At 63.6% G+C, this 56,606-nt stretch carries 54 protein-coding genes and 1 pseudogene (1 of these 55 only partly in view); 43 read left to right on the top strand and 12 right to left on the bottom strand.

What is annotated here, in order from left to right; all coding sequences use genetic code 11:
- Both J3E64_RS09710 and J3E64_RS09705 read left to right on the top strand, forming a co-directional pair.
- Positions 1-259: the 3' portion of a MarR family winged helix-turn-helix transcriptional regulator gene (locus J3E64_RS09710; RefSeq protein ID WP_253342545.1), read on the top strand. It extends 242 nt beyond the left edge of the window; only the last 259 of its 501 coding nucleotides appear in the window; its start codon lies beyond the left edge, outside the window; its stop codon occupies positions 257-259.
- Positions 222-740: a hypothetical protein gene (locus tag J3E64_RS09705; protein WP_253342544.1), complete on the top strand. Its 519-nt coding sequence runs from the start codon at positions 222-224 to the stop codon at positions 738-740. Before J3E64_RS09710 ends, J3E64_RS09705 begins: the two co-directional genes overlap by 38 nt.
- 101 nt (positions 741-841) lie before the next feature.
- On the opposite strand, the gene J3E64_RS09700 is transcribed toward J3E64_RS09705, so the two are convergent.
- A complete protein-coding gene (locus J3E64_RS09700; protein WP_253342543.1) occupies positions 842-1,711 on the bottom strand; it encodes an AraC family transcriptional regulator in 870 nt (289 codons plus the stop codon).
- Between the two features lie 130 nt (positions 1,712-1,841).
- Between J3E64_RS09700 and J3E64_RS09695 the strand changes: the two genes are divergently transcribed.
- From J3E64_RS09695 to J3E64_RS09665, 7 genes are all read left to right on the top strand, one after another.
- Positions 1,842-2,801, top strand: a complete 960-nt coding sequence (locus J3E64_RS09695; RefSeq protein WP_253342542.1) for an SDR family NAD(P)-dependent oxidoreductase — start codon at positions 1,842-1,844, stop codon at positions 2,799-2,801.
- Positions 2,798-4,519: a methylmalonyl-CoA mutase family protein gene (locus J3E64_RS09690; protein WP_253342541.1), complete on the top strand. Its 1,722-nt coding sequence runs from the start codon at positions 2,798-2,800 to the stop codon at positions 4,517-4,519. Before J3E64_RS09695 ends, J3E64_RS09690 begins: the two co-directional genes overlap by 4 nt.
- 10 nt (positions 4,520-4,529) lie before the next feature.
- Positions 4,530-4,949 (top strand): cobalamin B12-binding domain-containing protein, encoded by a 420-nt coding sequence (locus tag J3E64_RS09685; protein ID WP_253342539.1) that lies wholly within the window; start codon positions 4,530-4,532, stop codon positions 4,947-4,949.
- Positions 4,949-5,908, top strand: coding sequence for a methylmalonyl Co-A mutase-associated GTPase MeaB (gene meaB, locus J3E64_RS09680; protein WP_253342537.1), 960 nt, complete (start codon positions 4,949-4,951; stop codon positions 5,906-5,908). The genes J3E64_RS09685 and meaB overlap by 1 nt, the downstream gene beginning before the upstream one ends.
- Positions 5,905-6,504 carry an EthD family reductase gene (locus tag J3E64_RS09675; protein WP_253342532.1) on the top strand — a complete coding sequence of 200 codons (600 nt, stop codon included), beginning with the start codon at positions 5,905-5,907 and terminating at the stop codon, positions 6,502-6,504. Before meaB ends, J3E64_RS09675 begins: the two co-directional genes overlap by 4 nt.
- Before the next feature lie 191 nt (positions 6,505-6,695).
- Entirely contained in the window at positions 6,696-9,095 is a 2,400-nt protein-coding gene (locus J3E64_RS09670) for a TonB-dependent receptor (protein WP_253342530.1), read from the top strand.
- A gap of 161 nt (positions 9,096-9,256) precedes the next feature.
- Positions 9,257-10,051: an SDR family NAD(P)-dependent oxidoreductase gene (locus tag J3E64_RS09665; RefSeq protein WP_367398617.1), complete on the top strand. Its 795-nt coding sequence runs from the start codon at positions 9,257-9,259 to the stop codon at positions 10,049-10,051.
- Here J3E64_RS09665 and J3E64_RS09660 read toward each other — a convergent pair.
- The 3 genes from J3E64_RS09660 to J3E64_RS09650 all read right to left on the bottom strand — a co-directional run bounded on the left by J3E64_RS09660 (position 10,009) and on the right by J3E64_RS09650 (position 11,772).
- Entirely contained in the window at positions 10,009-10,368 is a 360-nt protein-coding gene (locus J3E64_RS09660; protein WP_253342526.1) for a hypothetical protein, read from the bottom strand. The two genes, J3E64_RS09665 and J3E64_RS09660, sit on opposite strands and share 43 nt — an antisense overlap.
- A 34-nt stretch (positions 10,369-10,402) precedes the next feature.
- On the bottom strand, positions 10,403-10,624 hold the full coding sequence (locus J3E64_RS09655; protein WP_253342524.1) for a TonB-dependent receptor: 222 nt from the start codon (positions 10,622-10,624) through the stop codon (positions 10,403-10,405).
- Between the two features lie 107 nt (positions 10,625-10,731).
- Positions 10,732-11,772: a helix-turn-helix transcriptional regulator gene (locus J3E64_RS09650; RefSeq protein WP_253342522.1), complete on the bottom strand. Its 1,041-nt coding sequence runs from the start codon at positions 11,770-11,772 to the stop codon at positions 10,732-10,734.
- A gap of 92 nt (positions 11,773-11,864) precedes the next feature.
- On the opposite strand from J3E64_RS09650, the gene cysD reads away from it, so the two are divergent.
- The 4 genes from cysD (at position 11,865) to J3E64_RS09630 (ending at position 16,405) form a co-directional block, all read left to right on the top strand.
- The gene (gene cysD, locus J3E64_RS09645) at positions 11,865-12,809 is read left to right on the top strand and encodes a sulfate adenylyltransferase subunit CysD (RefSeq protein ID WP_253342520.1); all 945 of its coding nucleotides are present in this window, start codon (positions 11,865-11,867) and stop codon (positions 12,807-12,809) included.
- Entirely contained in the window at positions 12,809-14,728 is a 1,920-nt protein-coding gene (gene cysN, locus J3E64_RS09640) for a sulfate adenylyltransferase subunit CysN (RefSeq protein ID WP_253342518.1), read from the top strand. The genes cysD and cysN overlap by 1 nt, the downstream gene beginning before the upstream one ends.
- Positions 14,725-15,450 carry a 3'(2'),5'-bisphosphate nucleotidase CysQ gene (locus J3E64_RS09635; RefSeq protein ID WP_253342516.1) on the top strand — a complete coding sequence of 242 codons (726 nt, stop codon included), beginning with the start codon at positions 14,725-14,727 and terminating at the stop codon, positions 15,448-15,450. The genes cysN and J3E64_RS09635 overlap by 4 nt, the downstream gene beginning before the upstream one ends.
- A gap of 130 nt (positions 15,451-15,580) precedes the next feature.
- The gene (locus J3E64_RS09630) at positions 15,581-16,405 is read left to right on the top strand and encodes a hypothetical protein (RefSeq protein WP_253342514.1); all 825 of its coding nucleotides are present in this window, start codon (positions 15,581-15,583) and stop codon (positions 16,403-16,405) included.
- An 80-nt stretch (positions 16,406-16,485) separates the two neighbouring features.
- Here the strand turns inward: J3E64_RS09630 and J3E64_RS09625 are convergent, their stop codons facing one another.
- Both J3E64_RS09625 and J3E64_RS09620 read right to left on the bottom strand, forming a co-directional pair.
- Positions 16,486-17,850 (bottom strand): ATP-binding protein, encoded by a 1,365-nt coding sequence (locus tag J3E64_RS09625; RefSeq protein WP_253342512.1) that lies wholly within the window; start codon positions 17,848-17,850, stop codon positions 16,486-16,488.
- Positions 17,847-18,572: a response regulator transcription factor gene (locus J3E64_RS09620; RefSeq protein WP_253342510.1), complete on the bottom strand. Its 726-nt coding sequence runs from the start codon at positions 18,570-18,572 to the stop codon at positions 17,847-17,849. The genes J3E64_RS09625 and J3E64_RS09620 overlap by 4 nt, the downstream gene beginning before the upstream one ends.
- Before the next feature lie 409 nt (positions 18,573-18,981).
- Between J3E64_RS09620 and J3E64_RS09615 the strand changes: the two genes are divergently transcribed.
- From J3E64_RS09615 to J3E64_RS09600, 4 genes are all read left to right on the top strand, one after another.
- Positions 18,982-20,064: an efflux RND transporter periplasmic adaptor subunit gene (locus J3E64_RS09615; protein WP_253342695.1), complete on the top strand. Its 1,083-nt coding sequence runs from the start codon at positions 18,982-18,984 to the stop codon at positions 20,062-20,064.
- 10 nt (positions 20,065-20,074) lie between these two features.
- Positions 20,075-23,218: an efflux RND transporter permease subunit gene (locus J3E64_RS09610; protein ID WP_301287216.1), complete on the top strand. Its 3,144-nt coding sequence runs from the start codon at positions 20,075-20,077 to the stop codon at positions 23,216-23,218.
- The gene (locus tag J3E64_RS09605) at positions 23,215-24,582 is read left to right on the top strand and encodes an efflux transporter outer membrane subunit (RefSeq protein ID WP_253342508.1); all 1,368 of its coding nucleotides are present in this window, start codon (positions 23,215-23,217) and stop codon (positions 24,580-24,582) included. Before J3E64_RS09610 ends, J3E64_RS09605 begins: the two co-directional genes overlap by 4 nt.
- A 77-nt stretch (positions 24,583-24,659) precedes the next feature.
- Positions 24,660-24,845, top strand: coding sequence for a hypothetical protein (locus tag J3E64_RS09600; protein WP_253342506.1), 186 nt, complete (start codon positions 24,660-24,662; stop codon positions 24,843-24,845).
- A 174-nt stretch (positions 24,846-25,019) separates the two neighbouring features.
- On the opposite strand, the gene J3E64_RS09595 is transcribed toward J3E64_RS09600, so the two are convergent.
- On the bottom strand, positions 25,020-25,301 hold the full coding sequence (locus J3E64_RS09595; protein ID WP_253342504.1) for a hypothetical protein: 282 nt from the start codon (positions 25,299-25,301) through the stop codon (positions 25,020-25,022).
- Between J3E64_RS09595 and ccmC the strand changes: the two genes are divergently transcribed.
- The 9 genes from ccmC to J3E64_RS09550 all read left to right on the top strand — a co-directional run bounded on the left by ccmC (position 25,296) and on the right by J3E64_RS09550 (position 33,852).
- Positions 25,296-26,021, top strand: coding sequence for a heme ABC transporter permease CcmC (ccmC, locus tag J3E64_RS09590; protein ID WP_253342502.1), 726 nt, complete (start codon positions 25,296-25,298; stop codon positions 26,019-26,021). The genes J3E64_RS09595 and ccmC overlap by 6 nt on opposite strands.
- A gap of 4 nt (positions 26,022-26,025) precedes the next feature.
- Positions 26,026-26,172, top strand: coding sequence for a hypothetical protein (locus J3E64_RS09585; protein ID WP_253342500.1), 147 nt, complete (start codon positions 26,026-26,028; stop codon positions 26,170-26,172).
- Positions 26,169-26,615: a cytochrome c maturation protein CcmE gene (ccmE, locus tag J3E64_RS09580; RefSeq protein WP_253342498.1), complete on the top strand. Its 447-nt coding sequence runs from the start codon at positions 26,169-26,171 to the stop codon at positions 26,613-26,615. The genes J3E64_RS09585 and ccmE overlap by 4 nt, the downstream gene beginning before the upstream one ends.
- A 34-nt stretch (positions 26,616-26,649) precedes the next feature.
- Positions 26,650-28,581 (top strand): heme lyase CcmF/NrfE family subunit, encoded by a 1,932-nt coding sequence (locus tag J3E64_RS09575; RefSeq protein ID WP_253342496.1) that lies wholly within the window; start codon positions 26,650-26,652, stop codon positions 28,579-28,581.
- Positions 28,578-29,105, top strand: coding sequence for a redoxin family protein (locus J3E64_RS09570; RefSeq protein ID WP_253342494.1), 528 nt, complete (start codon positions 28,578-28,580; stop codon positions 29,103-29,105). The genes J3E64_RS09575 and J3E64_RS09570 overlap by 4 nt, the downstream gene beginning before the upstream one ends.
- Positions 29,102-29,512: a cytochrome c-type biogenesis protein CcmH gene (locus J3E64_RS09565; protein ID WP_253342492.1), complete on the top strand. Its 411-nt coding sequence runs from the start codon at positions 29,102-29,104 to the stop codon at positions 29,510-29,512. The genes J3E64_RS09570 and J3E64_RS09565 overlap by 4 nt, the downstream gene beginning before the upstream one ends.
- Positions 29,509-30,156 carry a cytochrome C biosynthesis protein gene (locus J3E64_RS09560; RefSeq protein WP_253342490.1) on the top strand — a complete coding sequence of 216 codons (648 nt, stop codon included), beginning with the start codon at positions 29,509-29,511 and terminating at the stop codon, positions 30,154-30,156. The genes J3E64_RS09565 and J3E64_RS09560 overlap by 4 nt, the downstream gene beginning before the upstream one ends.
- A gap of 123 nt (positions 30,157-30,279) precedes the next feature.
- A complete protein-coding gene (locus tag J3E64_RS09555; RefSeq protein WP_253342488.1) occupies positions 30,280-32,208 on the top strand; it encodes a potassium transporter Kup in 1,929 nt (642 codons plus the stop codon).
- A 36-nt stretch (positions 32,209-32,244) separates the two neighbouring features.
- Positions 32,245-33,852, top strand: coding sequence for an alpha-amylase family glycosyl hydrolase (locus J3E64_RS09550; RefSeq protein ID WP_253342486.1), 1,608 nt, complete (start codon positions 32,245-32,247; stop codon positions 33,850-33,852).
- 28 nt (positions 33,853-33,880) lie between these two features.
- Here the strand turns inward: J3E64_RS09550 and J3E64_RS09545 are convergent, their stop codons facing one another.
- Positions 33,881-35,065, bottom strand: coding sequence for an acetyl-CoA C-acyltransferase (locus J3E64_RS09545; RefSeq protein ID WP_253342483.1), 1,185 nt, complete (start codon positions 35,063-35,065; stop codon positions 33,881-33,883).
- Positions 35,066-35,349: 284 nt separating this feature from the next.
- Here J3E64_RS09545 and ilvD point away from each other — a divergent pair, with 284 nt between their 5' ends.
- Positions 35,350-37,200 carry a dihydroxy-acid dehydratase gene (gene ilvD, locus J3E64_RS09540; RefSeq protein ID WP_253342482.1) on the top strand — a complete coding sequence of 617 codons (1,851 nt, stop codon included), beginning with the start codon at positions 35,350-35,352 and terminating at the stop codon, positions 37,198-37,200.
- Between the two features lie 53 nt (positions 37,201-37,253).
- Here the strand turns inward: ilvD and J3E64_RS09535 are convergent, their stop codons facing one another.
- Entirely contained in the window at positions 37,254-38,138 is an 885-nt protein-coding gene (locus J3E64_RS09535) for a LysR family transcriptional regulator (RefSeq protein ID WP_253342480.1), read from the bottom strand.
- A 97-nt stretch (positions 38,139-38,235) separates the two neighbouring features.
- Here J3E64_RS09535 and J3E64_RS09530 point away from each other — a divergent pair, with 97 nt between their 5' ends.
- Positions 38,236-39,348, top strand: coding sequence for an S-(hydroxymethyl)glutathione dehydrogenase/class III alcohol dehydrogenase (locus J3E64_RS09530; protein ID WP_253342478.1), 1,113 nt, complete (start codon positions 38,236-38,238; stop codon positions 39,346-39,348).
- Between the two features lie 4 nt (positions 39,349-39,352).
- Entirely contained in the window at positions 39,353-40,186 is an 834-nt protein-coding gene (gene fghA / locus J3E64_RS09525) for an S-formylglutathione hydrolase (protein WP_253342476.1), read from the top strand.
- An 83-nt stretch (positions 40,187-40,269) separates the two neighbouring features.
- Here fghA and J3E64_RS09520 read toward each other — a convergent pair.
- Positions 40,270-40,401, bottom strand: a pseudogene (locus J3E64_RS09520) (acyl-CoA dehydrogenase family protein); the annotation flags it as partial.
- Between the two features lie 133 nt (positions 40,402-40,534).
- Here J3E64_RS09520 and J3E64_RS09515 point away from each other — a divergent pair.
- The 14 genes from J3E64_RS09515 to J3E64_RS09455 all read left to right on the top strand — a co-directional run bounded on the left by J3E64_RS09515 (position 40,535) and on the right by J3E64_RS09455 (position 54,829).
- The gene (locus tag J3E64_RS09515; protein WP_253342474.1) at positions 40,535-41,428 is read left to right on the top strand and encodes a LysR family transcriptional regulator; all 894 of its coding nucleotides are present in this window, start codon (positions 40,535-40,537) and stop codon (positions 41,426-41,428) included.
- A gap of 55 nt (positions 41,429-41,483) precedes the next feature.
- Complete coding sequence (dgcA, locus tag J3E64_RS09510) at positions 41,484-42,476, top strand: N-acetyl-D-Glu racemase DgcA (protein ID WP_253342472.1); 993 nt, start codon at positions 41,484-41,486, stop codon at positions 42,474-42,476.
- A gap of 55 nt (positions 42,477-42,531) precedes the next feature.
- Positions 42,532-42,795 carry a hypothetical protein gene (locus tag J3E64_RS09505; RefSeq protein WP_253342470.1) on the top strand — a complete coding sequence of 88 codons (264 nt, stop codon included), beginning with the start codon at positions 42,532-42,534 and terminating at the stop codon, positions 42,793-42,795.
- A 232-nt stretch (positions 42,796-43,027) separates the two neighbouring features.
- Positions 43,028-46,219: a family 78 glycoside hydrolase catalytic domain gene (locus J3E64_RS09500; protein ID WP_253342693.1), complete on the top strand. Its 3,192-nt coding sequence runs from the start codon at positions 43,028-43,030 to the stop codon at positions 46,217-46,219.
- Between the two features lie 195 nt (positions 46,220-46,414).
- Positions 46,415-46,783, top strand: a complete 369-nt coding sequence (locus J3E64_RS09495; protein ID WP_253342468.1) for a hypothetical protein — start codon at positions 46,415-46,417, stop codon at positions 46,781-46,783.
- Between the two features lie 408 nt (positions 46,784-47,191).
- Positions 47,192-48,415, top strand: a complete 1,224-nt coding sequence (locus J3E64_RS09490) for a CoA transferase (RefSeq protein ID WP_253342466.1) — start codon at positions 47,192-47,194, stop codon at positions 48,413-48,415.
- Between the two features lie 90 nt (positions 48,416-48,505).
- Positions 48,506-49,282 carry an SDR family NAD(P)-dependent oxidoreductase gene (locus J3E64_RS09485; protein WP_253342464.1) on the top strand — a complete coding sequence of 259 codons (777 nt, stop codon included), beginning with the start codon at positions 48,506-48,508 and terminating at the stop codon, positions 49,280-49,282.
- A gap of 38 nt (positions 49,283-49,320) precedes the next feature.
- Positions 49,321-50,805: an aldehyde dehydrogenase gene (locus J3E64_RS09480; protein ID WP_253342462.1), complete on the top strand. Its 1,485-nt coding sequence runs from the start codon at positions 49,321-49,323 to the stop codon at positions 50,803-50,805.
- Between the two features lie 24 nt (positions 50,806-50,829).
- Positions 50,830-52,239, top strand: a complete 1,410-nt coding sequence (locus J3E64_RS09475) for an FAD-binding protein (protein ID WP_253342460.1) — start codon at positions 50,830-50,832, stop codon at positions 52,237-52,239.
- Complete coding sequence (locus tag J3E64_RS09470; protein ID WP_253342458.1) at positions 52,236-52,997, top strand: electron transfer flavoprotein subunit beta/FixA family protein; 762 nt, start codon at positions 52,236-52,238, stop codon at positions 52,995-52,997. Before J3E64_RS09475 ends, J3E64_RS09470 begins: the two co-directional genes overlap by 4 nt.
- On the top strand, positions 52,994-53,332 hold the full coding sequence (locus J3E64_RS09465) for a hypothetical protein (RefSeq protein WP_253342456.1): 339 nt from the start codon (positions 52,994-52,996) through the stop codon (positions 53,330-53,332). Before J3E64_RS09470 ends, J3E64_RS09465 begins: the two co-directional genes overlap by 4 nt.
- 66 nt (positions 53,333-53,398) lie before the next feature.
- Positions 53,399-53,959, top strand: coding sequence for an electron transfer flavoprotein subunit alpha/FixB family protein (locus tag J3E64_RS09460; protein WP_253342454.1), 561 nt, complete (start codon positions 53,399-53,401; stop codon positions 53,957-53,959).
- 24 nt (positions 53,960-53,983) lie between these two features.
- Positions 53,984-54,106: a hypothetical protein gene (locus tag J3E64_RS20665; RefSeq protein WP_301287215.1), complete on the top strand. Its 123-nt coding sequence runs from the start codon at positions 53,984-53,986 to the stop codon at positions 54,104-54,106.
- 63 nt (positions 54,107-54,169) lie between these two features.
- On the top strand, positions 54,170-54,829 hold the full coding sequence (locus J3E64_RS09455; RefSeq protein ID WP_253342452.1) for a nitroreductase: 660 nt from the start codon (positions 54,170-54,172) through the stop codon (positions 54,827-54,829).
- 35 nt (positions 54,830-54,864) lie between these two features.
- Here the strand turns inward: J3E64_RS09455 and J3E64_RS09450 are convergent, their stop codons facing one another.
- Together J3E64_RS09450 and J3E64_RS09445 are read right to left on the bottom strand one after the other, a co-directional pair.
- Complete coding sequence (locus tag J3E64_RS09450) at positions 54,865-55,284, bottom strand: Zn-ribbon domain-containing OB-fold protein (RefSeq protein WP_253342450.1); 420 nt, start codon at positions 55,282-55,284, stop codon at positions 54,865-54,867.
- Positions 55,281-56,414 carry a hypothetical protein gene (locus tag J3E64_RS09445; protein WP_253342448.1) on the bottom strand — a complete coding sequence of 378 codons (1,134 nt, stop codon included), beginning with the start codon at positions 56,412-56,414 and terminating at the stop codon, positions 55,281-55,283. Before J3E64_RS09445 ends, J3E64_RS09450 begins: the two co-directional genes overlap by 4 nt.
- Positions 56,415-56,606: the final 192 nt, after the last annotated feature.

Raw genomic sequence — 56,606 nt, 5'->3', positions numbered from 1 at the left:
GGAACTTGGCCTGATCGCCCGGCAGACCGGCGAGAATGACCGGCGTCATACGCGCCTCTTCCCCACCGAGGCCGGGCAAAGACAGGCCGCAACGATTGCGGATGCACGGCGCGCCATGATGCATGCCGTACAGGGGCATTTCGCGCCGCAGGATCTGGAACGTTTTGCCGATCTGCTGGAACATTATGTCGCCGCCATAACTGCCGAAGGCATGGCAATGATTGAAGACAGCGAGGGCACGAAAACGCGCATGGCTTAAATCGGGAGAAATTAGCTTTTATAATCATTATGTTGCTTTGGCCGATTGGCAAAATATCTCAGACGACCAGCGTCGATCCACCTTCGCGTGTGTGTTCTTCAGGGCTGAACGATTGCATTTTTTGCAACTATCGATGTCTTTATTGCTGTGCTGCAGCATGATACCAGCGGGGCATCCAGTTTCAAAAGGGGATGTATCCATGAAGTTTACCTATGCTGTGGCCGCCGTTCTTTCCTTCACGCTTTCCACGGCTGCGATTGCCGGTGACGTTGCCGTGATCAAGGAGCGGGCGCTTGTTAAGACCACCGACGGGCGCAAGGTTGGCTTCATCGATCGCGTAATGAAGAATGCCGCGGGCGAACCGACCGCCGTGCAGATCATCTACAGCGGCCGCTTCGTCGTCATTCCTGTTGAAACGCTGTCGTCGGCGGAAAAGGGTCTGGTGACGACGCTGACCGCGAAGGAAGTCAACCGCCTGTAAGGTTGTGTGGACGGCGCCTTGGCGCTTGATATCCAGATAAGGGGGGCCGGTCACATGACCGGCCCCTTTTTTGTTCTGCAGGACCGGTTGCTGTTGCCGGCCTACCGCATCAACGCTCGCCAGACGCCGGGCGAACGCCCGGTTTCGCGACGAAAGGCGGTCGCAAAGGACGGCGCACCGGCATATCCCAATATCTTCGCTATTTCATCGATCGGATGGTCACCTTCGACGAGCAAGGTCTTGGCCCGTTCGATAAGTCTGCGCCGAATTGCTGCGCCCGGGCCAACCCCCGTGGACTGGGTGAAACAGCGGATGAAATGATGGCGGCTAAGGCCGCAGTGATCAGCGATTGCATCGATTTGGGGGGGTGGCCCGTCCGCGTCGATCATGGCCAGTGCCCGGCGCAACGCCCGGGCGGACAGGCCGCCGCTGCGCCGCCTGCCGCGCGCCGCTGCGCTCTGCAAATACCGGGCAAGGTCGAGAAGGATGAGCGTGACAAGCGCTTCCACCATGGCGATAGCATCCGATTCGCAATGATCCAGTTCGCTCGCAAGCCGCAGCATCGCTTCCTCGATCGGGTGGGACCGCAGATCGAGGCAGGCGGCCAGCAGCGCGTCGTCGAATTTCGCGCCCTCCAGCGCCGGGGCGATTCGGGCGGGTTCGAAACGGATTCGGATAGTGTCGAACGCCCCGGGCCCGACATGGATTTCCAGCGGTATGCCGGCAGGCCGTAGCGCCAGGGCGCCAAACCGCAAAAAGGGCCGACGTGGATCGCCTGCGATGCGGCCTTCCGATCCAGACAGAAGGCGCGAAAGTCCGAGCATGAGAACAGCCTGCGGCTCAACGAAATTGAGTGTCTCCTCCCGCACTTCGGGATAGGTGCAAAGTTCCACGACCGCACCGTTCAGCGTGACCGCCGCGCGGACGAGATCCTCACGCGCCCTGGCCTGCCGGATGGAAATCGCATTCATGGCGCGATCTTATCCGATAATGCGATTTCTTGCCAGAATGTGTCACAATCGCGCGTGCCGATCATGGCCGGGCTTGAGCGGCGGGAATTTGCCGGATTAGGTTCACCTATTAGGTGGAGGATGCTGATCCATGAGCATGGAAGGCGAAATTGTGCAGGAACCCACGGCGGACGTGATGCTCGCCGGGCATGATCTTTCAGGAAAACGCGCAATCGTAACGGGCGCCTCGTCCGGCGTGGGCGTCGCGATCGCCGGCGCGCTCGCGGGCGCGGGCGCCGCCGTGACGCTGGCTGTTCGCGACACGGAGGCTGGGCGATCGGTCGCCAGCGCCATTGCGCTGACGCGCGACGTGGAGGCACCGGAAGTCCACGCTATCGATTTACTCTCGATGGCGTCGGTGCGCGCGTTTGTCCGCGATTGGGGTGATCGTCCGCTCGACCTGTTGATCAATAATGCCGGGCTGATGGGTCCGCCGCTCACCCGCACCGCGGACGGCTTCGAAAGCCAGATGGCGGTCAATTATTTTGGACCTTTCCTGCTCTCGGAACTGCTTTTGCCTAACCTGAAAGCTGCTGCCGACCCGCGCGTCGTCGTCGTTTCCTCCGGGTCGCACCATCTCGCCGAACTGCGGATCGACGACCTCAACTATCTGGATCGCCCGTATGACAAGTTCGAGGCCTATGGCCATGCCAAGCTCTGCGCCAATCTGCTGGCGGTCGAATATAGCCGCCGGCACGCCGGGGACGGAGTGACCATGAATGTCGCGACGCCGGGCGGCGTGGCAACCAATCTCGGTCGCCATGTGACCTTTGAGGACGCGGTGCGCCTGGGCTGGATCAACGAGGACGGCTCCTTGCCGCAAGGCCGGATGCGCACGCCTGAGGAAGGCGCCGCCAGTCCTATTTGGGCGGCGGTCGCACCCGAACTGGCCGGACGCGGCGGTCTGTATATCGAGGATTGCGCCATTGCCCCCGTCTGGACACCCCCGACGCCGTCGGGATGGGGTGTGACACGCGCGTCCCTGGATCCTGAATCTGCCCGCCTCCTGTGGGATGCGGCGTGGCCCCTGCTTGAGGAGAGTGCGACATGAACCGACCGATCGGACCCATGGTCAGCGAAAGCGAGCATATCGCGGGCGAAGCTGAACGCTGGGAACGCGAAACGCGCGGGCCGGCACTCGAAGGACGCAAGGAACGCCGGGAAGCGTTCGAGACGCAAGCGCTCAAATGGCCGATCAAGCCGCTTTACACGCCTGCGGACCTTGACGCGGTCGGTTTCGATTACGGTGCCGACCTCGGTTTCCCCGGGGAATATCCATACACGCGCTCGACCCGGCCCAACGGGCACCGGACGGATTTCTGGACGATGACCCAGGTCACTGGTTTCGGCAAGGGCGAGGACTGGGCGAAGCGTGCGCGCTACATGCTGGATCAGGGCCTGTCCGGCCTGATCCTGGAATATGATCTGGCGACCACCAACGGCTATGACAGCGACGATCCGATTGTGGAAGGCGAAGTGGGCCGTGCCGGTATGGCGCTCGACAGCCTGGAGGATCTGGAAAAGGCCTTCGACCTGCCGTTCGACAAGCTGAAATATCTGATGAGCGTGTGCAACGCGCCGCAGCCGGTCAATCTGGCCATGATCATCGCAGCGCTGGAGAAGAAAGGTATCGATCCAGCGGATTTCGTGCTGCACATCGTCAATGGCATTTTGATCGAATATACGTGTGTCGGCCGCTATATATATCCGCCTGAGCATGGATTGCGCATCGCGACAGACTGCATCGAATATATCATTCGCAACCACCCCAACTGGGCGCCGATCTCGATCATTTCTGCCCAGTTGCAGCCCGCCAAGGCGAACCCGGTGCAGGAGATCGCCTACTCGCTAGCCATCGCCTGCGCGCACATTGATGCGGTACTGGAACGCGGTCTGACAATAGACGAAGTTGCCCCTTATATCAATCACTTCGTCGTCAACGTCGACATGGATTTTTTCGAAGGCGTGTGCAAGCTGCGGGCATTCCGCAAATGCTGGGCTCGCTTGATGAAGGAGCGTTATGGCGCCACGTCTGACGCCTCCCTCAAAATTCGGATGATGACGTCGCCGACGACCATTGCGCTTACCCTGCAACAACCGCTCAACAACATTGCCCGGCTCGGGATCATGGCGACGGCGTGCGCGCTGGGCGGGGCGGGGGAAGCGATGACCACACCGCTCTATGATGAGGCGCATGCGCTGCCGGCGGAAAACGCCATTCGCGTCGGCGCAGCCATCCAGCATATCGTGGCATATGAGACCGGGGTCGCTGAAACCATCGATCCGCTGGCGGGCAGCTATTATGTCGAAACGCTGACAAAGCAGATGGAAGAAGCCGCCTTCGCCGAACTGGACAAGGTCTTCGCCATGGGTGGCGCGGTCAAGGCGATCGAGGGCGGATATATCCAGCGGGCGCTGGGTCGCGAGCAATATGAACGCAACAAGGATATCGAGGAAGGTCGGCGCAAATGGGTCGGCGTCAATCATCTGACCCGCGCCCAGGAAAAACGGGAGATAGAGATTTTCCGTCTCGACGATTCGATGGAGGAGGAACAAGTGCGCAAGGTGCGCGATCTGCGCGCGCGGCGCGACCAGGCCGCGGTCGACGCGGCGCTGGACAATGTGCGGGACGCCGCCCGAACGGGCGCCAATCTGGTGCCGCCGTGCCTGGAAGCAGTAAAAGCCTACGCCACGCACGGTGAACTCTGCAACGCCATGCGCGATATATTCGGCGTGCACAGCGCCGACAGCCAACTCATGGGAATTTGAGGACATGACTATGAACAAGCGTCCTTTGCGCGTTCTGCTTGCGAAGCTGGGCATGGACACCCACACCGTTGGCGTCACGATCATCGGCCACGCCCTGCGCGAGGCAGGGATGGAAGTGATATTCACGGGACTGAAGCAGACGCCGGAAATGGTCTGCGCGGCGGCCGTTCAGGAAGACGTCGACGTGGTCGGCATTTCCACCCTTTCGGCGGGTCATACGCGCAGCCTGCCCCGCCTCGCACGATTGCTGCGCGAGGCGGGAGCGGAGGACAAGCTGCTGGTCGCGGGAGGCGTCATCCCCGAGGAAGACCGGGCGGTGCTTGAGGAAGCGGGCGTCGACCGTATTTTTACCATGGGGTCGGATACGCGCGACATCGTCGCCTATCTCGACCAGTGGTGGGCGGAACGTCAGGCCGAGGAAGCGGCCTGATGGGGCAGGATGCCGGCGATGTCGCGCGGCGGCTTCTGACCGGCGAGATTGCCGCGGGCGCGCGGGCCATACGCTGGCTGGACGATCGCGACCCGCGCGGACCGGCCCTACTTGCCGCCGTCTATCCGCATACCGGCCGCGCCCAGATTGTCGGTATCACCGGACCGCCCGGCGCCGGTAAGTCGACCCTGACCGACATGCTCGTCGCCGAATGGCGGTCGCGCGGGATGCGCGTCGCGGTGCTGGCGGTCGATCCCTCCAGCCCGTTTACAGGGGGCGCCATTCTGGGCGACAGGGTGCGCATGGCCCGCCACGCGCTGGACCCCGGCGTTTTCATCCGCTCGCTCGGCACGCGTGGACAGGCGGGCGGGCTGTCCCGCTCGACCCATGACGCCGCGCTGGTGTTTGATGCGATGGGCTATGACATCGTCGTGGTCGAAACGGTGGGCGTGGGACAGGACGAGATCGATGTCGTGAACCTGGCCCATACCACCATCATCGTCGCGGTGCCCGGACTGGGCGACGAAATCCAGGCAGTGAAGGCAGGTATCATGGAGGCTGGTGACATCTTCGTTGTCAACAAAGCCGACCGGGACGGTTATGACGCGACCCGGCGCCAGATGGAAATGATGCTGCACCTACGGGCCCAGTCGCGACCGGCGCAGCCCGAAACGCCGGTGCTGCGATCGGTTGCAGCGCGGGGCGAGGGCGGGGCAGAGATTGTCGAGGCGATTGCCGCGCATCGCACCCGGTTGGAAGGGGCAGGCGATTTCGCACGCCGCAACGGCCTTCGTGCGCGGGCGCAAGTCATCAACCTGGTCAAAGACGCGCTGACGGCGCGCGCGCTGGAGCTGGGGGGCGATGCGATCTTCGATGCCGTCGACGCGCGCCGGATCGATCCGCACGGTGCCGCCGAGCATCTTCTCAGGCAACTGGACGAAAGAATAATTGCAGCATGACCAAATCCGTCTGCGCCCTCGTGCACAAACCCGGCAGCACACGCGCGGCCTTTCAGCGCTATTATGAAGACAATCATGCGCCTCTGGCAGTCGGCCTTTTCCCCTTCTCTGGCTATGCCCGCAACCACTTGGTCGATGCAGTCGATTTCGGATGGGATACGATCAGCGAGTTCTGGGCCGAGGACATCGTGGCGGCCGCCGCGCTAATGGACGGGCCGATCGGGGACCGCATGCGGGCCGACGAGGAACGGTTCATGGACCGTTCGCGCATCAGGGCGGCGGGCGCGGAAGAGATCATCCTGTCGACTGGGCAACGGGTCGATTCCCAGCAGCGGCGCACGGCCCTGTTGATCGACGGTGAGAGAGAGCGGGAGAATGTGCGCCTGCAGGCGAGACGCTTCGCCCAACAGCTTGCCGAACAATCATCGGGCGTCTCGATCGACATGGTTCAGGCCTGGGAAGGAGCGGCCTTCCCCGCAACTGCCATCATCTGGGTGCCAGGCTGGCCGGCCGGGACCGACACCTATCCGTCGTTCGTGACACAAGCTCTGAAACTCGTGCGACACGCGACCCCATTTGCGCAGCTTTCAGGATGAATATCTACGCAATCGTGCAGATTTCGCGATTGACGTGATGAACATATCGGGACAATAGAACGAAATCGGACGCAAATGCTTGTCGGGCGCCGCCGGGGCGCCCCTTTATGACAGGCAAATGTGCATTGCCTCGCTATGAGCGGGGAACGAATCGCCCGATCAAAGGGGTGAGGGCGGCATGGGAGGATGTTATGAAATCGTTGCTTTTTGCTGGCGTTGCCGGCGTGTCCATGACTTTCGCGACCGTTGCCAGCGCGCAGGACGCAGCACCGCAAGGGGAAGCGCAGACCGGGCTTAGCGACATTGTCGTCACCGCGCGGCGCTCTGCCGAGACGCTCCAGAATGTGCCGGTCGCCGTGACCGCGCTTGGCGGCGACTTTATCGAGCGCCAGAATATCTCGAACGCTGCCGACGTGCCCAAATTTGCGCCGAACCTGACGATCGAACAACAGCCGTCCAGCCTCTCGGCGGCTACGGTGTTCATTCGCGGCATCGGCAACAACGAACCGTCCGCCGTGTCTGAACAGGGCGTCGGCATCTATCTCGACGGCGTCTATCTTGCGCGTGCGGCCGGCGCCGTGTTCGACCTGATCGATCTGGAACGGATCGAGGTGTTGCGCGGTCCGCAGGGCACGCTGTTTGGCCGCAACACGATCGGTGGCGCGCTTCAGCTCGTGTCCAAAAAGCCTGCCAATGACTTCGGTGTGACCGCAAAGGCGGGCTATGGCCGTTTCAACGACTGGTATGTGCGCGGCCGCGTCGACACCGGTTACATCCTGGGTGATGTGATCAAGGCATCGATTGCCGCCCAGCACAAGCAGGCGGACGGCTATGTCGACAATACCCTGACGGCATCGTCGAAGGATCCCGGGTCGATCAACGCGACCTCCTTCGCCCTGGGGCTTGAAGGCGATTTCGGCGATGTCACCGTCAATTATAATTTCGACTACGACACCCGTCGGGGCACACCTGCCTTCTTCCAGATCGTCGCCGCGACGCCGCTGGCCCAGAGCTATTACTCGCAATCCCCCAGCTATGGCGGCGACCCGTTCCTGGTTGATCCTGTGCGGCAGGGCACCGCGCAGCAGGCCGGCTTCACGGACCGCGACGGCGATTATCGTTATGGCAGCAAGACGCGGGTTCAGGGTCACGCGCTGACCATCAGCTATGATCCCATACCCGAACTGACGATCAAGTCGATCACCGGCTATCGCAAATTCTTCCAGGACACGATCCTGAACCTGTCGGGCAACGGCGTGCTGTTGGGCAAGGTCATCGATTTCACCTCGCCGACACTAACCTCGGTGCAGCGGGTCAACCCCTATGCCGGCAACAACGCACCGCAGAAGCAATGGCAATTCAGCCAAGAATTGCAGGCGCTCGGCAAGGTCGGAGACATTAATTACCTGCTGGGCATGTATTATTTCAAGGAAAAATCTTCTGAGGATAATCGCCAGGCGCTGACGCTGGTTCTGCCGGTCGCCTATCTCTCTCCCGCGCTCCAGTCGCTCGGGTTCCCGGCGGCAACGGCCGACATGCTCGGCGGCGCGATCCCTGCCCTCAATCCCGGTCTCGATACCGTCGGCTTCAATGTCAACCCGAACCAAGCCTTCGGGGGCACATCCCAGTCGATGGCGGTGTTCGGGCAGGCCAGCTGGCGTCCCTCGGCGCTGGACGACAAGTTCGAACTGACCCTGGGTGGCCGCTTCACTGCGGATGACAAGACCATCTACCTCGCGGGCGATGTGTTCCCGGTTCAGCGCGGCCGCAAGAGCTTCGAGAATTTCTCCTACCTCGTGTCAGCCGCCTACGAGGTCGTGGACGACGTGTTGCTCTACGGCCGTCTGTCGACCGGCTACCGCTCGGGCGGGCTCAATCCGCGCGCCAATGTGATCAACAGCTTCGACCCGGAAAAGGCCAAGGCTTATGAGATCGGCCTGAAGTCGCAGTTCCTGGACAATCGCGTGCGTTTGAACCTGGCCGGCTACATGACCGACTATACCAATCTGCAGATCCAGCAATTCGCCGCTGGCAGCGGTGGCGCCACCTCGCTGATCGTCAATGCGGGCAAGGTCCGCCTGTCGGGCTTCGAGGCGGAACTGACAGCCGCGCCCTTTGCCGGTTTCCAGATCGACGGTTCGGTTGGTTATGTGAAGACCAAGTACAAGGAATTTCTCTTCCGCGATCCGGCGACGAATGACATTCTGGATGTCGCGGACAAGGCCAAGCCGGTTTACTCCCCGAAGTGGACCGTTCACCTTGGTGCCGAATATGCCTATCCGATCGGAGACATGACTGTCCGCTTGCGCGGCGACTATTCGCACCGCACGAGCTTTTACGTCAATGCGCTCGACAATACCGCGCCGTTCAACGAATTGCTGGTCTCGCCCAATTCGACCAATGTGAAGGCACGGCTTTCGGTCGAGGACATCCAACTGGGCGGCGGCACACTTGACGTGGGTTTCTGGGGCGACAATCTGCTCAACCAGAAGCGTCTCTCGTACGGCATCGACTTCGGGTCGCTGGGCTTCGCCGGCGCGACCTTCAGCAAGCCGATTTCTTACGGCGTGGACGCTCGGATCAAATTCTGACGAAAGGGCCGGCCGGGTTCTGCCCGGCCGGCCTCTACCTGGCGCAGGCTATGCCGCCGCCGGTTCCGCGCCTCTGGAGAAGCGGCCTCTGCTGTTGGCGAAAAGGTCCGGCGATATAAGCTATCGGCCTTTCATAAGCATCGCGCCGTGATTGCTCGCCGGTGCGCAGGGGGGGGGCAAATATGGATCATATCCAAGGCAGGGATCTTGCCGGCAAGGTTGCCTTGATCGCAGGCGGCGGCGGCATAGGTGCGGCGGTCGCGCGGCGGCTGGCGGCCGAAGGGTGCCGCGTCGTTCTGGGAGACAAGGACGGGGACGGGGCCGAACGCGATGCCGGGGCTATTCGTGCCGATGGCGGTGAATGCATGGCCGTCGCCTATGACCAATCGGACGAAGCATCCGTTGCCGCGCTGGTGCAAAAGACGGTAGACGGTGTGGGGGCGCCCGATTTCGCCTTCGTTAACGCCATGGATATGGCGGCGGTGGAATATGACACCGATCTGCTGGACATCGACATGGGCGTGTTCGACCAGACCTTGGCCGTCGGTCTGCGCGGTTCGGTGCTCGTCGCCCGCGCCGTCATGCCCTATCTCGCGGCCCGGCGCGGCGCGATCGTCTTCACCAGTTCGGACGCCGCGCATTTCGGCGAGCCGTGTCGGTTCGCCTATGCCATGACCAAGTCGGCGGTTAACGCGCTGATGCGGCATATCGCCAGCCGTTGGGGGCCGCAGGGCGTGCGTGCGAACGCCATCCTGCCGGGGATAGTGATGATCCCGCGCATGGCCGAGAAAATGGATGAAGCAATTCAGAGCCGATTGGTGGCAGGAAGCCGCAGTACGCGCCTGGGCCGCGGCGAGGACATTGCGGCCATGGTGGCAATGCTGTTTTCGAAGGATGGGGAATGGGTGAACGGTCAGACCATTTCCGTCAACGGGGGCGGCACGATGCGCCCCTGACAGGAGCCCTCGTCAGTGCCAGGTGACGCCGGGCGATTGACCTTGATGTCCGTGCCGAAACGACGCGGCGTGCCATAGACATTGCCCGCAAAGCCAAGGGCGCCGAAGTCCACGCCCTGGACGCGATAGGCCTTGTCCGTCAGATTCTCGCCCCAGAGTGACAATTGACCCTTCGCATCGCCCAGCGGAATGTCGGCGATAACGATATTGGCGCTGAGCAGGCCGTATCCCGAATCGGCGATCCGGTCATTGAACGGGTTGAGGTTGGACAGGTTGTTGGTGTGGAACCAGCGTCGGCTTCGCCAGCTATAATCCACCCGGACCGACGGCGTGATCCCGTTGGGCCAAAAACTATACTGGGCCGCTGCGCGGGTGGACCAGGCCGGCTACCGGCGCCAGGATCGTTTCCAGTTCGAATCCCTTGAGCATGGCGTTGGCGTTGCGGGTAAAGCCCGCGCCGCCGCCGCCTGCGGACTCGGTATATTGCGTCACCTGCATGTTGGAATAGTAGGTATGGAAAGTGGGAAGGTTGGTTCGCAGCTCGCCGTCGAGCCAGTCGCTCTTGACACGCAATCTCTATAAAAGACCGATAATATATCTTATGTTAAATAACTTTCCGACGGGTCGGTGCCAGGACCCATTGCCGCACTCAGAACATGACGGGCGAACTGGCCGAGCACTCAGCCCAGCACGCTGACACCTCCCAGAAGCAGCCGCACCAGATCGGCCTGCCCGCGCGTTCCTGTCTTCGCGTAGATGCGTTTCGAGTAGTTCCGGGCCGTTTCCGGTGTCAGCGACAGTGCATCGGCCGCCTGCACGATGCTGTCTCCCTCCGCAATACGCGCCGCCAAAAGGGCTTCGCTCCGCGTCAGCCCAAATAGCTCCTTCAGATACTGTCCGTCTTTCATCACAGATTCGCGAATCTTGCGGATCAGCAGCTGGTAGCGCGCTGTCGGCATATGCCGACCTGCATCCTCCGTCGGTTCGGTGACCACCATCTGCAACGGCGGGTCGATGTCGAGCCAGGCCGCCCGGGGAAGATTTCGGGAGTCCGCCATGGCTGCTTCCAGCGCGGACTGGGCGTCTTGCCCCACGCAATGGAGACGGCCATCGCTTCCGACCAGCAGCGCCTGCCTTTCTTCGATCATCGTCCTTGCGATCATGCTCGTTTCCAGCACACGGCCCTGACCATCCAGAAGAATCCAGCCGGTGGCCATGTCCGCAAGGATGTGATCGAGCATCGTTGATTTCAGCCGCTGGCGGAGCAACGCGTCATATATGCGGAAAGCGACATGCATATGCGGCGCAAGGTTGAGCAAAAGAGCCGCATCGCCCGCCTGGAATTCGTCCTGCGCAATATAGGCGGACAATATGACTTCGCGGCCTTGTCCATGCCCGATCATCATGTGTCGGCCATCGCCGTCTTCGCGGATATCGGGTGATCCCTCCCCGACCATTTCGGCCTGACGATAAATGCGACTTGGCCGCATCGTGTCGAACGCCGCCAGTGCCTCGATATTGCCCATGCCTGTCGATTTGCGCGACTTTGCCAATTCGATGGGTGACCATCCGCCCGTGTTCCGCCTTGCCCACAAGCAACAGCAGTCTGCTTCGATCCGCGCGCGCAATCGTTCCAGGAACAAGGCCCAGGGCCGATCTTCGACCACCCCGCCGTGCAGCGCCGTCAGCAATTCATTCTCGTCCGTGCGCGCCAGGCTCATAAATACTCCCATATGGGAGTTATTTTAGCCGAACAAGCCGCTAACTCGGTTGTCCAGACAGCAGAAGCCGTGAGAAGGGAGAGTTTCAGCTTATGACGACATTGACCAGCCCCGGGGAGCTGGGCGCAGCCCGCCTGACGCATTTGCAGAGGCTGGAAGCCGAAAGCATCCAGATCATGCGAGAGGTTGTCGCAGAGGCAGAAAAGCCGGTGATGCTCTATTCCGTCGGCAAGGACTCCGCGGTCATGCTGCATCTGGCGAAGAAGGCCTTTTATCCCTCGCCGCCGCCCTTCCCGCTCCTTCATGTCGATACGACCTGGAAATTCCGCGACATGTATGCCCTGCGCGACAAGGCCGCGAACGACGCGGGCATGGAATTGCTGGTCTACCACAATCCGGAAGCGCAGGAGAAAGGGATCAATCCGTTCGACCACGGTCCGCTTCACACCGACATGTGGAAAACCGAAGGTCTGAAGCAGGCGCTTGATCTTTATGGCTTTGATGCGGCGTTCGGAGGCGCGCGGCGCGACGAGGAAAAGAGCCGTGCCAAGGAGCGCATCTTTTCCTTCCGTACCGCCTCGCACCGCTGGGACCCCAAGGCTCAGCGCCCCGAATTGTGGCATCTCTACAATGCGCGCAAGGCGAAGGGCGAATCGATGCGCGTCTTCCCGATCTCCAACTGGACCGAGCTGGACATCTGGCAATATCTGCACCTCGAAAATATCGACATCGTGCCGCTCTATTTCTCGGCGCCGCGCCCGACCTATATACGCGACGGGCAGCTTTTCATGGCCGACGACCTGGAACGCCTGGAAAAGGTGCTGGGTGAGTTGCCCGAAATTACCGAGCGTTCGGTGCGGTTCCGGACCCTTGGCTGCTGGCCGCTGACCGGCGCTGTGGAATCCGAAGCCCGGACCCTGCCGGAGGTGATTCAGGAAATGCTGCTGACGACCACCAGCGAACGCCAGGGCCGCGTGATCGACAAGGATGGCGGCGACGCCAGCATGGAGAAAAAGAAGCAGGAGGGGTATTTCTGATGAGCGAGACCACCGCAGTCAGCGATCCGATTTACAAGACCGACGCCCTTATCGCAGAGGACATCGACAAATATCTGGAAGTTCACCAGCACAAGACGATGCTGCGCTTCATCACGTGCGGGTCGGTGGATGACGGCAAGTCCACACTGATCGGGCGTCTGCTCTACGACAGCAAGATGATCTTCGAGGATCAGCTGGCTGCGCTGGAAGCCGACAGCAAGCGCGTTGGCACGCAAGGGCAGGAGATCGACTTCGCCCTGCTGGTCGACGGCCTTGCCGCCGAACGTGAACAGGGTATTACGATCGACGTTGCCTACCGCTTCTTCGCGACCGAAAAGCGCAAGTTCATCGTCGCCGATACGCCCGGTCACGAACAATATACCCGCAACATGGTGACCGGCGCCTCGACCGCCGACCTCGCGGTGATCCTGATCGATGCGCGCAAGGGCGTACTGGTCCAGACGCGGCGGCACAGCTATCTGGCGCATCTGATCGGCATCAAGAATATCGTGCTGGCCATCAACAAGATGGATCTGGTCGACTATGATCAGGCGGTCTACGACCGTATCGTTGCCGAATATACCGAATTTGCGAAGTCGATCGGCATCGACAGTTTCACCCCCATGCCGATTTCCGGCTTCAAGGGCGACAACATCACGGGAGCGTCGGCCAATACCCCCTGGTATACCGGCCCCGCGCTCATGGAGCATCTCGAAACCGTCGAGGTCGACAGCACCGCTGACGCAGCCAAGCCGTTCCGCATGCCGGTACAGTGGGTCAACCGCCCCAATCTCGACTTTCGCGGCTTTTCCGGCCAGGTTGCGACCGGGACGGTGCGTCCGGGCGACAAGATCCGCGTGCTGCCTTCGGGCCGGAACAGCACGATCAGCCGTATCGTTACGCTCGATGGCGATCTGGACGAGGCGGTGGCCGGACAGTCCGTGACCCTTTGCTTCGAGGACGAGATCGACTGTTCGCGCGGCGACGTCATTTCGACGGCGGACGAGCCGGTGCTGGCTGCGGACCAGTTCGAAGCGACGATCGTCTGGATGGCGGACGACGAAATGCTGCCCGGCCGGCCCTATTGGCTGAAGATCGGCGCGCAAACCGTTACCGCGACCATTCAGCAGCCCAAATATCAGGTCAACGTCAACACGATGGAGCATCTGGCGGCCAAGACGCTGGACCTCAATGCCATCGGTGTCGCCAATCTGGTGACCGACCGTCCCGTACCGTTCGAGGCCTATGCGCAGAACCGGGATCTTGGCGGGTTCATCCTGATCGACAAGATGACCAACGCCACGGTGGCGGCAGGCATGATCCACTTCTCGCTCCGCCGCGCCGACAACGTTCATTGGCAGGCGACCGATGTGACGCGCGAGAGCCATGCCGGCATGAAGAACCAGAAGCCCGCGGTCCTGTGGCTGACCGGGCTGTCGGGCGCGGGCAAGTCGACGATCGCGAACATCGTCGAAAAGAAGCTGGCCCGCATGAACCGCCACACCTTCCTGCTCGACGGCGACAATGTGCGTCACGGCCTGAACAAGGATCTGGGCTTCACCGATGCCGATCGTGTGGAAAATATCCGGCGTGTCGGCGAGGTAGCGAAGCTCATGACCGACGCCGGCCTGATCGTCATTACCGCGTTCATCTCGCCCTTCCGGGCCGAACGCGACATGGTGCGCCAGATGATGCAGCCCGGTGAATTCTTCGAGGTTCATATCGACACGCCCTTGGCCGAGGCCGAAAAGCGGGACGTGAAGGGCCTGTACAAGAAGGCACGCTCGGGTGCTCTGAAGAACTTCACGGGTATCGACAGTCCCTATGAACCGCCGGTGGACCCTGAAATCTGTATCGACACCACGGTAATGAGTGCCGACGAAGCGGCCGACGAGATCATCAAGAGGTTGATCCCGTGAGCCGGAGCGACGCGGAACTCGCGGCCCATCTGGCCGAACAGGCAGGCAGGATTCTGCTTCAGGTAAGGGCGTCGGGCATGTTCGGGGGCAAATCCCTGGGCAAGGCCGGCGACCAGACCGCCAATCAATTCCTTTGTCACGCCCTGCGCGAGCAGCGGCCCGAGGACGGATTGCTGTCCGAGGAGGAGAAGGACAGCGCCGAACGGCTGGAAAAGTCGCGCGTCTGGATTATCGATCCGGTCGACGGCACGCGCGAATATGGCGAGGAACGGACCGACTGGGCCGTCCATGTGGCGCTGGCCGTCGACGGCGCGCCGGTCATTGGCGCGGTGGCGCTGCCGGGCATGGACCTTGTGCTGCGGACGGATGAACCGGCGCCGGTTCCGCCGGCACCGGACACGCTGCGCATGGTGGTTTCCCGTACCCGCCCCGCCGCGGAAGCCGTGCGCGTGGCGGAACAGATCGGCGCCGAATTGGTCGGCATGGGCTCCGCCGGCGCGAAGGCGATGGCGATCATCCGGGGCGAAGTCGACATCTATCTCCACACCGGCGGGCAATATGAATGGGACAGTTGCGCGCCCGCGGCCGTGGCTTTGGCCCATGGCCTTCATGTCAGCCGCATCGACGGATCGCCGATGATCTACAATCAGAAGGACGTATACATGCCCGACCTGCTGATCTGTCGGAAGGAACATGCGGAACTGGTGCTGAACGCGCTTTAAGTTATCATGCCGGTCGGGCGGAGATCGCGGTCAGGCATCGCGCCTCCGCCCGCGCCGGCGATGCATCGATCCGCCATTTTTCTGTAGCGTTCATGGCCTATCGCCCTGTCTTTCAGCAGGGAGAGACAATATGGGTCGGCGGACGATTTTCTTCTTTCTCCTGCTGTCGGCGTCGATGCCGGGCAGCGCGGCCATCGACGATCCCGTCGCGGGAGCGACCTTGCCACCGCCGCCACAGGTGGTGCGACGCATCGCGGCGCCAGAGGCCAATCAGGGCGCGGCATCGGACGGCGTCCATGTCTATGCGGTCGATAATGACCGGATCGGAAAATATCGCATATCGGACGGCAAGCGCATCGCCACCTGGCAAGGGGAGCGCCGTTTGTTCCCGCACATGAACAGTTGCACCGTGGTGGAACGATCACTGGTATGCGCTGCATCCAACTATCCCGCCGTGCCGCAGACCAGCGCCGTGGAGTTTTTCGACACGGCCACCTTGCGCCATGTCCGCAGCGTAAGCCTCGGCCTTGGTCCGGGATCGCTGACCGTGATGGACCGTCATGCCGGTAAATGGTGGGCGGTATTCGCCAATTATGAAGGTAAGGGCGGCGCGCCCGGCCGCGATTATCGCCAGACCCTGCTCGTGCGAATGGACGACCAGTTCCGTCAGGAGGCCGCCTGGATATTCCCGCCCCAGGTCCTGGCGCGTTTCGCACCGAAAAGTTGCTCGGGCCTGAGCTGGAGCAAGGATGGACGCCTTTTCGTGACGGGTCATGACCGGCCGGAAATATACGAACTCGCCCTGCCCAAGGCTGGATCGACGCTGGAATTCGTCCGTGCCATCGGCTTCGCCTCGCCCGGCCAGGCGATCGACTGGGACCCGTCGAAACCGGGTCTTCTATGGTCGATCGACCGGTCGCGCGGTGAGATGATCGCAAGCGCCGTTTCGAAATAGCGTCCTATGAAATGTCTGCCGGGCGAAAAATCCTGTAATTAAGCCCTGCTTCGGCCTTCTTGCCGTGACGCCCGAGCCGTTCAGCCCTTCATTTCGATGCTGGCGATCAGTCCGCCGCCGTCCGCGTTGCGCAGCCGCACCGACGCCTCGAAACTCATCGCCAGCGACCGTGCGATAGTCAGGCCGATGCCCGTGCCGTGCCGTCCGCCCGGCTGGCCGCTTGCCCCTCGGGTAAACGGCTCGAACATCTGGTCCAGTTCGGCCGCGGGAATGCCCGGGCCATGGTCGCGCACCTGGATGACCAGCCGGCTGCCATGGCGTGCGCAACCGAGATCGGCCGACCCGCCATATTTCACGGCATTGTCGACCAGATTGCCGATGCAGCGCGTCAACGCATTGGGCTTGACCCGCGCCGTGGCGCCGCACCCCCGGATGTAACGCACGGGCGCCCCCAGTTCCTGCGCATCTTCCGCCATGCTGGCGAGCAGGGAATCTACGTCCAGCAAAGACCAATCCTCGCGCGACTCCGTGCTGCTGGCCAAGTCCAGCCCCTCGCGCACCAGCGTCTGCATCGCCTGATGATCGGCGAGCAACCGCTCTTTGAGCTCAGGGTTGTCGACCAGTTCGAGCCGCAGCCGCATGCGGGTAAGCGGTGTCTGGAGATCGTGGCTGATCGCCGCCAGCAATTGTGTGCGCTCGGCGAATCCGGCTCGCGCCCGCCGCTGCATCAGGTTGAACGTGGTCAGCGCGGCGCGGACCTCCGTAGGTCCATGTTCGGGAATCTCCTCAGGGTCGAGCGAAACGGAAAACGCCTCGGCCGCCGCCGCCATGCGCCGTAACGGCTTGGCCACGAGCCGTGCCACTAGGATAGCGAGGCAGGCCGACGCCGTGATGATAACCAGCAGGTAGAGCGGGTTGAACAGCGTGCTGGGCGGCTTGGCCATGCGCGGAAATGTGAGTGCCACGGCGCGGCGCACGCCCCGCCCATCCGTGAAGCGCACGACCCAGCAGTCCGGGCGGGGTGCGCCGACCAGGCCCGCCGCGATTTCCTGCCGGCTTTCGTTAGGAAAGCAAAGGCCGATGGGCAACTGTCCTGCTTCCGGCCTGGATCCGGGCCCGAAACGTTCGGCCAGAATGGCTTCCAGATCGGCGTCGGGATCGCTGATCGATATGCCGTCCGGCGCGGACGACGCGCCGATGATAGCCTGATCGGCGATCATGGCCTCGATCCGTCGGGGATCGCGACGAATTCGATCGGCAATATCTACCGCGCTCGCCACGACGCGCTGTCGGCGGACGCGCTCATAATCGTGGTGTCGGTTCCGTTCCGCGACCAGCAGCGCGATGATCGCAGCGACCGACATGCCCAGCGTCAGGATGACGAAAATATGCCCCGCCATCGACCTGAAAAAGGCGCGTATGCGCGCGACCGGCCGACCGATCATGAATAGACGACCTCGCTGGCCAGCACATAGCCTTCGCCGCGAACCGTCAGGATAAGTTCGTCGCCGCCGCGAACGGTGGCCAGTTTCTGACGCAGCCGGCTGATCTGAAGGTCTATCGTGCGGTCAAAAGCCGCGGTGGCGCGGCGTTCCGGCAACAGCGCTTCGCGCGCCAGCACGATATTGGGCTCATCGATGAACCGCGTCAGCAGGCGATATTCGGCGGACGAAAGCATCACCAGCCGGTCGTCGGGTGCTATCAGTCGACGTTGCACCAGATCCAGGCGCCACGGACCGATCGTTGCATAACGCCGCTGCTCGGGCCGCGGTACCGGGTCGGTGCGCACGCGCCGCAGAAGGTTGCGGATTCGCGCCAGCAGTTCGCGCGGCTCGAATGGCTTGGTCAGATAATCGTCGGCCCCCAATTCCAGACCCAGCACCCGGTCGATTGCGCTGCCGCGCGCCGTGACCATGATGATCTGGACCTCCACCCCCTCGGCCCGGAGTTCACGGCACAGTCCCAGCCCGTCCCCATCGGGCAGGTTCAGGTCCAGCACGATCAGGTCCACTGGTTCCCGTTCCAGCGTAGCGCGCAACTCCGAAAGGCTGCCCGCGCCCAGCAGGCGAAAATTTTCCTGGCTCAATTGGCCGACGATCAAGTCGCGAATATCCGCATCGTCGTCCACAACCAGGATCGTAGGGGGGCGGGAAAGGGAATCCGGCATGGTCGATCCTTAGCGTCATCGGACGGCAGAGTCTGCGGCCCGCGCTCGTTGATACGGGGTGATACAAAGCGATACCGTCCGCGGTACATGGCAACATGCCGACGACAGACGACAGCAAGTCGCACTATGACGCAACGCACAAAAAACCGATGACCAGCCGGCCGGCGTCCCTCAGCCGGTGCAACGCGGAGCCCTTGCAATGACCTCTCCAGCCGATGAGGCCGGAAAATCCAGACAGGCCGGAAACCGGGCTTGCGCACATCCCCTCCCCCCCTCCCCCGTGCGCGGGATCGATCGTCCAAACTGTCTGAATGGCATTGCAAGGGTCCGTAACGCGTCGGCGCCTGGTGCATGCCGCCTCGCGCCCACCTCCCCTCGCCCCCGCAGTCTTCGGGTCGCACCGGCTGCCCTGCTCCTGCTGCTGGCGGCATGCGGGCAGGAAAAGGCGCCCAAAACGGGTCCGGTGGAGGTGGGCGTGGTTACCCTGTCGACGCAGGACGTGACCATTTCATCCGAATTGCCCGGCCGTACCGTATCGGCGATGATGTCAGAAGTCCGGCCGCAGGTCGCGGGCATCATCCAGAAGCGGCTGTTCACGGAGGGCGCGACGGTCAGCGCAGGCCAGCCCCTCTATCAAATCGATCCGCGCCTCTATCGCGCGGCGCAGGCCGAAGCGTCGGCCGCGTTGGCGAGTGCCCAGGCAAGTGCCGTCGCCGCGCAGGCTAAGGCCCAGCGCTATCGGAGCCTGGGGCAGACGGAGGCGGTCAGCGCCCAGGATCGCGATGACGTGATCGCCGCCGCACGGCAGGCGCAGGCCGCGGTCGGCCAGGCTCGCGCCAGCCTCCAGACCAGCAACGTCAATCTGGAATTCACGCTAGTGCGCGCGCCGATCAGCGGCCGCATCGGCCGCAGCCTGTTCACACCGGGCGCGCTGGTCACCGCCAGCCAGAGCGATCCGCTGGTCACAATCCAGCAACTCGATCCGATCTACGTCGACATCACGCAATCTAGCGCGCAGCTGCTTGCGCTGCGCCGCTCGCTGGCGGCGGGCAAGACCTTGCCTGCAAGCGCCACGATCCGGCTGAAGCTGGACGATGGCAGCGACTATCCGCAGGCCGGCCGGATCGAATTTGCCGAGCCTATTGTCGATCCCAACAGCGGGACGGTGACGCTGCGCGCCCGGTTCCCCAATCCCGACGGGTTGCTCATGCCCGGCATGTTCGTGCGCGTGGTCGCGCCCCAATCGGTTGTGCCCGGTGCCGTGCTGGCGCCGCAGCAGGGAATAAGCCGCGACCCGAAAGGCGATGCCACCGCCCTTGTCGTGGGCAAGGACAACAAGGTCGAGCGGCGCGTCGTCACCGCCGCACAGGCGATCGGCGACAAATGGCTGATCACCAAAGGTCTGAAATCGGGCGATCGACTGGTCGTAGAGGGCACTGAAAAGGTAAAGCCCAAGGACGTCGTCAAGCCGGTCGCGACGGCGGCGAAGTAGGACCATTATCTTGTTCAGTCGCTTCTTCATCGATCGGCCGATTTTCGCCTGGGTCATCGCCATCGGCATCATGCTGGCGGGCATCGGGTCGATGATGTCACTGCCGATCGCGCAATATCCCGACATCGCCCCGCCAGGCGTGTCCATCAGCGCCAGCTACCCCGGCGCCAATGCCCAGACCGTCGAAACCAGCGTTACCCAGGTCATCGAGCAACAGCTGACCGGGATCGATGGGCTGATGTATTTCTCGTCCTCGTCCTCGTCGTCGGGGCAGGCCCAGATCAGTGTCACCTTCCAGAAGGGAACGGACCCCGACACCGCGCAGGTGCAAGTTCAGAACAAGGTGCAACAGGCGCTTAGTCGTCTTCCCAATGCGGTGCAGCAGCAGGGCCTGACCGTTACCAAGCAGCAGACGGATTTCCTGATGCTGGTCGGGCTGTACGATGAAAAGGACGCGACCAGCGAAACCGACATCGCCGACTATCTGGTCAATAATTTCCAGGACCCGATCGCCCGGATCAGCGGCATTGGCGCGACCCGTATCTTCGGGTCGCAATATGCGATGCGGATCTGGCTGGACCCATATAAGCTGGCCACGGTCAAACTGATGCCCTCTGATGTGGAAAGCGCGGTCCGGGCCCAGAATGTCGAGGTGTCGGCGGGCTCGATCGGCGCAGATCCATCACCCCCGGGCCAACAGATCAACGCCACGGTGCGCGCTCGCGCGCGATTGCAGACGCCCGAACAATTCCGGGCCATAATCGTCAAGACACAGAGCGACGGGTCGGTCGTCCGACTGTCGGACGTTGCGCGCGTGGAGCTGGGCAACGAAAACTATTCGACGCTGGCTCGGTTGAACGGGCATCCCGCTTCAGGCGTCGCGCTTCAGCTGGCACCGGGCGCCGACGCGCTGAAAACGGCAGAACTGGTAAAGGCCAAGGTTCAGGAACTGTCCGCCAGCCTGCCGGACGGGTACAAGGTCGTGTATCCGCGCGATACGACACCTTTCATCAAATTATCCGTGGACGAGGTGATTCAGACCTTGATCGAGGCGGTCGGCCTGGTCGTGGTCGTGATGTTCCTCTTCCTCCAGAGCTGGCGGGCGACGCTGATTCCCGCGATTGCCGTGCCGGTCGTATTGCTCGGCACGTTCGGCATCCTTGCCCTGTTCGGCTATTCGATCAACACCCTGACGCTGTTCGGCATGGTGTTGTCGATCGGCCTGCTGGTCGACGACGCTATCGTCGTCGTCGAAAATGTAGAGCGCCTGATGGAAGAAGATGGCCTGTCGCCCCGCGATGCCACCATCCGGTCCATGAGCGAAATCGGCGGCGCGCTGGTGGGCATCGCGCTGGTCCTGTCGGCTGTCTTGCTGCCGATGGCGTTTTTCGGCGGATCGACCGGTGTCATCTACCGCCAGTTCTCCATTACCATCGTATCGTCGATGCTGTTGTCGGTGCTGGTGGCACTCATCCTGTCGCCGGCGCTTTGTGTGACCATGCTCAAGGCCTCGTCGCAGGAACGCCGCCATGAGGGCTGGGCCGGTCGGTTCAACACCTGGTTTGATCGCGTGACGCGGGGCTATGTCCGCCGGACCGAGACGGTGCTGGGAAAGCGCGGCCTTTTTTGGCTGGGCTATGTCGGCATATTGGCGATTTTGGCCTTGCTCTTCTTCCGCCTGCCCACCAGCTTTCTGCCGGTCGAGGATCAGGGGCAGGTGATGGTACAGGTGACCCTTCCCGCGGGCGCGAAGTCCAGCCGCACCCAGAATGTGGGCGATCAGGTGCTCGCCTATTTCACCAATGATGAAAGCGACAATGTTTCCTATGCCTTTGCCATGACCGGGTTCAGTTTTCAGGGTCAGGGCGAAAATGTCGGCATGGGATTCATCAACCTGGCCCCGTGGGAGGACAGGAAGGGACGAGAGAATAGCGCAGGCGCGATAGCGCAGCGCGCCAACAAGAAGCTCGCGGCGATCCGGGACGCCCAGATTCTGGCCATCACGCCACCTGCGATCCGCGGCCTGGGCCAATCCAACGGCTTCACCTTCGAACTGCTGAATAACGGCAGCCTGTCGCGCGAGCGTTTCCTGGACCTGCGCAATCAGTTGCTCGCCGCCGCGCGCAAGGACCCCCTGCTGGCCGGTGTGCGTGCCGCCACGTTGGAGGATACACCTCAGCTTCAGGTCGACATTGATTCCGAAAAGCTGGCGGTGCTGGGCCTGACCCAGGCCGATGTGGACGACGTGCTCAGTTCCGCCTGGGGCAGCACCTATATCAACGATTTTGTCGATCGCGGACGGGTGAAGCGTGTCTATATGCAGGCCGACGCCCCTTACCGCGCGCTGCCGACCGATCTCGACAACTGGATGGTCCGGTCAACCACCGGCATCATGGTACCCTTTTCCGCCTTCGCCACCACACGCTGGGTGGTGGGCCCATCGACCTTATCGCGTTTCAACGGCTTGTCCTCGTTCGAAATCCAGGGTCAGGCTGCGCCGGGCGCCAGTTCCGGCGACGCGATGGCCCGCATCGTGGCGCTTCAGCAAGAGCTTCCCGCCGGGACCAGCTATGCCTGGAGCGGCCTGTCCTATCAGGAGCAGCTTTCCGGCGGTCAAGCACCCCTGCTCTATGGCCTGTCCGTGCTCGTCGTCTTTCTCTGTCTCGCGGCGCTATACGAAAGCTGGTCGATCCCCCTCGCTGTCCTGCTGGTCATTCCCCTGGGGCTGGTCGGCGCGGTGATCGCGGTATGGGCGCGGGGCCTGGAGAACAACATCTTCTTCCAGGTTGGCCTGCTCACCACCATGGGGCTCGCGGCGAAGAACGCCATCCTGATCGTAGAATTTGCCGAACTGGCGCATCGTGAGGGCAAGAATGCCTATGACGCTGCCATCGCGGCGGCACGCCTGCGCTTCCGCCCGATCCTGATGACCAGCCTTGCCTTCATCGTCGGCGTCATCCCGCTCGCGATCGCGAACGGTGCGGGCGCACAGAGCCGGATCGCCATCGGCACGGCCGTGGTCGGCGGAATGACGACCGCGACCGTGCTGGCGATTTTCTTCGTCCCGCTCTTTTTCCTGTCGATCCTGCGCCTGTTCGGACAGGACAAGCCGATCGGCTATGAGGTTCCGGGACATGGGGAAGAACCGGCATGAAGATCCCGATCCTGATATTGGTGCCGGCGATGCTTCTGTCGGGCTGTTCCATGGCCCCCCCCTATGCCCGCACTGCCCCGCCGGTCCCGGCGTCCTTCCCGACGGGCGCTGCATATGAGGTCCCGCAGGCTAGTGTCGTGGCCGGCCTGCCCTGGATCCAGCTGGTACAGGACGCAAAGCTACGGACGATCATCGCGCGCGCGCTTGCCGACAATCGGGACCTGCGCGCCACGCTCGCAGCAGTGGATTCGGCGCGCGCGCAATATCGCGTGGAGCGCTCCGCCCAGTTTCCCACGCTTGCCGCGACGGCCGATGCCACGATCCAGCGCCGCAATGGCGAGCGCCAGGAAAGCTACGGCGCGGACATAGGCATCAGCGCGTTCGAAATAGACCTGTTCGGCCGCGTCCGCAGCCAGACGCGCTCCGCACTGGAAAGCTATCTGGCGACGCAGGAAGGTGCGCGGGCCGCGCGCATCAGTCTGGTCGCTGAAACGGCGACCGCATATGCGACGCTGGCAGCAGATCAGGACCTGCTCGCCCTGTCGCGGGAGACGTTGGCAAGCGCCCGACGCACGCTCGATCTCAACCGTTCGCTGAACGCGGCAGGTCTCGCCGGCAAGCTTGACGTGCATCAGGCCGAAACCATCGTGGAGCAGGCCGGCGCTGACGTCGCAGCCTATGTGACCCAGGTGGCGCAGGATCGCAACGCCATAGAATTGCTGGCCGGCGCGCCGGTGGAAGATGCTTTGCTTCCGCTATCGCTCGAATCCCTCATGCCCGGCATAGCCAGCGTTCCGGCGGGGCTCTCTTCCGACATATTGCTTCAGCGACCCGACGTGCTTCAGGCCGAGCATCAGCTCAAGGCAGCCAATGCCGACATCGGCGCGGCCCGGGCAGCCATGTTCCCCCGCATCAGCCTGACCGCGGCGATCGGAGTCGCCAGTTCGGCGCTCTCCGCGCTGTTTGACGGCGGGTCGTCGCTGTGGTCGGCCGCCCCCTCCGCCAGCCTCCCTATTTTCGGCGGCGCCAATCGCGCCAATCTGGATTATAGCAAGGCGGAACGCGATCGGTACCTCGCCCAATATGAAGGAGCGATCCAGACGGCATTCCGGGAGGTCTCTGACGCACTGGCGCGCGAAGGCACGATCGAGGGACAGCAGGCAGCCCAGCGCCGGCTGGTGACGGCGAGTCGCAATGCCTATGATCTGGCCGACCAACGATATCGCGCGGGAATCGACACATTCCTGGCGACGCTGACCAGCCAGCGCAGCCTCTATGCTGCCCGTCGGTCTGCGATCGCGACGGATCTCGCCCTGATCTCCAATCGCATCACCCTGTACCGCGTCATCGCCGCCGACCAGTAGGCCTTCAGCAGCGGATTCGTTGCTCTTTCGTCCCGCCTTATGATATGTTGGCACTATAAATAGGTGGGAGAGGAGCCATGCAATTGCTGGCGCGGTTTCTGGATTGGCTTTGCCTGGCGCTTGCCGATGGCGTTCAGGATGAGATGCACATCAATCGCCTCATCTGTCCCCTGGCGGGGGGCGTCAAGCGGCCGAACCGGCTTGAAGAGCCCCTGCACGACCTTAATAGGCAAAAAAAGAGCCGGCCCGGAGGCCAGCCCTGAAAGTTTTAGGAGAGGATGCCTGAAAGGCCTCTACCTTTTGTCTTCAGGGCCCGATTCTCGCAAGTGCGAAATTAGTTTTACGATTGCAAAATTTGCATCTGCTTTGCCACCCGTATTTTCCGTAACGTAAATTGGGCGGATAATTTTACGCATATGGCATGCCTTGAGAGATTTTCAGGTTTCGATGCGTGACATCTTGCGGATTCTTTCCATTTTCATGGCTCCGATCGCCCTCTTTGCGCCCGCCTGACTCTGTGAAAAAAATCCCGACAGCGCGCATTTTGCGGCGGTCGCAACAAAATCGGAGCGTCGCCCGTTCGGCAGGATGGGCACGGCGAAAGGCGGAAAGTGCCGGCCACCTATGGCGTGCTCGTCATGTCTGCCGCCATTGCTATTGGCAAAATGCCCTACTGGCGCGGCGGCGGCGCTGTCGCTAGATAGCGATCCCAAATGCATCGTTTCGCCAATCCCACCCGTTTCCTGAAAATAGCCCGGCCGCTGACTGGCTGGCTATTCTGGGCAGGGCTGTTTCTGCTCGTCGCCGGCGCCCTGTGCGGCCTGTTCGTGACTCCTGCCGACTATCTTCAGGGGGACACGGTGCGCATTCTCTACATCCACGTACCGGCTGCCTGGCTTGGCATGGGCGGATGGACTGGCATCGCCGTCGCCGCGATCATGCAACTGGTGTGGCGTCACCCGCTCGCGGCGGTCGGGGGCCGTGCCATCGCCGCGCCCGGCGCACTGTTCACCGCGCTGTGTCTCATGACCGGTTCGATATGGGGGCGTCCGACCTGGGGCACCTGGTGGGAATGGGACGGCCGCATGACGTCCATGCTGGTCCTCTTCTTTCTCTACCTGGGCTATATCGCACTTGCCGAAGCGAGCGCGAAACAAGGGCAGCAGGGCGGAGTCAGCAGCGTCACTGCCATTTTCGCGCTGGTCGGCGCGATCAACATTCCGATCATCAACCGATCGGTCGTCTGGTGGAACAGCCTGCACCAAGGGCCCAGCATCACTTTGCGCGGCTCCAGTATCGATGGATCCTTGCTTTGGCCGCTGGGGCTGACGCTGCTGGGATTCACGCTGCTCTTCGCCGCCATTGTGCTTATGCGGATGCGGGCGATCCTTGCGCGCAATAAGGTCGAGGCGCGGATGCAGCGCATGGCGCGGGGATAGGACCATGAACCAATGGGCTTTCGTCATCGCCGCCTATTCGGTCACGGTGCTGGGCACGGCGCTGGTCAGCATTCTGAGCTGGCGCGCGATGCGCGCGGCGGAAAGGCAGGCGCAAGGCCTGTCGGCGGACACACGGGCGGACCGCGCATGAAAGCGAAGCATCAGCGGCTGGTGCTGGCACTGGTTGCGCTAATGGCGCTGATCGGCGCGGGGCTGCTCGCCGTATCCGCGCTGAAGGACGAGGCCGCCTATTTCTACACCCCCAACGACGTGAGGATCAAAGGTGTCGCACCGGGCAAGTCGATCCGCCTGGGCGGTATGGTGGTGAAAGGCAGCATCAAGCGCGCGGCTGACGGCGTTACCATCCGCTTCGATGTCACCGACGGCAAGGCGACCGTACCGGCGACATTCAGCGGTATCGCTCCCGACCTGTTCAAGGAAGGCAGCGGCGTCGTTGCCGAAGGCGCGTTCGACGGTAGCGGTGCATTCGTCGCCACCAACCTGCTTGCCAAGCACGACGAGCGCTATATGCCGCGCGAACTGGAAGGCATGCGCTACGACGAGAGCACCCATGAGATGAAGGCCGAGCGGTGAGGCTTGCGTTTTTCCGTCAACGGGCAAAGCGGTCATGATCGCGGAAACCGGTCTTGCCGCGCTCTGGCTTGCCGCCGCGCTGGCGCTGCTTCAACTGTTCCTCGCCTTTTTCGGGCTGAAGGGAGGAAAGCCCGAGTTGCTGCCCGCCGTGCGGCCGGTCGCGATTGCGCAGGGCCTGTTGACGGCCGTCGCCTTCGCCCTGCTGATCACGCTGTTCCTGCGTTCCGACATGTCCGTGTTGCTCGTTGCGACCAACAGCCATTCGATGAAGCCCTGGCTCTACAAATTCGCCGGGACATGGGGCAATCACGAGGGGTCGATGCTGTTATGGGTCGCGGTGATGGGCATGGCCGGTGCGACCGTCGCCCTGTTCGAGCGTGCCCTACGCCGTGACACGCATATGGCAACGCTGGGCGCGCAGGCCGCCATATCGCTCGGCTTCTACGCCTTCCTGCTCTTCTCTTCCAATCCCTTCGCACGGATCGACCCGCCACCACCGGACGGACAAGGTCTCAATCCGTTGTTGCAGGACCCCGGGCTCGCCTTCCATCCGCCCACCCTGTATCTCGGTTATGTGGGCCTGTCGGTCGCTTTTTCCTTCGCGGTAGGCGCCCTTTTGACCCGCGCGGTCGACGCCGCGTTCGCCCGCGCCATGCGCCCCTGGGTGCTTGCCGCCTGGATATTGCTGACGCTCGGCATCACAGCGGGCAGCTATTGGGCCTATTATGAACTGGGCTGGGGCGGCTGGTGGTTCTGGGACCCGGTGGAAAATGCGTCTCTCATGCCCTGGCTGGCGGCGACGGCACTGCTTCACAGCGTGACCGTGCTCGCAACACGCGATGGCCTGCGCGCCTGGACGGTGATGCTGGCGGTCGTCGCATTCTCCATGTCGATGGTGGGCACCTTCCTCGTGCGGTCGGGCATCCTGACCAGCGTCCACGCCTTCGCCGTCGATCCCGAGCGCGGCAGCTTCATCCTCGTGCTGCTCGCCATCTATATCGGCGGTGCACTGGCCCTGTTCGGCTGGCGCATCCGGACCGTGCGCGAAGGCGCGCCCTTCGATCTGGTCAGTCGCGAAACCTGGCTCGTGATCAACAATTTGCTGCTCTCGGTGATTCTGGGCGTGGTGCTGATCGGCACGCTCTATCCGCTGATGACCGAGGCTTTCGGGCACAAGGTGTCCGTCGGCGCCCCCTATTTCGACCGGATAGCCGGACCGCTGGCGCTGGCGCTGATGGTGGCGCTCGCCGCTGGGCCGCTCACCCGCTGGCGACGCGACAGCGCCCGCGCCGTGGCGCGACGCCTGCTGGTTCCCGCCGTCGCGCTGGTCATCGCTGCACTGATGCTGGCCTTCGCGCCGGTCCGCATGGGCACCCTCCCTTGGCTCGGCCTTGTCCTGGCCATCGCGGTCGGCATCGCCAGCCTCGCGCCGCTGTGGAAACGCCGGCTGTTGCGCACCCCGCTTTTCACCTATGGCATGGTGATCGCGCATCTGGGCTGTGCCGTCAGCCTTGCCGGCATGGCCTGCGATTCGGCCTTCACCGTCGAAAAACTGGTCGCCGCGCGCCCCGGCGACACGATCCGGACGGCCGGCTGGACGCTCCGTTTCGTCCAGATATTGCCTATCGCCGGCGACAATTGGACAGCGCTCCAGGCCGATATGCAGGCCAGCCGCAACGGCGGGGCACCGGTGACGATCCATCCCCAATCGCGCTTTTTCGCCGCCCCGCCTACGACGACCACGGAGGCGGCGTTGCTGACCCGCTGGAATGGGCAACTCTATGTGGTGCTTGGCGAAGAGGTTGAGGGCAATCGCTGGCAAATGCGCATCTGGTGGAAGCCCTTCGTGACGCTTATCTGGCTGGGCGGCATCCTGATCGCGCTGGGCGGCGCGCTGGCGCTGGTGGGGCGCGAGCGGCGCGGCTGGCTGATCAAGTGGCGCGCGCGAAGGGCGACCGAGGCATGAGGACGATCCTGATCTGGTTGCCGCTGGCGCTGTTCCTGGCCTTTATCGGCCTGTTCGCCGCGGGCCTGTTCCAGCCCGACGACCACATCATCAATTCCAAATTGGTAGGCCAGCCGCTGCCTGCTTTCGTCCTGCCCGCCGCCGCCAGCGACCGGCCGGCGCTCGCATCGACGCAACTCGCGACGGGAAAGCCCAGGCTGCTTAACATCTTTGCCAGCTGGTGCGTCCCCTGCGCCGCCGAAGCGCCGCAACTCGAAGCGCTCAGGGCGGCCGGGGCCGACATCGATGCCATCGCCATTCGTGACGCCCGGGCCGATGTCGACGCCTTTCTTGCCCGCTACGGCAACCCCTACGCCCGCATCGGCCTCGACGCCCGCAGCAGCGTGCAGATTGCGCTCGGATCGTCGGGCGTGCCGGAAACCTTCATCATCGACGGCAGGGGGCGTATCGCCTACCAGCATATCGGCGACATCCGCGCCGACGACGTGCCGATGATCCTCGATCGGCTGAAGGCGACACGGTGAGATATTGGCTCGCCCTGCTGCTGGCGCTAATAGCCGGTCCGCTCGCTGCGCAGACCGCGCTGCCGCCCGCACCCTGGGCTGATCGGCAGATCCCCGACGCAGGGCAGGAACGGCAGGCGAAGGCGCTGATGGAAACCATTCGCTGCCTCACCTGCCAGAGCCAGTCGATCGCCGATTCGAACGCCAGCATGGCGGGCGACATGCGATCCCAGATCCGCGAGCGCATCATGGCCGGCGAACGGCCCGAACAGATACGCGGCTGGCTGATTTCCCGTTATGGAGACTGGGTGAGCTACGAACCCACCGCCGACCCGATCCTCTGGCCGCTCTGGCTGGCGCCGCTTGCCCTGCTGGCCCTGGGCCTGCTGCTGCTGCGCGGGCGCATCGTGCGGAGAAAGGACGCATGACCGGCTGGTTCATCGCTTTCGTGCTGGCAGGGGCCACCTTCCTTGCCCTGCTGCTGCTCGCGCGCCTGCCACGTGCCGCGCGGGAGATCACGGCCGCCGCCTTGCTGCTGGGCCTTGCAGGCTATGCATGGCAGGGGAATCCCGCACTGCCGGGCGCACCACGCAAGATCGCCGATGCCAGGGGCGATCCATTCGATGAAAAGCTGGCGGAACAGCGGCGTGGCCTTGCCGAACGTTACGGCCCGGCGGCACAATGGCTGATGCTGTCGGACGGACTCGGCTGGCAGGGCAAGACGAAGGAATCTGCCAATGTCCTGCTCTCCGGCCTGCGACAGCAACCGGACGATGCCAATCTGTGGCTCGGCCTGGGCAATGCGCTGGTCGCCCATGGTGAGGGGGTGTTGTCCCCTGCCGCCGAATTTTCCTTCCGCCGCGCGCTGGCACTGGACCCGGAGGGGCCGGCGCCACGCTATTTCTACGGGCTGGCGCTGGCGCGGGCCGGGCAATTGCAGGGCGCCCGCGCTCTTTGGGCGCCGCTAGCCGCCGGCGCGCCGGCAGGCAGCGCAGTGAAGGCGGAACTGGAAGCCAATATCGCGCGTATCGACGCAATGCTGGCAGCACAAGGCGGCGCGCCGGCTCCATGATGCGGTGCAGCACCCGGATTGCGCCGGACCCCGACCCATGGTAGGGCGCGGCGGTTTGCAACGGGGGACAGCAAATGTCGGGACGTCCCGTCTCCAGTAAGCGACGAATGAGCATGACCCTGAATGGCTGACCTTCTTCCCAATACGGCGCATTCCACGTCGGACGAGGACAGCGGCGGGCATGGCCACGGGCACCAGAAGGCGACCGCAAAGCTCGTCGTCGGCGCGATCGGCATCGTATTCGGCGACATCGGCACCAGCCCGCTTTACGCGTTTCGCGAGACTTTTGCGGGCCATCATCATCTCGACCTCGATCCTGACCATATACTGGGTGTCATCAGCCTGATGTTCTGGTCGATGATGCTGGTGGTGACCCTGAAATATGTCTCCATCATCATGCGCGCGGATAACAAGGGTGAAGGGGGCAGCCTCGCGCTGCTCGCCCTTATCAACGGCCAGACGAAAACGCAGCGCTGGTCGCGCGGCATCGTGCTGCTGGGCGTTTTCGCTACCGCGCTCTTCTATGGCGATTCCATGATCACGCCTGCGGTCTCCGTCCTGTCGGCGGTCGAAGGTCTGGCGGTCTACAATGGCAATCTGGCGCCCGCCATCCTGCCGGTGGCCATTTTGATCCTGCTCGGCCTCTTTTGGATACAGAGTTTCGGCACCAACCGGGTCGCCACGCTTTTCGGCCCGATCATGATGCTCTATTTCATCACGATCGCGACGCTGGGCGTCATCTCGATCTTGCAGACGCCGGGCATCCTCTACGCCTTCAACCCTTATTGGGCGTTCATGTTCTTCGTCACCGACCCGCTGCCGGCATTCCTCGCACTGGGGTCCGTCGTGCTCGCGGTGACGGGCGCCGAGGCGCTCTATGCCGACATGGGCCATTTCGGACGCAGCCCGATACGGGTGTCCTGGCTGGCCTTCGTGCTGCCGGCCCTCATGCTTAACTATATGGGCCAGGGTGCATTGCTGTTTCGCGAAGGGGCCGCCGCGCTGCATAGCCCCTTCTACAATCTGGCACCGCAATGGGCACAGCTGCCGCTGGTCGGGCTCGCCACCTTGGCCGCCATCATCGCGTCGCAGGCCGTGATTTCCGGGGCATTTTCCGTCACGCAACAGGCGATCCAGCTGGGCTTCATGCCACGCCTGCGCATTTCCCACACCAGCGCATCGACCGCCGGCCAGATATATATTCCCCTGATCAACTGGGGGCTGATGGTCATGGTGATCCTGCTGGTGCTGGTGTTCCAGACATCTTCCAACCTGACTGCCGCCTATGGCATCGCAGTGACCGGCGCGATGTTCATCGACAATCTGCTGCTGACCGTGCTGCTGTACCGCCTGTGGCACTGGAAATGGTACTATGCCGCGCCGTTGCTGGCGGTATTCTTCCTGGTCGACGGTGCCTATCTGGCGGCCAATATGACGAAGGTGCCGGACGGCGGCTGGTTCCCCCTGCTGATCGGCTTCATCGTCTTCACGCTTCTCACCACCTGGTCGCGCGGGCGGCGACTGGTGCAGGACCGTCTGCGCGAAGCGGCGATGCCGATTCCGGTTTTCGTTGCATCGGCTGCCAACAGTGCGGTGCGCGTACCGGGCACGGCGGTGTTCATGACGTCGACGCCGGACGGCGTACCGCATGCGCTGCTCCACAACCTCAAGCACAACAAGGTGCTGCACGAACGCGTCATCTTGCTGACCGTGAAGATCAAGGACGTGCCCGTGGTCGAGGATGACGGCCGCTGCAAGCTGGAGGATCTGGGGCGAGGCTTCTTCCGCATGGTCCTGCAATATGGCTTCATGCAGGAACCCGATGTGCCGGCCGCGCTCAAAAATGTCACCGGATGCGGCCATGCGTTCAAGATGATGGATACCAGCTTCTTCCTCGCGCGACAGACTTTGCTGCCCTCGGCCCGGCCGGGTATGCCGATCTGGCGCGAAAAGATATTCGCCTGGATGCTTCGCAACGCGGAAAGTGCGATGGAGTTTTTCCGCCTTCCTACCAACCGCGTGGTCGAACTGGGCAGTCAGGTCGAAATCTGACGGTACGCCGACCCCGCCCTCTGATCGGATCATCGTATGCCATTCGAGCCCTCGTCGACCGATCTGCCCTGGTGGAAGGGCGCCGTCATCTACCAGATCTATCCGCGCAGCTTTTGCGACAGCAATCAGGACGGCATCGGTGATCTGAACGGTATCACGGCGCGGCTGGACCATATCGCGCGCCTTGGCGCCGATGCGATCTGGATATCGCCCTTTTTCACCTCGCCCATGCGCGATTTCGGCTATGACATCGCAGATTATTGCGATGTCGATCCGATTTTCGGCACGCTCGACGATTTCGACGCGCTGGTCGTCCGCGCGCACGAACTGGGGCTCAGGGTGACGATAGATCAGGTCTATGCCCACACGTCCGACCTGCACGGCTGGTTCGCCGCCAGCCGCGCCAGCCGCATGGGCGCGAAGTCCGACTGGTATGTCTGGGCCGATCCCAGGGCCGACGGCACGCCGCCCAACAACTGGCAATCGGTGTTCGGTGGTCCAGCCTGGACCTGGGACGCGCGGCGGCGCCAATATTATATGCACCAGTTCCTTGCCAGCCAGCCGCAACTTAACGTCCACAATCCGGCGGTGCAGGATGCGCTGCTCGGCGCGATGCGTTTCTGGCTGGACCGGGGCGTCGACGGCTTTCGGCTCGACGCGCTCAATCACGCGATGCATGACCCCGAACTGCGCGACAATCCGCCTGCCCCCGACACGGGCAAGCCGCGTACCCGCTCGTTCGACTATCAGATCAGGCGCTACAGCCAGTCGCATCCTGGCGTCGTCGATTTCGTACAACGCATCCGCGCCCTGTGCGACGATTACGGGGCCGTCTTCACCGTGGCCGAAGTCGGCGGCGACCTCGCCGAAAGTGAGATGAAAGCTTATACGGCTGGCGAAAACCGTCTCAACAGCGCCTATGGCTTCAACTTCCTTTATGCCGACGCCCTTACTCCCGCACTGGTGCGCGACACGATCGAGCGCTGGCCGGACGAACCGGGCATGGGGTGGCCAAGCTGGGCGTTTGAAAATCACGATGCTCCACGCGCCCTGTCGCGGTGGTGCGCGCCGGATGACCATGCCGCCTTCGCGCGGCTGAAGGCCATGTTGCTCATCGCGCTGCGCGGTAACGCCATATTGTATCAGGGAGAAGAACTGGGCCTGACGCAGGTCGATATTCCCTATGAGCGGCTACAGGATCCCGAAGCCATCGCCAACTGGCCACTCACCTTGTCCCGGGATGGCGCGCGCACGCCGCTGCCATGGGTGATAGACGCGGCGCAGGCAGGATTTTCCAACGTGGAACCGTGGCTGCCGCATGGCGAGGAAAACATTGCCCGCGCGGTGGACGCGCAGGAAAGCGACCCCGCCTCGCTGCTGCACTTTACCCGCGCCATGCTCGCGTTGCGCAGGGACAATCCCGCGCTGCGCCATGGCAGGCTGGATGTGCTGGTCGCCGACGACCAGTGCCTGCTATTCCGGCGCCGGGCAGACGGGCAATCATTGCTCTGCCTGTTCAACCTGACGTCTCGCGACGCGGACTGGCCCGTGGAAATGCCCGTCGCAGGCCGGGTGCTTCACGCCGTAAACGATGCCCGTCCCGGTATTCTTACCGCCTATGGCGCGATGCTGGTCGAGGAATAGGCGTCGGCACAGGGGCAGGCGACCGCGCTCAGACCAGTTCTACCGCCATTGCCGTTGCCTCGCCGCCGCCAATACAGAGCGAGGCTATTCCGCGTTTCAATCCGCGCACCTGCAACGCGGCGATCAGCGTGGCGACGATGCGTGCGCCCGACGCCCCGATCGGGTGACCCAGCGCGGTCGCGCCGCCATTGACGTTCAGCTTGTCGGCCGGGATGGCGAGTTCCTTCGCGGCGATCATGGCGACGACCGCGAACGCCTCGTTCACTTCATACAGGTCGACATCGGTCGCCGCCCAGCCCGCCTTGTCGAGCACCTTGCGCATCGCCGGTACGGGCGCGGTCGTGAATTTGGCAGGTTCCTGCGCATGGGCTGCGGTCGCGACCACGCGCGCGAGCGGTTTCACGCCAAGTTTTTCGGCGATACTCGCCCGCGTCATCACCAGCGCCGCTGCCCCATCGGAAATGGATGAGGCGTTGGCCGCCGTTATCGTGCCGTCCGGAACGAAGGCGGGCCTGAGCGACGGGATTTTCTCCGGCTTCGCCTTGCCGGGCTGCTCGTCCGTGTCGACAATCGTCTCGACGCCCCGTCCCCCGACCCTAACTGGCGTGATTTCGCGGGCGAAAGCGCCCGATGCGATCGCGGCGCTGGCCCGCTCCAGCGATCTGATGGCGAAGGCATCCTGCTCCTCGCGCGTGAACTGATAATCCCGCACGGCCTCCTCGGCGAACACGCCCATCGCCTTGCCCGGTTCATAGGCGTCCTCCAGTCCGTCCATCATCATCGTATCGATGATGCGGTCGTGACCGATCCGCGCGCCGGAGCGATGCTTGGGCAGTGCATAGGGCGCGTTGGTCATGCTTTCCATGCCGCCCGCCACGACGATGTCGGCCGTGCCGGCCGCTAGTGCCTCATAGGCCATGATCGCCGCCTGCATGCCCGATCCGCACATCTTGTTGACGGTCGTCGCTTCGGTCCGCAGGCTCAATCCGGCACCGACCGCCGCCTGCCGGGCAGGCGCCTGCCCCAGCCCCGCGGGCAGGACGCAGCCCATGTAGATCCGATCGACCGCATCGGCGGGCACGCCGGAACGCTCCACGGCTGCCCTGACCGCCGCCGCGCCCAGATCGGTGGCCTTGAGCGACGACAATGCCCCCTGAAAGCCGCCCATGGGCGTGCGGGCATAGCCGGCGATGATGACGGGGTCGTCCTGCATTTCTCTCTCTCCTGCGGTGGCGCCGTGTCATGTCTATGTGGGTCCGGCGACCGATCCACGCAACGCCTTTTACGATGCTGACCTGGCGCGCCAATAATGGTATAAATGATTGAAATTAAATGACGTTAATTCAAGAACCTTGTTCTCCTACCGGACTCTGTTGCCGCCCACCTGCGCGACGTAAGAAAATGGCGTGATCGACGGGTCAAAGGAATAATTTGTTCCACACCCCGGCCCCAGCCTGTAGAGGGGCCGCATTCGTTACCCCGCAAAGGACCCGAGTCATGCCCGCCTACCGTTCCCGCACCACCACCCACGGCCGCAACATGGCCGGCGCGCGTGGCCTGTGGCGCGCAACGGGCATGAAGGACGAGGATTTCGGGAAGCCGATCATCGCCATCGCTAACAGCTTCACCCAGTTCGTGCCCGGTCATGTGCACCTGAAGGATCTGGGCCAGCTTGTCGCACGGGAAATCGAGGCAGCGGGCGGCGTCGCCAAGGAATTCAACACCATTGCCGTCGACGACGGCATCGCCATGGGCCATGGCGGCATGCTCTATTCGCTGCCCAGCCGCGACCTGATCGCCGACAGCGTCGAATATATGGTGAACGCCCATTGTGCCGACGCGATCGTGTGCATCTCCAACTGCGACAAGATCACGCCCGGGATGCTGATGGCCGCCATGCGTCTCAACATCCCCGTCGTCTTCGTGTCTGGCGGACCGATGGAGGCGGGCAAAACGGTCGTGCGCGGTAAGAAGGTCGCCCTCGATCTGGTCGATGCCATGGTCGTTGCCGCCGACGACAGCTATACCGACGAGGAAGTGCAGGTGATCGAACGTTCGGCCTGCCCGACCTGCGGTTCCTGCTCGGGCATGTTCACCGCCAATTCGATGAACTGCCTGACCGAAGCGCTGGGCCTGTCGCTGCCCGGAAACGGGTCGACGCTGGCCACCCATGCCGATCGCGAGCGCCTGTTCCGCGAGGCGGGGCATCTGATCGTCGACATCGCCAAGCGTTATTATGAGCAGGATGACGAGAGCGTCCTCCCCCGCTCCATCGCCAACTTCGCCGCGTTCGAAAACGCCATGAGCCTGGACATCGCCATGGGCGGTTCCACCAACACGGTGCTTCACCTGCTCGCCGCCGCCTATGAGGGCGGGGTCGATTTCACCATGGCCGACATCGACCGCCTGTCCCGCCGCGTGCCGTGCCTGTGCAAGGTCGCGCCCGCCAAGCAGGACGTGCACATGGAGGACGTCCACCGCGCCGGCGGCATCATGGCGATACTGGGCGAGCTGGAGCGCGCGGGGCTGGTCGATGCATCATTGCCGACCGTGCACAGCCGCACCTTGGCCGATGCGCTGGCCCGCTGGGACATCGGCCGCACCAACAGCGATGACGTGCGGAATTTCTACCGGGCCGCGCCCGGCGGCGTCCCGACGCAGGTCGCCTTCAGCCAGTCGGAACGCTGGGAGGATCTGGACATCGACCGCGAAAACGGCGTCATCCGCTCAGCCGAGCATCCTTTCTCGAAGGATGGCGGCCTGGCCGTCCTGTTCGGCAATCTCGCGCCAGAAGGCTGCATCGTGAAGACGGCGGGCGTCGACGAAAGCATCCTCGTCTTCCACGGCACCGCGCGCGTCTATGAAAGCCAGGACGCGGCCGTCGCGGGTATCCTGGGCAACGAAGTCAAGGAAGGCGACGTGGTCGTCATCCGCTATGAAGGGCCGAAGGGCGGGCCGGGAATGCAGGAAATGCTGTATCCCACCAGCTATCTGAAGTCGAAGGGGCTGGGCAAGGCCTGCGCGCTCATCACTGACGGGCGGTTTTCCGGCGGCACGTCAGGCCTTTCGATCGGCCATGTCTCGCCCGAAGCGGCCGAGGGCGGCCTGATCGCGCTGGTCCAGACGGGCGACCCCATCATCATAGACATCCCGGCCCGCGTCATCCGGGTCGATCTGGACGATGCGCTGCTCGCGGAACGCCGCGCCGAGATGGAGGCAAGGGGCCCAAAGGCGTGGAAGCCCTTTGGCCGCAAGCGCGATGTTTCGCCGGCCCTGCGCGCCTATGCCGCCATGACGACCAACGCGGCAAAGGGCGCCGTTCGCGACGTGAGCCAGATCGAAAGGTAAGACACAGGGGGCATCCCGTCGCCCCGGGTCGTCGCCGCATGTCCGCCGATGGCCTAGCCGGCGATCAGCGCCTTCGGCAGTTCGCGTCGAAGCATCGCAACCAGCGCCGTAACCTTGGGCAAGAGATGACGGCGCTGCGGATAAACAGCCCAAATCGGTTCGTCGCGCGGCCGGCTGTCCTCGAGCACCGGTTCCAGCGCGCCGGTTCGCAGATAGGGCAGGACATAGAATTCGGGCAACTGACATATGCCCATTCCCTGCAACGCTGCATCGAGCACCGCGCGGCCGCTGTTGACGCGCAATCTTCCCCGCGGACGATAAATCACATCGCGGCCATCCACCGAAAAATGCCAGGTCGATGTCGACCCCAGCAGGCAGTCCTGACCCGCCAGATCCTCCGGCGTTCGCGGCCGGCCGCGTCGATCAAGATAAACGGGCGCGGCACAGCTCGAAAAGGACCGGGAGGCGATGCGGGTACGGATCAACTGCGAATCCGCCATCGCGCCGGTACGAATGGCGAGGTCGAAATTGTCGGCTATCAAATCGACCAGCCGGTTCGTCAGTTCCATCGTCACGCTGAGGCGCGGATGGAGTGCGGCATATCGATTGACGATCGGCGCGATGAACAACTCTCCCATCGCCGTCGAACAGGTGATACGCAAAGCGCCCTGCGGTTCGCCCGTGGACGTCACCGAAGCGATCGCCTCATCCCGCTCCGCTACCAGCCGTTCGGCCTGACGCAAGAATGTCTGCCCGGTATCGGTCAGCGTAACGCGACGGGTCGTGCGATGGAAAAGGCGTGCATCGAGCCGCTTTTCCAGCCGCGCGACCGATCGACTGATATGGGTGACGGAACAGCCGAGCCTACCCGCGGCGGCGGAAAAGGAGCCGGCCAGGGCCGCGGCGACAAATTCGTCGATTCCGGCCCAGCCATCCATGATTATCACTCCATGGTTATAAACTTTTACTCAAAGCCCCCTTTAACACCCAGTCGCAAAAACGCTAGGCCGTGGGCATGTCATCAGGAGAGACAAGATGAAGACCCGCGCCGCCGTCGCCTTCGAAGCCAAAAAACCCCTGGAGATCGTCGAGCTTGATCTGGATGGACCCCGGGCGGGTGAAGTGCTGGTAGAGATCATGGCGACCGGCATCTGTCACACGGATGCCTACACGCTGGACGGTTTCGACAGCGAGGGCATTTTCCCCTCGGTGCTGGGGCATGAGGGCGCGGGCGTCGTGCGCGAGGTGGGCGCCGGCGTGACGAGCGTCAAGCCGGGCGATCATGTCATTCCGCTCTACACGCCCGAATGCCGCCAGTGCAAAAGCTGCCTGTCGGGCAAGACAAACCTGTGCACCGCGATCCGCGCGACGCAGGGCAAGGGCCTCATGCCCGACGGCACCACCCGCTTCAGCTACAGGGGACAGCCGATCTTCCATTATATGGGCTGCTCCACCTTCTCCAACTTCACCGTGCTGCCCGAAATAGCCGTCGCGAAAATCCGCGAGGACGCACCCTTCAAGACGAGCTGTTATATCGGCTGCGGCGTCACCACCGGCGTCGGCGCGGTGGTGAACACGGCGAAGGTGCAGGTCGGCGACAATGTCGTCGTATTCGGCTTGGGCGGCATCGGCCTCAACGTGATCCAGGGTGCGCGGCTGGCCGGCGCGGGCCGGATCATCGGTGTCGACATTAATCCCGACCGTGAGGAATGGGGGCGGCGGTTCGGCATGACCGATTTCCTCAATTCCAGAGGCATGAGCCGCGAGGACGTCGTCGCGCGGATCGTCGAGATGACCGACGGCGGCGCCGACTACACGTTCGACGCGACCGGCAATACCGACGTGATGCGCACCGCGCTGGAGGCGTGCCATCGCGGATGGGGCACCTCCATCATCATCGGCGTCGCCGAAGCGGGCAAGGAAATCAGCACCCGGCCCTTCCAGCTGGTTACCGGCCGCAACTGGCGCGGCACCGCATTCGGCGGTGCCAAGGGCCGTACCGATGTTCCCAAGATCGTCGATATGTACATGACCGGCAAGATCGAGATCGATCCGATGATTACCCATGTCATGGGCCTGGAAGAGATCAACACCGCGTTCGACCTGATGCATGCGGGCAGGAGCATCCGCAGCGTGGTGGTGTTCTAGAGCGATGGAAACGCTCTCGCAGAACCGGGCGTTCGGCGGCGTGCAGGGCGTCTATCGCCATGCATCGGCCAGCACCGGCACCGACATGACCTTTTCGGTCTATGTCCCCCCACATGATCCGGGGGTGGCATTGCCGGTGGTCTGGTATCTGTCAGGCCTGACCTGCACCCATGCCAATGTCACCGAAAAGGGCGAATATCGCCGTGCCTGCGCAGAACTGGGCCTGATTTTTATAGCGCCGGACACCTCGCCGCGCGGCGATGATGTCGCCGACGATCCGTCGGGCGCCTATGATTTCGGCCTGGGCGCCGGCTTTTACGTCGATGCCACGCGCGCGCCGTTCGCGGCGCATTATCGCATGTGGTCCTATGTGACGCAGGAACTGCCCGCCCTGATCGCGGCGCACTTCCCGGTCGACATGGACCGGCAGTCGATCATGGGCCATAGCATGGGGGGACATGGCGCGCTGACCATCGGACTGACCTTTCCGGAACGATACAAGGCGGTGTCCGCCTTCGCCCCGATCGTCGCGCCGGGGCAGGTGCCCTGGGGGGGCAAGGCACTGGGCGGCTATCTGGGCGACAACCGGGCGGCGTGGCGTCGCCACGACGCGATCGCGCTGATCGAGGACGGCGCGCATGTCCCCGCGTTGCTGGTGGACCAGGGGGACGCCGACCAGTTTCTGGACGAGCAACTGCGCCCGCATCTGCTGGCCCATGCCTGCCGGACAGCGGGTATCGACCTCACGCTGCGGATGCAGCCGGGTTACGACCACAGCTATTATTTCATCTCGACCTTCATGGGCGATCACCTGCGCTGGCACGCCGACCGGCTGTAGCGGCAACACGGTCAGGCGGCCCTCCCGCGATCAGCCTCGTCGAGGGTTGCGCGATACAGGCCGAGCGCGCCCATGTCGGCTCACAGCGCGCGCGGAAACCGGGCCCTCGCGTCGATCTCGGCGGCCAGTGGGGCGATCCGGTCGGCGACGAAACGGGGGGTGCTGTCGCGGATCATGTCCGCCGTTTCGCCAAGCGCGAAATCGGAATCGGTCATCGCTCTCTCCTGTCCCCGCGCATCCCGTCGAAGTGCAAACGCAATGGACAATTGAACCTTCCATACGGACTATATTATCGTCATCTATGCATCGGCCGAAACGCGGCGCGATTTTCTGAAAGGATGCAGGGCGATGCTCGACCGCTATCTGCTTCGCTATTTCCTGGCGGTCGTGGATCAGGGCAATTTCTCGCGCGCCGCCGCCGCCTGCCACGTGTCGCAGCCGACCCTGTCGGTGGGTATCGCCAAGCTGGAACGGACGCTGGGCCATGCCCTGTTCGTCCGATCCAACCAGCGGGTCGAACTGACGGCCGCGGGCGCCACCTTCCTCGCCCACGCGCGGCGGATCGAGCGCGATTTCAACGTGGCGCTTCAGTCGATGGGCATCGCTGCCGACCTCCCGACGCTGCGCCTCGGCGTGCTGGCGTCGGTTCCCGGCCGGGTCATCGCCACGGGCGTCGCGCAGACCCGGCCGGGCGACACCCACAGGTTCGAATTGGTTTTCGGCAATGAACGTGAACTGGTGGGCCATCTCGCCAAGGGGCGCATCGATCTGGCGCTGACATTGACCGGGCGAGGCGGAGATCGCTTTCTGGAACGGCCGGTGCTGACCGAAGGCTACGCCCTTGCGCTGCCGGCCGATCATGCGCTGGCGGGCGAGGCGGAGATAGGAGCAGAGCAGCTTGCCGACGCGGTGATGATCGTGCGCCGTCATTGCGAAGCTCTGTCGGACACCAGCCGCCATTTCACCGAGCGCGGCGTCCGGCCCCATTTCGCCCTCCGCTCGACCAACGACGAACATGTGCTTCAGATGGTGGGGGCGGGCCTGGGGCTGACCGTCATGCCCGATTGCTACCGGCTTGACGGCGTGGTGCGCCCCCGGCTGACCGGTTTTGCCGCGCGGCGGACGCTCGGATGGGTTGCGGCGCACGGGGCCGAACAATGGCTGGACGCGCCTTTGCCCGTGCGGGACGCGATCGGGGCCGCGTTGCGCGGCGACGGACGCTTGCACGCTCCGGCGGGCTGACGCATGGGACGAAGGCAAATCTATCGAATATCCGTCACGGAGACCGGCTGATCCCATGCGCCGCACATTGACCGCCGCAGGCGAAACCTTCCCTCTTGCCACGCCGTTCCGGATCTCCCGTGGCGTCAAGACGGTGGCCGACGTTGTGACCGTGTCGCTCGAGGAAGGCGGCATTGTCGGCCGCGGCGAATGCGTACCCTATCCCCGCTATGGCGAGAGCATAGCATCGTCCATCACCCAGATCGAAACGGCACGCGCCGCGATCGAGGCGGGCGCGGGACGGCGCGACCTGCTGGACATCCTGCCTGCCGGCGCCGCTCGCAACGCGCTGGATTGCGCGCTGTGGGACCTGGAGCTGCGCCTCGCGGGCAGCGACATCGCCGCTGCCCTGGGATTAGGCAGCCCGTTGCGGCCGATGGCGACCGCCCTGACGGTTGGCCTCGACACGCCCGACGCCATGGCGCGTGCGGCGACCAGGCTGGCCGGTGTCCCGCTCATCAAGGTGAAGGTGGACCGTGCCGATCCCGCCGCCCAGTTGCAGGCGGTTCGCGCCGCGGCGCCGGCGCCGCGGATGATCGTCGACCCTAATGAAAGCTGGACCATGGCCGAGGTCGAGGGCTTGCAAGGCCTGATGGCCCAATTGCGGATCGACCTTCTGGAACAGCCATTGCCCGCGAAGGAAGATAGAGAATTGGCCAGTTTTCGTTCGGTCGTTCCAATCGCCGCCGATGAATCCGTCCATGTTGCGCAGGACCTCGACGACCTGCCCGACGGCTATGGCGTCGTGAACATAAAGCTCGACAAGGCCGGAGGCCTGACTGCCGCACTGGAGCTGGCCTTGGCCGCGCGCGCGCGCGGGTTGGGGATCATGACCGGCTGCATGATCTGTTCGTCCCTGTCCATCGCGCCGGCCTGGGTCATCGCAGCGGACAGCATGTTCGTCGATCTTGACGGACCGCTTTGGCTGTCGCGGGATCGCGCGGGCGGCGTGACCGGAGCAGACGGCTATCTGCACCCCCCCACGCAGGGATTTTGGGGCGGACTTTGACGCGAACCGTGTCTTGGACTTGATTTTCGCGCCTCGCCATGATCTCGCAGACGGCATGACACAGAAATCCGGCACCGTGATCAGCATTCCTTGGGATCAGCCCGCGACCATGATCGATCTTGACGGCAAGGCACCGCTGATCGGCACGGTCCGTGACTGCGCGGTCCACTTCGCGCTCTACAAACCTCACGCGCAGGCGCAAGCCCGCGTGCTGCTGACGCAACCGGTACATCGGGAGGGGCGTCCGACCCGGACCTGGCTTCTGGAACCCGGGGAGATAGCCGCTCTGGTCGCGCGGATGCGCAGCGAGGCGAACTGACCCGCCACCATATGCGCGTCCTTGCCGGATCCGTCCCGCGTTGCGAGGGTCCGAGCGGTTGATGCATGCTTCGTCAGGGCTTTGATAAATATCGGCCCGCTGTCGCCTATGCGTTCTCGATTTTGCGCTCGGGATAAATCATACGATATCGTATTATTATTTGTCCTGATCGCTGCTATGCTGCAATCCAATGGCAATGAAGCATCCGAACGGGAGAGAGTGCGTGAACGATATGCGTATGCGCCGCAGGGACGTAATGAAGGCAAGCGCAGTTGCCATCACCAGCATGGCCGCCAATGGCCGGCTCGCGGCAGCAGAAGCAGCCGGGTTCAGCATCGTCGACCTGCAGGTATGCGGCGTTTCTGCCCCGCTGGCGCTAGGTAACCGGCAGCCGCGCCTTTCCTGGAAGCTGATGAGCGGCGACGGTGATTTCATGCAGGGCGCCTACCGCATCATGGTGGCGCGGTCCCAGGAGGATTTGGCCGCAGGGCGCAATCTGGTCTGGGACAGCGGACGGGTCGAGTCCGCCAGCACCTTCGACATTCCCTTTGGCGGTCCGGCCGCGCCGTCACGCGCGCGTTTCTGGTGGTCGGTCGAGGCGTGGGACGCTCAGGGCAAGCGTAGTGCGCGCAGTCGCCCGGCGATGTGGGAGACCGGCCTTTTCGATACGGCCGACTGGTCCGCTCAATGGCTGGCGAGCGAGGATATGGAAGCCGCGCTGGACCGGCAGGCGGGGTTGCACTGGATCGACGGGACGGACCGCATCCCGGCCGACGGCACGCGCTTTTACCGGACGGCGTTGACCGCGGCCCGAGGGGAGAGCGGCGTGCTGTTGCTGAGCTGTCCGGGATTGAAGGCGGTCTGGCTGAACGGCAAAGAAGTACAAACGGACGATGCCGACCCGGTAAGGTGGACCACCATGGCGACCTATCGCCTGCCGCTTCGGCCGGGGCGCAATGTGATCGGCGTGTCGCAGGGCCGCTACGTCAGTTATAATATGCCAGGATCGCTGCTGGCCGCCATCATCCGTATCACCGACGCGCGGGGGAACAGCCGCCGTCTCACCAGCGCTGCCGGGTGGAAGGCCAGCGCGACCGCCCCCGACGGCTGGGCAGCGCCCGGCTTTGACGACAGCGCCTGGGCCGCGACGGTAGCGGCGAAGAGGAAGCCGGTGGGCGAACCCTGGCCGGCCTATCCCGCCATGCATTTGCGGCGCGGGTTCGACGCTGCCAAGCCCGTGCAGAGCGCCCGTCTCTATGCCACGGCGCTGGGCTGCTACGAACCTTGGCTGAATGGCGAGAAGATCGGTGACCGGCGGATGGCGCCGGAATCGACCGATACCAGCAAGCGTATCCTCTATCAGGCCTATGACGTCACCGGCCTGGTGAAGCCGGGCCGCAACATGTTGGGTCTTTGGGTCGGGGACGGCTGGTATGGCAGCGAGTTCTCGGAGGGCGCGCGCTTCGTCTTCGGTCCCGCGCCCTGCCGCGTTCTGGCGCAACTGGAACTGACCTATGCCGATGGATCGACGGAGGTGATCGGCACGGGCGATGGCTGGACCACCGCGCCATCGGCGATCCTGTCGTCGGAAATCTATGACGGGGAAGTCTATGATGCGCGGCGCGAGCGCAGCGGCTGGGCACAGCCGGACACATCGGAAGAGGGCTGGCGCGCGGCCGCGCGCGCGGCCGCGCCCGACATCCCGGTCGAACCGCAGGTCGCGCCGCCCATCCGCGTCACTCGGACCATTGCGCCGGTCGCCATTACCCAGCCCAGGCCGGACGTCCATGTCGTCGATTTCGGCCAGAATTTCGCCGGATGGGCGCGGCTGCGGACGCAGGGCGCAGCGGGCACGAAGGTCGAGATGCGCTTTGCGGAGATATTGCTGCCCAGCGGCGAGGTCGACCAGTCCAACCTGCGCACCGCCTTCGCCCGCGATACCTATATATTGAAGGGGGAGGGTGAGGAGGTTTGGGAGCCGCGCTTCACCTATCACGGCTTTCGCTATGTCGAGCTGCACGGCCTGCCCCATGCGCCGACACAGGAGACGCTGACCGGGCTGGTTGGCCATAACGACCTGCCCGTTACCGGTGCCTTCCGTGTGGGCGATCCGGTAATCGCCAAATTCTGGCGCAATTCGACCTGGAGCCAGCGCTCCAACTTCTTCGGCCTGCCCACCGATTGCCCGCAGCGCGACGAGCGGTTGGGATGGATGGGCGATGCCGCGGTTTTCTGGCCCGCCGCTGCCTATAATATGGATGTAGACGCCTATACGCGCCGCTTCATGCAGGATGTGCGATACGGCCAGACCAAGGCGGGTGGCTTTCCGGACGTGATCCCGCCCTTCATGCCCAACAGCCAGAGCAGCTCTCCCGGCTGGGCCGATGCGGGGGTCATCCTGCCCCACACCGCGTGGATGCACTATGGCGACACCGGCATCATCGCCGAGAATTGGGAGGCCATGGACCGCTACATGGCCTATATTTTGGAGCGTAACCCGGCGCATCTCTGGAAGAAGTCGCGGGGATCGGACTATGCCGACTGGCTGGCGGTGGACGCCAAGCAGCCCGGCGATGCCACCACGCCCAAGGATTTGATCGGCACTGCCTTCTGGGCGGCGGATGCGCGGATGATGGCCGACATGGCGGCCGCGATCGGCAAGACGGCGGACGCAGATCGCTATCGCGCGCTGTTCGGCGCGATCCGCGACGCCTTCCTCAAGGAATATGTGCAGCCCGACGGCCAGATCGGCAATGGCAGCCAGACCAGCTATATCCTGCCGATCCGCTTCGACCTTCTGCCGGCGCAACTGCGGATGGAGGCCGGACGCAGGCTGGCCGCCAATATCGCGGCGCGGGGCGGCAAGCTGTCGACCGGCTTCCTGGGCACGCCCCATATCCTCGACGCGCTGGCCGATACAGGGCAGCAGGAAACGGCGGTGGCGCTCTTGCTCCAGCGCTCCTATCCCAGTTGGGGCTATATGGTCGAAAAGGGCGCTACCACCATGTGGGAACGCTGGAACAGCGACGGCGAAGACCGGACGATGAACAGCTTCAACCATTATGCCTTTGGTGCGATCACCGATTTTCTGTTTCGCCGGGTCGCGGGCATCGCCCCGATCGATCCGGGGTTCCGGCGGGTGCGCGTGGCGCCTGTCTTCGACCGCCGCATTGGGCAGGGCGGCGCGGACTATGCTTCGATCGCGGGCCTCATCAAGACCGACTGGCACTATGAGGGCGATCAGCTGATCCTGTCGGTGGACCTGCCGCCCAATGTGCAGGGTGAGGTGGTGTTGCCGGGCGCGCGCCGTCAGATCCGCATGAACCGCAGACCCGTGGCGGCATCGCGTCGGGTGACGGAGGAAAAGGGCGTGACCCGGATCGTCGTCGGGTCGGGGCAATATCAGTTCACGGTCGCGGTATGATCGCTGCCGATCCGGTTGCAAAACCGGGAGAATGAGTGTGCTTCGTTTTTCACACCGCGCAGTGCTGGCATTGGCAACGGCAGGACCGGTCCGGGCACGACCGGGCCTCGCTATCCCGAAGCGCGAGCGCCCGTGGCCGACCTGTTGGGGCAGATAACCCTGGAGGATAAGGTGGCGTAGCTTTGTGCGCTGTGGATGACCAAGTCGAAGATCATCGACCCGGCGACCTACACCTCTTCGCCCGAGAAGGCGGCGACCGCCATTCCGCACGGCATCGGCCAGATATCGCGACTGTCCGACGCGACAGGCTCGACCCGTTTCATGACTGATCCCTACCGCGCGCGGGAGGATACGGTTGCGTTCATGAACACGGTGCAGAAATATGCGGTGGAGCAGACGCGGCTCGGCATCCCGCTGCTATTCCATGAGGAACTGCGCACGGACTGGAGGCACAGGATGCTACCAATTGCCCTGCCCCCCCGGCGTTTGGCAGCACCCAGGCCCTTGATCTGGTCGAACAGGTCTTTACCGTCGCCGCGCGGCAGGCGCGGATACGCGGCGTGACCGTCGGCCTCAAGGATTGCTCTTCAATTGGGCATGTCCCTGCTGAACGAAACATGTTCGCGCCTTGTCCACAATAGCCGCCAACATCCATCCCCCGAGCGGGGAGAACGCCGACTTTGCGGCCCTTAGCCAACATGCTCTGTCGGCAGAATTGACGCCGCCGACGCGAGCCGCCGCGTGCTCCAAGGCCCCATTTCGTCCCCCGGCCTGTGGATCGCTGCGCGGCGGCCGAACGGCGAGCCATCCGTCGGCGACCTCCCATAACGCACCATTTCCCTGATTCACGCTCGCATATTTGTTGAGCGTCATCGGGGTTTACGTTTGTATGGATATACGTATAACCATTCATATGCGCGGGGCTGATGGTTGACTGCCATCAAGTCAGTGTTGAGAGGATGGAGCGTACAGGTGACAGAAGGCAGGGGAGCTTTGGCGGGTCTGCGGGTGCTGGATTTCACCCAGTCACTGGCGGGGCCCTATGGGACACAGATACTCGCCGATCTCGGCGCGGAGGTCCTAAAGGTCGAGGTTGTGGGGATCGGGGACGCCACGCGCGGGGCCGGCCCTTATCATCCGAGCGACACGGAAAAACGCCACGCCGGCTATTTTCACAGCGTCAATCGTAACAAGCACAGTATCGCACTCAACCTCAAGGACCCGGCGAGTCACGAAATCGTGTTCGATCTGATCCAGCAATATGACGTTGTGATCGAAAATTTCCGCGCCGGGACCATGGAGAAACTCGGCCTGTCCTATGAGATACTCAAGGAGCGGAAGCCCGGCCTCATCTACGCGGCTTTGCGCGGTTTCGGTGATCCACGCTCGGGCAACAGTCCCTATGTCAACTGGCCCTCGCTCGACGTGGTGGCACAGGCGATGGGGGGAATCAACGCCGTGACCGGATCCGATCCGGCGATCCCTACCAAGGTGGGGCCGGGCATCGGCGACATCATTCCAGGCATGTTTCTGGCCATCGGTACGTTGGCTGCGGTGGTCCATCGCGACCGCACCGGCGAAGGCCAGTTTCTGGACGTGGCGATGGTCGATTCGATCCTCGCCATCAGCGAGCGCATCGTCTACCAGCGCTCCTTCGGCAATGTCATTGCCGGAGGCGTTGGCAACCATCAACCTTTCATGGCCCCGTTCGGCATCTATCCCGCGAGCGACGGCTTCGCCGCCATAGCCGTGTCCAACCAGACCTATTTCGCCACTTTGTGCCGGGCGCTGGACGCTGACGACCTTCTGGCCGACGAGAGGTTCAGCACGCCCGACGGGAGACGGATCTATCGCGACGAGCTGATCGCCGCGCTCTCGGTGCATACATCGCGCTTCACCAAGGCTGAACTCATGCAGCGGCTGGGCGGCGTTGTACCTTTCGGTCCGGTCTATAATATGGCCGAGATCGCCAAAGACCCTCATTTCGCTGTCCGCAACATGCTGCCGGAAATTGAGATAGAGGGTCTGTCGGAGCCGCTCTCGATCGCAGGTGTGCCGATCAAGATGATGGGAACGCCCTGCGATGTGCGTCATCCCGGACCTGACCTTGGTGCGGATACCGACGCTGTCCTGCGGGCGGCGGGGCGTACCCCCGAACAGATTCGCGAACTGCGCGCTCGGGGCGTCGTCGGCTGAAAGAGGCGCGCTCAAGAGCGCGACTGAGTCCCCGGGCGACGGAGCCAGTTCAGAGGCGATATCGCAGATTATGAGAATTAGGAGAGCGTGATGGACAAGGACCTCGATTTCACCGGTAAGACCGTTCTCGTCACCGGTTCCGGCCGCAACATCGGCAAGGCGATCATTTTGGAATTCGCCGCACGCGGCGCCAATGTCGTCATCAATACCCGTTCGAACCGGGAGGAGGCCGAGGGTGTACTGCGCGAAGCTGAGGCGCTGGGCGCCAAGGGTATCGTCGTGCTGGGCGATGCCGGACAGAAAGAGACGGTAGAGGAGCTAAAGCTCCGCGCCGAAGAGGCATTCGGCCGTGTCGACATCTACGTCGCCAATGCCGCGCGCCGCCTGCACAAGGATTTCTGGGACACCACAGACGAGGATTGGCACCGCCACCTCAACCAGCAGCTGACCGGCGCCTGGTATCTCGCCAAGGCGTTCGCGCCTGCGATGCGCGAAGCGGGCTATGGCCGCATCATCCACATGAACGGGCCAGACGGCTACCATGGCGGCTTCACCCGCGTGCCCCATTCGACCGCTAAGGGCGGCATCCGCGTTTTCACCAAGTCGCTGGCCGAGGGGCTGAGCGAATATGGCATCACCGTCAACGACATCAATCCGGGCGTTGCCGCAACCGAGCGGGATCTGACCACCCATCCCCAGTTCGCCGACAAGGATTTCGTCGCGTCGATCGTCAAGGACATCCCGATCCGCCGTCACACCGAGCCGAGCGAAATCGCGTTCGCCTGTGCGTTTCTGGCCTCGCCCCGCTCCGCTGCCATAACCGGATCGGTCATCCATCTTGACGGCGGCAAGAACATGTTCGGTTGACCTGACCGGGGAACAGAACAAATGCAGGAGAGCGTGGCATGAACCAGCAGGATTTTGCCGATATCCGTAAACAATGGGCAAGCGATGCGGGGCCGGTCGTCGATATGCTGATCGACGGGAATCTGGTGCAGGCGTCGGATGGGCGCGCATTCGCCTGCACCGATCCCTATAGCGGTCAGGACTGGGGACAGGTGCCGCTTGCGACCGAGCAGGATGTGGACCGCGCGGTCAGGGCAGCGCACCGCGCGTTCGAAGAGGGCGTCTGGCGGCGCAAGCCCGCGGCACAGCGGGTTGCCGTCCTGCGCAGGTTCGCCGACCTCATAGAAGCCAATGCCCGTGACATCGGCCTCACGGCGGTGCGGGAGAATGGCAAGCTATTCTCCGAAATGTATTATGGCGTCTTGGCCTTCGCGGAGGATTGCCGCTTCTTCGGCACGCTCGCCGAAACGGTCCACGGCTATACGATCGACATGCCGATGCCGGGCTACAGCGCCTGGACCCGGCGCGAGCCGATCGGCGTCGTCGCCGCGATCACCCCCTGGAACACGCCGCTCAACCTGTTGGGATGGAAGCTGTTTCCTGCCCTCGCGACAGGCAATTCAGTCATCGTCAAGCCTTCGGAATTCACGCCCGTCTCCACCCTGCTGGTGGCGAAGCTCGCTATCGAGGCGGGCATTCCTGCCGGTGTCCTCAACGTTGTGACCGGCGCCGGAGAGGTCGGCAACTGGCTGATCTCTCATGCACTGGTCGACAAGATCGGCTTCACCGGATCAGGCGCCACAGGCGCGAAGATCGCGAAGGTCGCGGCCGAGCGGCATGCGCGCGTGTCGTTGGAACTGGGCGGCAAGTCGCCCAACATCGTGTTCGAGGATGCCGACATCGACGAGATGTTGAAGTGGACGGTCCTCAGCCTCTTTGCGACTGCCGGGCAGGCCTGCAATGCGGGCTCGCGTATCCTGGTGCAGCGCAGCATCCATGACCGGTTTGTCGAGCAGTTGGCCGCGACGGCCAGAAATGTGCGCTGGGGCGACCCGCTCGATCCCGAAACGCAGATGGGACCGCTGTCCAACCGGCCCCAGCTCGCCAAGGTCTCGGCCTATTTCGACTGCGCGCGCGAAGAGGGGCTGTCGGTGGTCGCAGGTGGCGGACGGCCCGACCATCCCGGCTTCTTCGTTCAGCCGACCATCTATGCCGATGCCAAGCCTGATTCGCGCCTGATCCTAGAAGAGATTTTCGGGCCCGTCGCAGTGGTCATCCCTTTCGAAGACGAGGCCGAGGCAATCCGCATCGCCAACGATACCCGCTTTGGCCTGGCAGCAGGTGTATGGACCCGCGACCTCGCCCGCGCGCACCGCATGATCGAGGCAGTGCGGGCCGGCACAGTCTGGGTCAACACCTATCGCGTGGGCACCCACGCCATCCCCTTCGGCGGCTTCAAGGCGAGCGGCATTGGCCGGGAAACCGGCATCGAGGCCCTCGAGGCCTTCACGGAGGTGAAGAGCGTCTGGGTCAATCACGGTTAAAATGAAACAGACGGGAGAGTGAGCATGGCGCAGGGCGAAACATTCGATCTGGTCATCGTGGGATGCGGGGCAGCCGGCCTGTCGGCAGCGGTGAGCTTTGCCGAGGCGGAGCAGAAGGAAGGGCGCTCGCCCCGGATCGCTGTGCTGGAGGCCGCGCCCCAGGACGAGCGCGGCGGCGCGACCCGCTGGACCACCGCAGGCCTGCGCGGCACGATCAAGGACGGGCTCGACCCCTTCTGGGTGGGCCTGGCGGCGCAGCTGTCCAAGGGGCTGGCCGATGCCGACATCTGCTCGACCCTGGAGCGAGAGACCCGCGACAGCCTCACCTTCCTGACCGATCATGGCGTCGAACTGATCGAGCATAGATCGCCGATCGCGGCGACCATGCAGGGCATGATCAGCCTGCCCAACGGCGGCGGCCATGCGATCGTCGAGAATCTCGCCCGGTGCTTCGAGGCGACAGGCATGGGGTCGATATATTATGAGACCGAGGCGGTGCGGCTCACCCTGTCCGACGCGGGCCGCGTGGCGGGCGTCGTGGTGCGCGGACCCGACGGCCTGCTCAAGACACTGCATGCCCCGTCCGTCATTCTCGCCTGCGGCGGGTTCGAGGGCAATGCCGAGATGCTGACCCAATATGTTGGGCCCAAAGCCTGCGATCTCCGGCTCATCGCACCGGGCATCAAATATAATCGCGGCGCGGGCATCCGCATGGCGATGGACATCGGCGCGGGCACCGCCGGCCAGTTCGATGGCATCCATGCCGAGGCGGTGGATAGCCGTACCGATCGCGCCGATGCCGTGATCTATGGCTGTCCCTATGGTATCCTGGTCAATGCCGAAGGCCAGCGCTTCTTCGACGAAGGGCGCGACACGATGGACGCGACCTTCGAACTCATCGGCTACGAAATCTGGCGCAACCAGAACCAGGCCGCCTTCTTCATCGGCGATCGCCATGTTCACGATCACCCGCATCTGCTGGCGCTGTTCGACACCGACCAGCCGCCGATCGAAGCCGACACGATCGAGGAGCTCGCACTGCAGCTGGGCATCGAGCCGGACGCGCTGGTCGCGACGATCGATTCCTATAATGGAGCGGTTCAGCCCGGCGAGTTCGATCCCGCCCGGCTCGACGGCAAATGCACCGTCGGCATCGAGCCGCCCAAATCCAACTGGGCCTATCCCCTCGATCGCGCGCCCTTCTTCGCCTACCCGCTGACCACCGCCATCACCTTCACCTATGGCGGGATCAAGACCGACACGCAGGGGCGCGTCCTGACCGGAACCGGCACGCCGATCCCGGGCCTCTATGCCGCCGGCGAGATCGCAGGGCTCTTCTATCATGAATATCCCGCCGCCACATCGGTGCTGCGCGCCATCACCTTCGGCCGCATCGCCGGTGCGGGTATCAGCCGATCACGGGCGAACGCGTGAAGATCGCCGTCTGCATCAAGATGATGACCGGGGCGGCGGTGGATGCCGCCGACGCCTTCCAGCGCGTCGGCCGCACCCTCCCCTCGGTCCTGCCCGCGTTCGACACCCATGCGGTGGAAGAGGCGCTGCGCATCCGTGAACGGCTGGGCGGCGAGGTCGTGCTGGTCTCGATCGGCGCGCGCGAGGGGCTAGGCGGCCTGCGCCAGGCGCTGGGCATGGGCGCGGACCGCGCCATCCTTCTGTCCGATCCCGCGCTGGCGGATGCCGACACGGCCGGGATCAGCCGCGTGCTCGCCGCATTGCTGCAACAGGAGGCGCCGGACCTCACGCTCTTCAGCCCTTGGAGCGGCGACATTGACGGCGCGCTGCTCGTGGCGATGACGGCCGCCCGCCTGGGCCTGCCGGCGCTGGGGCAACTGCGCTCGCTCGACATTGCCGATGGCCGCGCCAGCGGCGTGCGCCAGGCGGAGGCGGGCAATCATGCCCTCTCCTGCGCCCTGCCCTGCCTGGTAGAGGTCAATGACTCGATCAACAAGCCGCGCAGCGTTTCGCTCAAGGGACGGGCGCAGGCCAATGCAAAGCCCGTGAAGCTGATCACGCTGGCCGACCTGTTCGGGGATGCGGCGCCCGTCCTGTCGCAGACGCAGATCACCGATATCGCGCCTGCGCCGGTCACGCGCGATCCGCGCCTCGTATCCGACAAGGAGGCGGCGACCGAACTTATCGCATTGCTGCGTGACCACAGGATTTTGGCATGAAAGCGCTCATCCCAATCGAATTGACCGACGGCGGCCCGTCACCGGACTCGCTGGGCGTCTTGGAACGGCTGGCGGGGCAGGGTCTGGAAAGCTGGGCGCTCGTCTGCGGCTCGTCCATACAGGAGGTCGCGCAGGCGGTTGCGTGCCATCGCTGCGCCGGCGTCCTGGTTGCCGAAAGCGAAAGCTTTGCAACGCTCGCGCCCGAACGACGCGCCGCGCTGATCGGCGATCTGATCGCACAGCGCGGCTTTGCGGCCGTCGCGCTCGCAACATCCGTCCTCGCGACCGAACTTGCCGCGCAGGTTGCTGTCCGCTTTGACGCCTCGGTTCAATGAGGGCTCACCTCCATTGAGCAGGATGGCGACAGCCTGCGCGCTATCCGGGCGACCCATGGCGACGCCATGCGCACGACCGCGACCTGGACATCCGCGCTGGCGGTTGCGCTCTTCCGCCCGCATGAATGCGCACCGGCCGAGCCGGGCACGCAGATGGCGCCGATCGAGGCAGTCGCCTTGGCTGCAACCGACCTGCCCGAGCGCGTGGCCATCGAACTGCTCCCCGGCGCCGACACCGGCGCCGCCGCACTCGATACCGCCGATATCATCGTGTCGGGCGGGCGCGGTCTGCGCAGCGCGGACGAACTCGATCTGGTGCGCGATCTGGCCGATGCGCTGGGCGGTACGGTCGGCGTCTCCCTCCCGCTGGTGGACATGGGTTGGGCACCTCGCGCAATGCAGGTGGGACAAACCGGCACGGTGGTCAGCCCCCGCCTCTACATCGCCTGCGGCATATCGGGTCAGATTCAGCACAAGATCGGGATCGAGAAATCGGGCCTCATCGTCGCTATCAACACTGACAAGGACGCGCCGATCATGTCCTTCTGCGATCTGGGGATCGTGGGCGATTTGCGCACACTCCTGCCCAAATTGGCGGCGGAGGTTCGCGCGGCGCGCACGGCCTGATTGGCCGAGAAGGGAGAGGATGCTATGAGCCTGGCAAAGACGGCCATTGTCGGGGTCGGCGCGACCGAACAGGGAGGGATCCCCGGCGAGGCCGCCAGCGAGATCGCGGTTCGCGCGGGCATCGCCCACCAAGGCGGACGCGGGTAATCGTCAAGGCTGATTCGACGCGCGGCTCCACGAGATCTTTGAGAGGAGGAGGCGACATTGAACGTGAGCGAGGCGGTGGCCGCGCGGCGATCCGTCCGGGCGTTTCTGCCGACACCAGTCGCGAGGAACATTGTCGAGAAGATACTCGATCAGGCGCGCTTCTCTCCGTCGGGCGGCAATGTCCAGCCATGGAATGCCGTGGTCGTCGCGGGCGAACCGTTGCAACAGCTGCTCCGCAAGGTCGCCGACGGGATCGCGGCTGGTCGTACTGATTCGGAATATGCCAGCTATCCTGATGCCCTGCCCGACCCGTGGATGGCGCGTCGGCGGCAGAATGCAGCCGAACTCTACGGCACGCTGGGCATCGGCCGGGAAAACAGGGAAGCGCGGCATGCGCAGACGGCCCGAAACTGGATCGGCTTCGACGCGCCCTGCATCATGTTCTGCCACATTCCGCGTTTCATGGGCGTCGCCCAATGGGCCGACCTTGGAATCTGGTTGCAGACGGTGATGTTGCTTATGGAAGAGGCGGGCCTATCGACCTGCGCGCAGGGCGCATGGTCACATGGCGGCGTCACCGTGCGCGAAGCATTGGGGATCGCGGACGACCATGTCCTCGCCTGTGGACTTGCCATCGGCTACGCAGACCCGGATGCGATCGTCAATAGGCTGCGCACCAGCAGAGCGCCGTTGGAGGAGACGGTTCGGTTCCTGGGCATGTGAACGACCGCCACCCTTTTGCCATGCATCGGGAGCGCTCAGGCGGCGACCAGTTCCCAGGCGGGGAGTGTGAAGCGATCGGTGCAATCGACGAACCGTGCGCGAACCTTCGCCCCGACGGCCAAACCGTCGCGCGGTCCAAGGATGCGACCGGTGTAACGCACTCCGTCCGCATTCTCTACGATGGCGACGACGTAGGGCAGCTCGTCCTTGAAACCGGGATGGAAAGCGCGATGATAGGTTGCAAAGCTCCAGACCGTGCCCTCCTGCGATACATCGACCCAGTTCGCCCCCTGTTCGAGGCATGTCGGGCAAATCTCCAGCGCCGGATAGCGATAGGATTTGCAGGCGGTGCACTGCTGCGCGGTCAGGCGGCGGTCTCGGGCGGCCGTCCAGAACGGCGCCATGGCAGGATCGTCCAGGTCGGGCACCGGCTTGCTATAGGCTGTTTCTGTCATCCCTTATGCGTCGAGATGATCGACGCCCCTCCTTTGAACCAGGTTTGAGTGGACAGGTACATGGCGATTTCCGCGCCCGATACCTGCCGTTCGGGGCCGGCGACCCCGCGCAGCTGGCGCACCGCCTCGACGATGTGCATCCAGCCCCACATATAGCATTCGGACAGCTGACCGCCGTTGGTGTTGAGCGGCAGGCTGCCACCGGGAAGCGTATGCCCTTCCGCCAGCCATTTGCCGCCTTCGCCGAGCGGCGCGAAACCGAAATGCTCGATCATCTGGAGCACCCAGAAGGCTGTCGGGTCCTGGATGTAGAGCAGGTCGATGTCGGACTGGGTCATGCCGGTCGAATTCCAGATCTGCTGCGACGCAAGGCCAAGAAATTCGCGGTCGAGATAGCTGGGCGTGAACTCACCCCGGATCTGCGACGCTTCCGACATGCCAAGGATATAGACCGGTTTGTTCGGAAAATCCCCCGCCCGCTCCGCGCTGGTCAGGATCAGAGCGACGCCGCCATCGGAAATCATGGTGAGATCGGGGCGGCGCAGCGGCTCGATCAGATAATCCATCGCCAGATAGTCCGCCATCGACATGGGATCCCGGAACAGGGCGACGGGGTTGCGCCGCGCCCATTCGCGCGCGCCCACGGCGATATAACCGAATTCCTCATCGGTCATGCCGTAGAGCGACTTGTAACGCTGAAGCGCGAGCGCGGCTGGACCGCCGACATGCATGAGCCCCGACGCGCCAGCCAAGGTGGGCGCGGTAAAGCCGAACGGAAATTTTGCAGTGCGGGCATTGGCCCCATAGCAGAGCGCCACGGTATCCGCCATGCCGGTCACGATCGCCTGAACCGCAAGGTGGATCGAGAAATTGCAGGTGCCGTAATCGAGCGTCTGCGCGTAACGAGGATTGATTCCCAGCAGAGGCCCGACCTGGCAATCGGTGTTCGTGCCCTGGACAGACTTGCAGGTTATCAAGCCGTCGAGAGCGGAGCGGTCGATACCCGCATCTCTCATGGCCTCCTTGATCGCCAGCACTGAATTGAGTTCGGGCGACTGGCCCGGCAACTCACCCTGCGCGGTGTGGCCTATGCCCACGATCGCGACCTTGCCTCTAATGTCCTTATCCATGCTTCCCTTCCACCGAACGGAAGGCAACCCACCGCCCTGCTATCTTCGCCCGCGCTGGCCGCAGGGCTGTTCAATTGTACTTACATAATACGGCGATGATCTGCACCATGTCGGGAGGCACGGCAACAGTTGCCACGCAGTGAATGTCTGTACGCGAGTTGTCTTTCCCACACCGGGACCTGCCCAGAACCC

It is taken from the genome of Sphingobium sp. OAS761 (assembly GCF_024168485.1).
In the GTDB taxonomy this organism is placed as follows: Bacteria; Pseudomonadota; Alphaproteobacteria; order Sphingomonadales; family Sphingomonadaceae; genus Sphingobium.
Note: the sequence above shows the minus strand (reverse complement) of the source record. Positions and strands in the feature narration are given on the sequence as shown.

What these genes read in the sequence shown, in the direction of transcription:
- J3E64_RS09700 (WP_253342543.1), bottom strand. Translation starts at nt 1,711, where the DNA reads ATGAATGCGATTTCCATCCGGCAGGCCAGGGCGCGTGAGGATCTCGTC.
- J3E64_RS09560 (WP_253342490.1), top strand. Translation starts at nt 29,509, where the DNA reads ATGACCGGCTGGTTCATCGCTTTCGTGCTGGCAGGGGCCACCTTCCTT.
- J3E64_RS09630 (WP_253342514.1), top strand. Translation starts at nt 15,581, where the DNA reads ATGGGTCGGCGGACGATTTTCTTCTTTCTCCTGCTGTCGGCGTCGATG.
- J3E64_RS09595 (WP_253342504.1), bottom strand. Translation starts at nt 25,301, where the DNA reads ATGCATTTGGGATCGCTATCTAGCGACAGCGCCGCCGCCGCGCCAGTA.
- J3E64_RS09570 (WP_253342494.1), top strand. Translation starts at nt 28,578, where the DNA reads ATGAGGACGATCCTGATCTGGTTGCCGCTGGCGCTGTTCCTGGCCTTT.
- J3E64_RS09575 (WP_253342496.1), top strand. Translation starts at nt 26,650, where the DNA reads ATGATCGCGGAAACCGGTCTTGCCGCGCTCTGGCTTGCCGCCGCGCTG.
- J3E64_RS09495 (WP_253342468.1), top strand. Translation starts at nt 46,415, where the DNA reads ATGACCAAGTCGAAGATCATCGACCCGGCGACCTACACCTCTTCGCCC.
- J3E64_RS09460 (WP_253342454.1), top strand. Translation starts at nt 53,399, where the DNA reads ATGCGCACGACCGCGACCTGGACATCCGCGCTGGCGGTTGCGCTCTTC.
- ccmC (WP_253342502.1), top strand. Translation starts at nt 25,296, where the DNA reads ATGCATCGTTTCGCCAATCCCACCCGTTTCCTGAAAATAGCCCGGCCG.
- J3E64_RS09650 (WP_253342522.1), bottom strand. Translation starts at nt 11,772, where the DNA reads ATGAGCCTGGCGCGCACGGACGAGAATGAATTGCTGACGGCGCTGCAC.
- J3E64_RS09620 (WP_253342510.1), bottom strand. Translation starts at nt 18,572, where the DNA reads ATGCCGGATTCCCTTTCCCGCCCCCCTACGATCCTGGTTGTGGACGAC.
- J3E64_RS09450 (WP_253342450.1), bottom strand. Translation starts at nt 55,284, where the DNA reads ATGACAGAAACAGCCTATAGCAAGCCGGTGCCCGACCTGGACGATCCT.
- cysD (WP_253342520.1), top strand. Translation starts at nt 11,865, where the DNA reads ATGACGACATTGACCAGCCCCGGGGAGCTGGGCGCAGCCCGCCTGACG.
- J3E64_RS09690 (WP_253342541.1), top strand. Translation starts at nt 2,798, where the DNA reads ATGAACCGACCGATCGGACCCATGGTCAGCGAAAGCGAGCATATCGCG.
- fghA (WP_253342476.1), top strand. Translation starts at nt 39,353, where the DNA reads ATGGAAACGCTCTCGCAGAACCGGGCGTTCGGCGGCGTGCAGGGCGTC.
- J3E64_RS09585 (WP_253342500.1), top strand. Translation starts at nt 26,026, where the DNA reads ATGAACCAATGGGCTTTCGTCATCGCCGCCTATTCGGTCACGGTGCTG.
- J3E64_RS09465 (WP_253342456.1), top strand. Translation starts at nt 52,994, where the DNA reads ATGAAAGCGCTCATCCCAATCGAATTGACCGACGGCGGCCCGTCACCG.
- dgcA (WP_253342472.1), top strand. Translation starts at nt 41,484, where the DNA reads ATGCGCCGCACATTGACCGCCGCAGGCGAAACCTTCCCTCTTGCCACG.
- J3E64_RS09605 (WP_253342508.1), top strand. Translation starts at nt 23,215, where the DNA reads ATGAAGATCCCGATCCTGATATTGGTGCCGGCGATGCTTCTGTCGGGC.
- meaB (WP_253342537.1), top strand. Translation starts at nt 4,949, where the DNA reads ATGGGGCAGGATGCCGGCGATGTCGCGCGGCGGCTTCTGACCGGCGAG.
- J3E64_RS09505 (WP_253342470.1), top strand. Translation starts at nt 42,532, where the DNA reads ATGACACAGAAATCCGGCACCGTGATCAGCATTCCTTGGGATCAGCCC.
- J3E64_RS09670 (WP_253342530.1), top strand. Translation starts at nt 6,696, where the DNA reads ATGAAATCGTTGCTTTTTGCTGGCGTTGCCGGCGTGTCCATGACTTTC.
- J3E64_RS09550 (WP_253342486.1), top strand. Translation starts at nt 32,245, where the DNA reads ATGCCATTCGAGCCCTCGTCGACCGATCTGCCCTGGTGGAAGGGCGCC.
- J3E64_RS09485 (WP_253342464.1), top strand. Translation starts at nt 48,506, where the DNA reads ATGGACAAGGACCTCGATTTCACCGGTAAGACCGTTCTCGTCACCGGT.
- J3E64_RS20665 (WP_301287215.1), top strand. Translation starts at nt 53,984, where the DNA reads ATGAGCCTGGCAAAGACGGCCATTGTCGGGGTCGGCGCGACCGAACAG.
- ilvD (WP_253342482.1), top strand. Translation starts at nt 35,350, where the DNA reads ATGCCCGCCTACCGTTCCCGCACCACCACCCACGGCCGCAACATGGCC.
- J3E64_RS09685 (WP_253342539.1), top strand. Translation starts at nt 4,530, where the DNA reads ATGAACAAGCGTCCTTTGCGCGTTCTGCTTGCGAAGCTGGGCATGGAC.
- J3E64_RS09445 (WP_253342448.1), bottom strand. Translation starts at nt 56,414, where the DNA reads ATGGATAAGGACATTAGAGGCAAGGTCGCGATCGTGGGCATAGGCCAC.
- J3E64_RS09555 (WP_253342488.1), top strand. Translation starts at nt 30,280, where the DNA reads ATGGCTGACCTTCTTCCCAATACGGCGCATTCCACGTCGGACGAGGAC.
- J3E64_RS09625 (WP_253342512.1), bottom strand. Translation starts at nt 17,850, where the DNA reads ATGATCGGTCGGCCGGTCGCGCGCATACGCGCCTTTTTCAGGTCGATG.
- J3E64_RS09600 (WP_253342506.1), top strand. Translation starts at nt 24,660, where the DNA reads ATGCAATTGCTGGCGCGGTTTCTGGATTGGCTTTGCCTGGCGCTTGCC.
- J3E64_RS09695 (WP_253342542.1), top strand. Translation starts at nt 1,842, where the DNA reads ATGAGCATGGAAGGCGAAATTGTGCAGGAACCCACGGCGGACGTGATG.
- J3E64_RS09475 (WP_253342460.1), top strand. Translation starts at nt 50,830, where the DNA reads ATGGCGCAGGGCGAAACATTCGATCTGGTCATCGTGGGATGCGGGGCA.
- ccmE (WP_253342498.1), top strand. Translation starts at nt 26,169, where the DNA reads ATGAAAGCGAAGCATCAGCGGCTGGTGCTGGCACTGGTTGCGCTAATG.
- cysN (WP_253342518.1), top strand. Translation starts at nt 12,809, where the DNA reads ATGAGCGAGACCACCGCAGTCAGCGATCCGATTTACAAGACCGACGCC.
- J3E64_RS09530 (WP_253342478.1), top strand. Translation starts at nt 38,236, where the DNA reads ATGAAGACCCGCGCCGCCGTCGCCTTCGAAGCCAAAAAACCCCTGGAG.
- J3E64_RS09500 (WP_253342693.1), top strand. Translation starts at nt 43,028, where the DNA reads ATGCGTATGCGCCGCAGGGACGTAATGAAGGCAAGCGCAGTTGCCATC.
- J3E64_RS09545 (WP_253342483.1), bottom strand. Translation starts at nt 35,065, where the DNA reads ATGCAGGACGACCCCGTCATCATCGCCGGCTATGCCCGCACGCCCATG.
- J3E64_RS09480 (WP_253342462.1), top strand. Translation starts at nt 49,321, where the DNA reads ATGAACCAGCAGGATTTTGCCGATATCCGTAAACAATGGGCAAGCGAT.
- J3E64_RS09535 (WP_253342480.1), bottom strand. Translation starts at nt 38,138, where the DNA reads ATGGATGGCTGGGCCGGAATCGACGAATTTGTCGCCGCGGCCCTGGCC.
- J3E64_RS09675 (WP_253342532.1), top strand. Translation starts at nt 5,905, where the DNA reads ATGACCAAATCCGTCTGCGCCCTCGTGCACAAACCCGGCAGCACACGC.
- J3E64_RS09515 (WP_253342474.1), top strand. Translation starts at nt 40,535, where the DNA reads ATGCTCGACCGCTATCTGCTTCGCTATTTCCTGGCGGTCGTGGATCAG.